This window comes from Lacihabitans sp. CCS-44 (genome assembly GCF_024343735.1).
Taxonomy (GTDB): domain Bacteria; phylum Bacteroidota; class Bacteroidia; order Cytophagales; family Spirosomataceae; genus Leadbetterella.
In genome coordinates this window covers 1-57,671 of sequence record NZ_RJUE01000054.1, presented here as the reverse complement: position 1 = coordinate 57,671, position 57,671 = coordinate 1, and the positions used below count along the sequence as shown (strand labels likewise).

The window sequence follows — 57,671 nt, the reverse complement described above, 5'->3', positions numbered from 1 at the left end:
GGTCCTTACAATAGGTTACTAAAGCATTTGCTGCCTCATTGAGTAAAATTGGAGCATTGGCTTGCCTACAATCTGTATTATTACTTAAAAATGGACATAGTAACCTTTTAATTTCCGCCCTTTTTAGCATATATGACTCGAAAGCAAGTGGCTGTGCTAAAGTTGGAACACCACTTACTGAATAATTACTGATTACAAATTCCCTTCTTAAATCAGCGTCTGACATACCAAAATGAGCCAGCATATCATACAAGGCTAAAGGAAAAATACTTGAAACCAAAGATCCTGCGGTTGCTTCTGCCCTTCCAGTTGTTGAGTTTGCATAATTTTCCATTTCTTTTGCAAGCCACATAGCGGCTCTAACTGTATATCTATGCCTTTGATGATCAGATGGGTATGCCAACAATCTTGAAACAGAAAGAATTTTATTATACGAGGTATCTTTTTTTTCAAAGGCCTTTTTATAATAAATATTTAAAAAACCTTGAATCATAAATTCATTTGAATACATAAACTTTCCAGGTACATCAAGCCATTTATAAGACCTCAATTGATAATTAGCACCTGTCTGTATATGACTGCTTACTAAATTGATTGGATTCCATGGTGGTACACTAATTATTCTATCTCCATTAGCATTTCTTTCAGGAACCGTTACGGTGAAAACTTCATTGTGAGGGGCATTCCACATTTCTGAAGTTCCAGTTAAAAAAGAATGACTACCTAATAAAAATCTATTTCCATTATTCACTAAAAATGCTTCAAGAGTTGCCGCTGTGTTTGGCGAATGTTCCAAACCCCAAAAGGTAGCCAAGCCTTCATCTAACGGCGATTGCTCATCACCTTGTAGTTCTTCACCCCAGTGACCACTATCTCCTCCATATGCAATCGAAACGCATCCCCCATTGCCCCAACCGCAATTTGCTGAGGTAGTATCTTCGTTTTTCAGCATTTGGGTATGTGAAAATTCATGCAAAAGTGTAGCCTCCCATTCCTTAAAATCACCATGACTACTAATTGCGACCTCTCCAAAGGAAACTTTACCATAATGTTTGCTATTTGGTGTATAATACCATGTATTTGCACATGGCCAAGCCATTAAATTTCCATTTCTTGGACTAGGACAAAAATACCTACCAGCATCATTCGGTAAACCTCCAACATCGTTAATCATGAAAACATTTATAGATTCCAATTTATTAGGCTGAGCCAGTGTAAGTACTTTTTGAAGTTTTCTGTGAACCATTGAAGTATTTTTACTCAATGAGTCATATGTCTTTTTTATACCTGTAGATGCATTTGCTCTAAAAATTGCTAGGTTGCTAGGTTGTACAATAATAAACCTATAACCATTTACAACAGGAACATCGTTATTATGGGCATCTTTTACAGTAAACCCAAAAGTATTTCCAGCCCCAAAAGCAGTATTTATATTTGCTGTCGGAGCAGCATATATAAAATTTACAGTTTGCCCATAGGTTGATTGGGCAATTATAAAAATAAGGAAAATCAATATATTTCTCATGTTAATAAATTATAAAGTGTCTGCATAAATTAATGTACTATTTGATGTTTTTCGTCCAGAAGTTTTTGTTTTTCCATCAGATAAATACCAAACTATTTCAAACTCAAAATCTTGATTGTCTTTAGATTGAATACTTTCAATTTGACCTGAAAATTGATTGTTTCTTGTATTTAATCTTAAATCTTTTTGCTGAACTGTTTCACCATTTTTTATAAAAACTTTGACTTCGATTGATCTTACGTTTTCGGCCTTAATTACATCTGGATCGGCTTCTATATTGATTAACCTTCGTACAAACGGAGCAGACAATGGAATGGTGGATGTAGAATTTTTTTGCCAATCAGAACTAGATTTAAAGCCGCCAAAAAAGAACCAATCTGCTTTGTATTCATAATCCAGCCATTTAGATCTATTTTCATCCCCTTTCCATCCATAAATGAGTTTAAAATTATTGCCTTCAGCATTTAAATTTTTCCTATCGATTCTAAGTTCATCAGTAGAAATCTCACCCGAAGCATGTTTTTTTCTAAGTGTAACATTTACAGAATTAATATACTTATCAAAATCCCCTGAATTGGCACCATCCAAAAATGCCAACAATTCTCTCTGTTGATAAAATGGATCATCAATATTAACTTGCCTAAAACACTCTTGGCAATTGATTTGCCCAAAGTTTTCATCAAATCTCATTACTAAATTATCTGAGTTAAATTTGTTTAGGTCTATTCTAAATATCCCTTGTTGATGAATTTTTTTTAGTTCATATGAAAATGCAACCGCCAATGAAGGTTGTGGAACTTGGCTCTGCTCTATCAGATTTCTTCTTCTATTATAAACATCTTCCAGTTGAGTCATTTGATCATTTGGCACTCTCCGCATACCACTAGGCAAACCCGGAGTCTCTGGTGTAGGTGGTGGTGCAGGTGTAGTACTCGGATTAGTGGCAGGATTAACTAATCTTTCAGAATTCCTTAGCTCTTCAGTAGCTTCGGTTCTTCTTCTTTCATTTTCTTGCCGAGTTTCTGTCCGAGCGGTATTTAACATTGTAGTTGCTCTATCCAATAGGCTTGGTTGTCCGCCTGTACCTGTCAATTGATTTAGACTAGGTGTACCAGACCCTCCAGCAGGATCAAACATCATATTTGTAAGTTTGGTATAGGCTGCTTCAACTGCTCTCTCAATATTGGCATCAGTTCCGACTTGAGTTACTTTTATTGCACCAGTTTTCACAAGATCATCAAAAGTTTGATTTATTTCTGCTGCCAAAACAGGACTTGCGACTGCAGCTTGGATGTTTTGATGTGAATAAATTTGATCAAAATTCGCCTCAATAGTTGCTCCAATTGGAGACCTAAATCCAGTAACTTCCATTTCAAACGAAATACTCATATCAGGTGTTGGGGTTCTAAAAGACTCCCATAGTATTTTTGCACCTTGCTTAGTTAACAACACAGAAATAGCAGCTTTCTCATTGTCTAATATTGGAGCTTTGCCTAACCCAATTACTTTTTTTGTAAACCCACTAGTTGGGTCAGTAAAAGAGGAAATTAAAGCAATTGTTCCGCCTTTATATACAATTGGTCCCTGAATAATAGCATTAGATTTTAAACGCCTCAACTCCTGCCTTGCTTTTGATAGCATTTCATCTGGAACTTTTAATTCGATGACAGCATGTACTATTCCTCCACCTTCACCTTCTCGAGACTCATTTTGGCTTCTGACATTTTCCACATATCTTAAAAAGGAAAATTGTGGTTTCCCATCTGCGTGTTTTCCAATTCTTACTTTATCAGGAAGATAATAATAAACAGTCTCATTATTTAATTCCGGAAATAAAGTTAAATCACCAGCTCTTAAGGGTTTATCAAGAAGAATCTGCTGCCCAAATCCAATTTTGACAGAAATCAGTATTCCTATCAACAAGAAGACTTTTACATTTTTTTTAGTTTTCATGTCTATTTTATTTAAAATTCAAATAATTATTGAGGCAACTCATCCACATAAAGCGTGGTGTCTGACGATTTTTTCCTGCCACTGGTCATGGCTCTATTGCCAGATAGTCGCCAATTTATTTCATAATCGTAAGTATAATTTCCGTTTTTGAGCATAAACTCAGCCTTTTGAGCGAGTACTTTGTCCGTACTTTTTATAGTAACTTGTTCCATTTTTTCGCCATCGCCGTAGTCATAATAAATCTTAATGTTTATTAAGCGAATTTGATTTTCTTTTACCAAATCAGGACTAGCTTCAAAATCGATTTTTACAGGATGAAAAGGCGGAGCAAGGTTTACACCAATCTGGTCAGAGGTTTTCCAGTCGGTTTCAATTTTATGATCACCAAAAAAACTCCAAGTCGTTTTATAATCATACTTTAGCCAATCGGCTCTGTTGTTATCTAGGGCGTCTTTCCACCCATAAAGCAGACGATAGACATTACCTGCATTGAATTCTTTTGGACCAACTCTTACCTCCTGAATGGTTGCATCACCATTAGATCCATGCATTTTTTTCATCGATATGGTGGCGAAATTTATGTATTTAGCAAACTGGTCAGAGTTTAAACCATCCACAGAAACCAACACTTCCCTCTGCTGAAAAAACGGATCATCGAGATTTACTTGGCGATAACAAGAGGTGCATTTTACTGCATCGCTACCCACATTCTCATCGAATCGGAAGGATACTTCTTCGCTCATACTTTTGTTGAGATCAATGACAAATTTTCCTCTTTTGCGTTCTTTTTTAAATTGGAAACCAACCACAAGTTTTGTAGATGCAGCTACGGTGGCGGCCGTTCCGACTCCCCCAGTGGCTGCCCCAGATGCCAAGCCGATGATTTGTGCCAAGCCACCCAAGGGATCTGCTTGTTGCTGAGGTGCTTGTTCATTGGTATTTACTGGCTCAAACATCATAGCAGAAAGCTTGTTGAAAGCTATTTCTAAAAGTTCTTCTTGAGATTTATCCGACCCAATGTTATTGACTTTTATAGCTCCGGATTGTACCAAATCACTGAAGGCGGCTTTTATACCAATGTCAACATTTCTACCTTCTAGACCAGCTTTGAACATAGAATGCTCGTATATCTGATCAAAATCTGCCACAATATTTGCTTTTATAGGTGAGCGATAACCGCTAACATCCATCACAAAAGAAAAACTCAAGTCAGGCGTAGCAGTTTTGAAGGATTCCCACAAAACCTTTGAGCCCAACTTGTTGAGGTGAATTGAAATAGCAGCTTTTGTACCTTCAATTACTGGAGCTTTGCCCACTCCAACTACTTTTTTGGTAAATTCGCCTTTTTCGTCAGCCGCCGAAGAAACTATAGCCAATGTGCCTCCTTTGTAAATCAGTGGCCCTCTAATAACAGCACTATCCATTCCGTTGCCTTTCCGTTTTATATCTCTCTGGGCAGCTTTTAACATGTCTTCGGTCACATCAAACTGCACCAAAGCATGAATTATACCACCGCCGTCTCCCTCACCTCGGGTTTCTTCTTCGGCACCAGTTTTTACATTCTGCACATATCGCATAAAAGAAAACTGAGGCTTCCCGTCAGCCTGTTTACCCAAACTTATCTTGTTGGGCAAATAATAATAAACTGTAGGCTCATAAACATCAGGAAATAATATCAAGCCGCCAGCCTCCACAGGTTTATCCAAAAGTATGTTTTGGGAAAACCCTAGGCAGGAAATAACCTGAAGTATTGAAATAAAAAATAGCTTTTTCATAAGTCTTATTTTTTAATAATTCCGAGTACATCCTTAAACTTATCGAGAATGGTTCCGCCGACACTGTCAGGCTTGAGTATGGTTTGTCCCGCCTCTATGGCTTTTGAGAATATCTCAGAAGTGACGTCTCTAAACTCTTCAGGAATAACCGCATACACATAATCTGAGGTCTCTGGTTTCCAATCAAGTGCCAGTTTGCCTTTATCTTTGTGATCAAAAACTAATCTGTAGGCGTATCCTTTGGTATCTCTGTCAAGGAAAATGATGTCCTTGGCCAATGGATTGCCAGTGGCTGTACTCAAGGGAATATTTGTTTCTGTCTCTTTGCCAAATTTCATGTATCGCAATTGCAGCGTAGCTCTTACTATTCCGTTTAATTTCAGCTCTTCAGGACTAGCTTCAAATTCCACAGTGCGAGGTTTTACAGGAGGAGCTAAGTTGACCCCGTCCCACTGGCCTTTTACCCAAGGAGCGTCAGCAGGGAAGTTATTTCCGCCTTTAAGACTCCACATTGCTTGATATTCGTAGCTATCTGGATTATTATCTTCTCCACGGGCGTAAGTCATTGTAGCTTTTACTCCTTTCTTTTTAAGGTATTCTCTATCAATCGTTACCCTGTCAGAGAAGGCATTTCCTGAATTTCGCTTTTTTCTAACATTTACTGTTACAAAATTCACTTCCTTTCCAAACATCTCTTCTGCTTCTAAATCAAGAATAAAGTTGATGTCGCGGTGCTGAAAAAAAGGATCGTTGAGATTTACAGAGGACACACATTTGGGATTGTCTTTTACACCATCGTACCAGGAGGCAAGGTTTTCGGTTATCGTAATATCCTCAGTCACTGGTATTCTGACTTTCAGGTTATAAGTCTCATTTTTGGTGGCTATACGTTTTTCATATTTTGTTTTTGTGATATGATACTCGTACAAATCGGAAGGTGGATTATACCTACCATCGGCAGGTGGAGCTGCGGCTGGTTGAGGAGCAGCCATTTGTTTTTCCGAAATAGAAGACATAAAATAATCCATAAAAGTGGCTGTAATTTTCTGCACATTCGGGTCATCGGGTTTTAGGTTATCAATCTCAATAGTAACAGCCTTGCTCTCTGTCATTTTGCTGAACAAACTATCCCTTTCTGTATCCGTTATGATGTCGTCCTGCAAACTATTTTTGTAAGGCATTGTGTCATCATCTTTGTCTTTATGTGTATAGTCTCTTTTATATTCTTGATACATTTCGTCTACTTTGCTCCAGTTTACTACTATTCGTCCGTTGACGGCAGGAGTTAGAATATCATATCGGAATCTCAAATCGAGCGAAACATCTGTAATGGAACGATTTTTTTCAAAAGTTGCCGCCAATAATTGTGCTCCGTTTTTCTCCAAACGTGAGGCCACAGCTATTTTAGAGCCTGGCAAAAGAGGTGCTCTACCAGATGTTACAATACTGGGTGTAAAGCCTTTATCTCCCAAAACAGCTGAAATAATCCTGAATGATTCTGGTGTATCTGACCTTAAAGATGCTGGCCCCATCAGCTTTGGATTGGTAACCATTTTGAAAGGTGTGCCTGGCGTTTTTGCTAAATCTTTGACCTTCGCTACTAGTTTCGTTTCGGCCTCTTTCATTTGTGTGTCTGATAAACCCCATTCCATAAGAAAGTGCATCAAGGCTCCTTGAACTCCGCCAGCATCGGCTCTTTGTTCAGTGGTATATTTCAAAAACAAAAATTCAGGGGTACCATCGTCACGTTTTGAAAGCCGTAGATTGGTTGGCAAATAATAGTATTCTCCTGTAAAGCCATTATCGAGTGATTTGGCTCGGCCGTACATGACCACTTGTGTTCCATCGTCCAAGGCCACGGCCACTTTATTTTGAGAGTCCAATACTTGGGCATTTACAAAAGAAATACTCATCAAAAGCATGAGAATTAATTTTAAAATTGAGTTTTTCATGGTCATATTTAATTAAAATTTAAAATTCGATTTATGTTCTTCTAAAAAATCCTTCGATTACACGTTCTCTCATAAAACTTCCCTTCACCAATCTCCCAGCGTCTTTTTCTATTTCTACTCCTGACTTTTTGACTAAAGTTCTGTACAATTTATTGGGAGTGTTGGAGCGTTTTGTGAGTATCAATTCCTTGGCCGTAATATCCCAATCCGTCAAATAGTTAATGCATTGGAGGCAAAAATCTGTACAATTGTGGGTTCGGGTGTTGAAAGGTATTCCTTCGTCTATCAGTTGTTTGATATACTCTTTCAAAAAAAAATCTTGCGTCGGAGATGTTTTTATTTTTAAAATACCGTCTGCCAAATATCCATTTCTATGAGGTAAGCCTTTGTTTATCAAAGACTCAACAGTAATTGTTGGCTCTGAGCTGCTACCTGGCAGTAGATTATATTCTGCCGGTAAGGTTTGTAAAAGCGTAGATTTACTATCACTCTTAGGCCAAAGATCAAAATAAGTAAGGGTAAACACTTTTGTAGTATCATACCTATTTACCACTTGATTATCCATTTCTTTTTCATAGTTCAATATTTGATAATTGTCTATGGCAATCCCTGCGTGACCTGTTTTGCCATTGTGTGTTGCAAAAATCACTACATACACATCTGCGTAAGTACTTGAACTCACCAACAAGCACATTATCAATATTTTAATATTTATTTTCATAAAACACATTGAGGAAATTTACCGACATAAGAAAACAAATCACTCAATTTCAATGAGATATCCCATGGTTTTTCACCAGCCATAGATTCGTAAGTGAAATGAAAAACCAGCGAAATATCACTGACTGTTTGTGGCGATTTTATGGCTTTTCTGACCATCTTGGCTTGTTCGCCGTTTAATCGAAAAGAAACGGCCATTTTACCACCAGCAAAACTTGGAACTTTAGGAATATTTGAAATTGTACCTTTTAAAATCTTGGCGATTGGCTTTTCTGTGGTAATCTCAAAATCTGTTGGCTTGACCATTAAGGACCCCATGAAAGTCGCTAAACTGTCAGATTGGGTTTTAAATAAAGAATCTAGCAAGGTTTCTTGCTCCGAATCCAACCCCCATGTCAACAGAAAATGCAATAGTCCTCCCTCAATTTCTGATAATGAGTCTTTTCTGTATGCTATAAAGGAAAACTCTGGAGCTGCGTTTTTTTCGGCAACTCTCATATTTACAGGCAAATAATAATATGGATGAAAATCGGAATTGTCAGAATAAGTGGGAAAAGCGTAAATTTTCAAGCCACCCATCTCTTCAATAATTGGACTGGTGCTTCGCACTACTTGGCTATTAGCCGAGGCAAAAGGCATAAAGACCAAGAAAAGGCTTAAAATTTTTATAGTTTTCATGATTTCGAGATACTTTCTCAATTTAATTTTCAATTGGGCATTTCGTCCAAAAATATCAATCCGTATTTGTCTTTGCCTTTCACATTCTTCTGGCTTCCGTCGTTTCCAAACCAGGTAATGCTATAGTCAACCTCCTCCACATTGTTTGGCAACGTGATTTCAAACTTCTTGTCAATCAATGATTCTGAGGTTTTTAGCGTAACTCTTTGCTGTTTTTTTTGTCCAAAAAATGGGTATTCTATTTGAACCGAAATGGCACGAATATTTTTGGCATTTATAGCCTTTGCATCGCCCTCCAACATGATGGTTTTTCGAATGAAAGGCGTATACAGATTTATCATCGCTGAAGACTCCGTTTTCCAGTCCATCTCAAGATTTCCACCACCTTGAAACTGCCAAATGGTTTTGTATTTATACTTCAGCCATTCCACTCTGTTGGTATCCTTTTGAAATCCGTACACCATCGCCAAAGGCTTCTTTGATACTTTCAGACTGTCTTGAGATTTCTTCGTAATTATCACACTATGAAGCGTTTCTCTACCATCTTGGTGTTTTTTATCTAAAATAACTGTTACAGAATTTACCATTTTTGTAAACTCCTTTTCCAAATCTCCATCAACGCCTACCAGCACTTCTCGTTGTTGAAACGTGGGGTCATACATCGGAATATCCTTAAAATACTTTTCGTCTTTACCGTATTCGTTGTATAGATTTCCAATATTAAAAGTCACAAAATGTGTGCGATTCACTGTACTTCTGCCTTTGAAATACAGATTGGTTTTGCCTTCACTTTGTAAGTCCTTCATCTGAAAGCCCACATTTAGCCCAAAACCAAGGGTATTTTTACTTCCAAGAATTCCATTTGGACCCAACAAAGCATCCATCAATCCACCTTGCTGGTCAGGTGGAACTGTTTCTGGCTTCACGGGCTTAAACATCAGCGTAAGTAACTTATCATAAACCGTTTGTACCAAAGCCTCCATTTGTTGATCGCTTCCATTTGATTTGAGTTTTATAGCTCCGTCTCTTTTCAACTTATCAAATCCCAACTCCACATCGGCACTTACAATGTAAACCGAACCACTCGCTTTAAACGCCTCACTTTTCTTCACCTCCGACCAATCAACGGTCATTTCAGCATCGTAGGAATCTGTCAAACCTGAAAATCCCAGCTCAAAAACCAAGGAAACGTCAGGTGTTGCCATTTTAAAACTCTCGAGCAGCAATTTTGAAGCCTCAGGCTTTAGGTCAAAAGTGAGAGCAATTCTACTTCCTTCTAATACGGGAGCTTCGCCAGTTGTTAAAACCTTTCTTGTAGGTTTGGAGGTATCCGATTTTATGATTGATGATATCAAAGTATACCTGCCTTTATCAAAAACCAAAGGTCCTTTTATGGTAATATCTTCACTTTTCAGTCGCTCTCTGAGAATTCCTTGAGCAGTTTTTACCAAGTTTTCTGGTGTGTCATATTGTACCAAAAAATTCAATATTCCACCTCCGTCAGCATCTGAAACAGCATTGTTGCCACTTTTGGGCTTGTTTATTACATATCTTAAAAACGAAAATTGAGGATTTTTGCTTTCATCTAAAGAGAGGTGAGCGTTGGTAGGCAAATACAAATAAGAAAGTGAATCGCTTATTAAAGGAAAACACCATAATCCGCCGACCCGAACGCCCCTATCCACCAATATTTGTTGGGCAAAATTGGCCATAGGAATAAATAAGAATAGCAAAACAACTTTGATTCTCATGTGTTTTAAATAATTGAAATACAGAATTTTAAACTATTGTGCAGGAGGCACTAGTAGCAAATAATTGTCGGTCAGTTCATGTACATCGCCTCTTAATTCCTTTCCTTTTTTGTCGTACCAAGTTATTTGGTAGCCCACCGTTTGATTTGGATCATGATATAGCGTGACTTTTTGAGTACTTTGGGCATCGTTGCCTCTGAGAATTACATTTTTTTGGTTTTGAGGTTTGCCAGCCAAAAGGACCACGAATCTTACAGTAGCCGAGCTAATGTTTCCATCTTTAAAAAGAGCTCTATCTGCATCAATTTCTATTTGTCTTTTCGAAAACGGCGGAATTAATGAAATGGCAGAGGCTTTGCTTTTGTTCCAGTCATTATCACTTTTGGGCTCTTTTATATTGAGGTTACTGCCTTTTAAGCTCCAACTCACACGGTACTCATAATTAAGCCAATCGGAACTTACTGACCCAGCTCTTGCATACAATACAGACTGCATATCAGTACCTTTCTCTATATCACCCCTTTTAAAAACCAAGTCTTTGGTGGCATCGGGCAGCCCTTCGCCATATAACTTCCTAAAACTCACGGTAACAAAATTAAAGATGTCTTTAAAAGACTCCACAAACTCACCATCTACTTGAAAATGAACATCTCTTTTTTGAAAATCAGGATCATCCAAGTTTACTGTTCTAAAATACTTTTCTTCGTTAACTTGGAGAGAATCATAAACGGCACTTAAATTTCCTGAAGTAAAAAACGGAACTTTTATGGCTGTAGATTGACTAAGATTCAAATAAAACTTATTGGTTCTTATGTCTTCTCTTTTCTTCAAAACATACTGATGATCAGTATAGTAGGGTGTATCTTGAGCTCCACCGAAAGTTTGGCTAAACCATCCTCTTTCCTGACGACCCAATAACTGGCCTTGCTCAACTCCGCTCTCCCTATTGGGTTCTTTAGACCAGCCATTTTGAGAATCAAACATGAGTTCAATTAACTTGTCTGTAATCATTTCCAAAATACCTGCCATAGCCTTAGAATCAACTCCCAAGGCTGAGGATCTGTCAAAAACATCGATTTTCAACACTTGGTCACGCAGCATATTGTCAGATATTTTTCTCATTTGATCTCTCGTAAATCCTTCTTGCTCGTTTTGAATACGACTGTAATGATTGTAAATTATAGACGTTTCGGCGGTAATTGTGGCATTGTAGGCTTGTGCCGCAGCCTCATAGTAACCACTCAATGTAACAGAAACGTCTGAAGTGTTTCCTCTAAGAGATTCAAATAGTAAAGTTGCTCCCTCTTGTGAGAGTTTGGCGGAAATCGCCGCTTTAGAACCCGGGAGAACCGGTGCATGACCCGAAGTGATAACATTTTTTGTAAAAGCGTCTTTTCCAGTGGTATTTGTCAAAATGGATGAAACTATTTTGAAAGCTCCCGGAGCAGCTTCGCCGTCTTTCATGGTTTGTTGTAGTGGAACTGGACCAGCAATTCTTGCTTTTGGGTTACCAGTTTTTTCTTTGAGGTCTTTTTCGAGCGATTCTATCAAAGAGCCAGGGAGCGTAAACTCCACCAAAGCATGAAATATTCCCCCATTGGTTTCTGTTCCGCCTTGTCCGATGTACTTCATACATAAAAACTCAAAACTTCCGTCTTCTTTCCTAGACAATCTTGGATATTGGGGTAGGTAGAAATAATTATTGGGATCTTCCCTTTCTTGCAGAAACTGTACTCCTTTTACCATTACCATCCCTTCGTTGTATTTTGGTATGGCTGAGGCATTTCTTGCAAAACAAAAAATGTAGAATACTCCAAGGTAAATCGCTAGTTTTTTAAATGAATTCATGGCTTTATCGAAATAATTTTCGATTCAAAAGTGACCAATGATTTGAACTTAAACAATTTTATCAAAGACTAATTTGGGTGTTTTTTATTTTGCGGTAAGGCATTAGGTATTAATACTTTATCAAATAAGTAATAACCCTCTAAATTAAAAAGCATCTCAAAAAAATCAAACTTTTAGAGTAATCAAACGGTGCTATTTTGTTAAAATTCAAACATATATTTGACTTTTGTAACCGTTAAATTAGGTATTATGGAAGTAAGGATTTTCAAGACTTATTTTACTTCTTTGAATTGTGTAAATTCTCAAACTATTAGGACTAATTTTGTGCGGTAGAATTCCATCAATCCATTTCAAAAAACTTTATGTTTCAACCCGACAAACAAATTTTATTAGAAATTGTAAAAAACCAGATGCCATTTGGAAAATACAAAGGCACGCTTTTGTGTGATTTGCCCGTGAGTTATTTGGAATGGTTTTTAAGAAAAGGCGGCTTTCCCGAAGGAAAGCTAGGTATGCAACTTTCTACCGTTTACGAGATCAAATCGAATGGACTAGACGAAATTCTGTGGACGTTAAAGAAAATGAAATGATTACTTAGCAAAATTATCTTCAAGCACCTTTTCAGCCATTTTGCCTTGGGGTGAAAACGTTTCTCTTTCATGAAATCGGTCTAATTCTGTCGGAAACCACTTCCATATAAATGCACCAGCACACCAAGGTTGTTTCCATGCAGTTTCAAAAAACGATTGATAGGCCTTGGCTTGAATAGATTCATTCTTTGGCTTGGAGTATTCAGTTTCCCAAGGTTTTTCTGCACTAAAATCATTGCTTCGATAACCAATTTCTGTAAACAAAATAGATTTTTGGTGTTTGACAGCATATTTTTCTAGCTTTTTTAAGTGCGTTTTCCAGCCCTTGTTTAGCTCATCGATGCTCGGATCTCGCTCATCAGATAGTGGAAAATAACCATCCACTCCAATAAAATCCAACTCATGCCAAAACGGCACTTTGTCAAAGCAATCCCAGTTTTCAGCGTAAGTGAGCTTCCCTTTATATACTTTCTTGATTTCCGAAATCAACCCAAACCAATACGCCTCTCTGCCTTGTACGTGACTGCCCATTTCGGTAGCTATGCAAAAAACTTCCACTTTTTCTGATTCCGCCAAACGAGCAAAAGTGAGGATATACTCCTTAAAACTATCCTCAAATATCTTCCAATCAGACTCTTTCTCGAAATCCATTTCGCCAGTAAACTGCCCCCAACCCAGCCATAAATGCGGTTTTAGCATCACTTTTATACCTTTTGAATGAGCCAACGCAATACATTTCTTCACCCCGACAGGTGTCTCGCCCCACCATTGGTGCTTTTTTGTGGTGTCTATCTGAAACCGAACTTTGGCACTTTCTTTTGGCACAAAAGCATAAGGCATCAATGAAACCCAATTTGCGTTCACTTTTTGAATAGAATGAAAACAAGTGGTGTCCACCTCCTTTGGCGGTGCCACCAGAGATAGACCTTTCATCTTCAATCCTTTGTAATGATACGCTTTATCGCTTGAACCAAAGAAATAAAAACCACCAAAAAGGAGAAGAATAAAAGCGGGAGTAAGTAGTTTTGTTTTCAATTTATAAATTTCAATAATGAAAGAGTCGCTCGAAAATGCTCATAAATTTAAAATCTGGAAAGCCAACTTACAAACTAATGGACTAAAAATAAATAATATAGACGAAATTTATACAAGACACAGATACAATGGCGAGGCCTTATTTTCTCTCGTGATGCTTGACGCCGTCACTCCTGAAGGCGACAAAATACCGCCAATATGTTTCATAAAAGGCGAAGTAGTCTGTGTTTGCATTGTTTTAATAGATAAAGCAACAAATGAGAAATATTTACTGTTGGTAAAACAAAGAAGAATAGCAGAAGGCGGTTATACTTATGAACATCCAGCCGGAATGGTTGATGGCACCAAAACTCCACTTGAAATAGCCGTAATGGAGGTCAAAGAAGAAACAGGAATTACAGTGTCTGAAGAGGACCTCATCAATCTTTCGCCGAACAAAAGGCTTTTTCCAAGTACTGGAACCTCGGACGAGGCCATGTATTTTTACTTTTGTGAAATAGAATTAGACAAAAAAGACATTGAATCTTTCGAAAATAAAGAAATGGGTACTGCCTATGAATTTGAAAGAATAACAACGCATGTTTATCCTTTTATAGATGGACACCATAAAATAAACAACAGCAACGGGCTGTTGCTCAATTACTTGTATTTATCGTCTGTGAAAGATTTTGAAACACTAAAAAGAATTTAATTTTAAAAAAAATGAAAACTAAAATCAAAACTATTTTTTCTCTTATCCTTTTACTTGGACTGAATGCTTGTCAGCAAAGTGGCTCAAATGAATCGGATTCAACATTAGACTCTTTAGCTGTAACTGATACCACGCTGTATCCTGAAAACCTCGAAGCGTCTTCGTTTCCAAATGGAGAACTCGTTCATGAAACAGGCATCTTGAAGAAATTTGAAGATGGCGGTTATCCTTTCGCAACTTTAACTATTGAATTTCCAGAAAGAAAAATGGAAGAGACTTTTAGTCTAAATCTGGAAGAAGTAAAAAACATTGACCAAGAAGTGCTTTCACAATCCACAGGTAAATACTTGGATTTTTCTTATGCTAGCAATTTTGAAAATGCATTGATGGATATTCAGAACAATGGAAAATCTATTTTCAAAACTGACATAATACCCGTAACAAAAGAAATGAAAAATATCTCTGGCGTTTTAAGTGGTGCTAAAGAAGTCACTGGAGGTGACTTGCCAAACAAAGTCTCGGTTAGCAATGCCAACCAAACACTTGACTTTGAATATTACGTAACCGATGAAATGGTAAAATATAATGGAAAAACGATTACGGTTTTCTATGAAGAAAGAAGCACGAACAACTTGGTAGAAGTAAAAATATTGAAATAAAAAAAATGAGGTCATAGCAAGTTTAAACTATGACCTCATTCATTTACATAAAAACTATTTTACCTCTTCAACAGGCTCGACAGTTTCTTTGATTTTCTTCTTCAATTTATGATCAAAAACTCCAAATTTCAAGCCCAAAGAGCTTGAAAATCCGCTTAAGTCAGCATTATAACCACTTTTGTTTGCTGCTAGGCGATAGTTAGCCCCCAAGAAAACTTTGGCATATTTAAACAAGTTCGCTTCTACATTAACACCTGGCTGAAGCACGAAGCTTCCATTTCTGTCGAGATCAAACCTGTCGTCATATCGCCCACGTCGGTCAAAACCTTCAAAACTATTTCTAGTTGCTGTACTCCCCGCACCAATAATTAATGGAAACGAAACATGAACCAAAGCGGCTGGTTTTGGTGTGTATTCCATCTTTAAACCTCCAAAATGCCCTCTGGTAGTTGTAGCACTGTTATCTCCAATTGTTCCAGAAGCAGTTACACCAATGGCAAATTTCTTGTTTACAGTTAGCATCACGCTATTGCCAGCAATAGGCGAAAATGAGCTATTAAGCTGACCAAAGGATAGCTCTGGAGCAATGTAAAAGCCAAGCGACTGAATTTTGTTTTTAGACTTGCCGAACAAGGTTTGCATTTCAGTTTGTGCCATTGTATTGATAGAAATCAAACCCAGCAAACAGACCAAACCACTTTTTAAATAATTCATAAGTTTCAAATTTTCGTTTTGTTTATAATCATTACGAGTCTCAACATTCCGATGCTGCTTTGTGAACGTACTTTTTTTACGCTAGAAAATCTTTCACAGCGTAAGAGGAAATCAATATTTCAAAAAGAATAATAAAATCTGTAAATTTGGTTTACTTTTTTCAACCAAAAAAATTGTTCAATGGAACTTCAAAATTTAAGAATCTGCTTCCTTATTATAATTTCGTTTCAGATTTTTGCCCAAAAGTCTCCAATCATTCATAGTTCTTTAGTTTTCCCATTACAAGAAAAACACGTTCATGCCAGTAGTTTGGTAGTTTTGCCCAACGATGACAAGCTCATTGTTTGGTTTGAGGGAAGTGGAGAAAGAACCTCAGACGACGTAAAAATAATGGGTTCCAGATTAGAGAAAAGCAAAAATAAATGGAGCGAGCCTTTTTTGATGGCAGATACGCCGAATATCCCAGATTGTAACCCTGTGCTATTCTTAAATGCCAAAAATCAGTTATTCTTGGTGTGGATAGCAGTACAAGCCAATAAATGGGAACAATCAATTTTGAGATATAAAATCTCATCAAACTACCAAAATTCTGGTCCACCAGTTTGGGATTGGCAAGACAACATACTTTTAAAACCAAACGATTCTTTTGCGGTAGAGGTTGAGAAAAAGCTCAAAGAGTTACCAGAATTAACCGCTGGTTGGGCTGGATATGCTGCTAAATACGATGATATGATTATGGAAGCAAGCAAAGACCCTGTAAAACGAAGTTTTGGGTGGATGACAAGAATAAAACCTCTGATTTTAGCAGACGGAAAAATAGTATTGCCACTCTACTCTGACGGCTTCAACATGTCGTTGATGGCTATTTCAGAAGACCATGGTCAAAGCTGGAGGCCTAGCTCGCCCTTGGTTGGCCGAGGGCCGATTCAACCGGCAATCATAAAGAAAAAAAACGGCCATTTATTTGCTCTCTTGAGAGATAGTGGCGATGAGCCTTCACGGGTTCAAAAAAGTGAATCTTATGACGAAGGTGAAACTTGGACAGCAGCCACCAAAACAGATATCCCAAATACCGCAAGCGTAGAATTATTGGTATTAAAAGACGGTCGATGGGCTTTTGTGGGCAATGACCAAACGGATGGAAGGTATCGACTAAGTCTCTACTTATCTGATAATGAAGGCCAAACGTGGGAAAGGAAATACGATATTGAAAATGACAGTACTAAAAAAAAGAGCTATTCCTACCCCAGTTTAATACAATCATCGGATGGGAATTTACATATTTCGTACTCCTTTCATGAAGAAAAAATGATAAAATCAATCAAATATATAATCTTGAATCTCGATAAAATTTAAAAAGAAAAATCCCGAAAAAATAATGAACGGCGTTTAAATTAAAGTAAGACTGAAAATCAAAATTTATCCATTCAAAGAATTTGGATTTTAAAATCCTTCCCACTATTTTAGAGAAATTATAGTCATATAAACCATAAACAAAATGAAAACTAAATTATTAATTCTCCTTTTTGCCTTTGCATTTTCTTCATTTACAGTTGATAATATTTATGTTTGGGACAAATACAAACTTCAAATAACCGTTCCTGACGACTTTGAGGTTGTAAAAAACACGGATGAAGAATTTGAAATGTCAGGTGATGGAATGGAATTGGCCATCAGTATTTTTGCAGAAAAAATCACTTTAGCAGACTTAGAGGAAGCAACTGTCGCTGGGGCCGAGGCCATGAAACTCACAGAAATAGACCAAGCTCATGCTACAAAAATCAATCAACTCGAAGGATTTTATGTAGAGGGCTTCTTAGACGGTCACCGAGTAATGTTTGCTGGCCTGATGGATCCTAGAACCAAGACCACTCTTTTTGTAGCCATCACTTTTGCCGATGATGATGAAAATGCGGAAACCGAAGCTTTCAAAATAATAAATTCATTGAAAAGACTTAAATAGTTTACGAGAGTTTAACCTTTCTTGAAAGATTAATAGAATTAATTTCGCTTTGAAACCAAATGGCCTGAAGCGAATATAATTCTATTTTTTTATGGCTTTTATAAAGTCAAGCTATGCTCATTCTTAAAATGGCTTCTGTAGCCTTGGCATCAATATCAGAATTTTCACCATATTTTACTTTTCTTTCTGTAAAACGCTTCGTAATTTCTAAAACTGTCTCCTCTCCTATTCCATAAGCCGATGCTTTTGTGGGTATGCCTAAAGATTCATAAAATTCAATAGTTTTCTGAATAGCAGCCCCCGCCAATTCGTCATCTGTCCCTGTTAGACTCCAAACCTCCTTGGCATATTGAATCATTTTGGCCTTTTTCGACTCCATTTTGTATCGCATCAAATGTGGCAAAACAACAGCCAAAGTCCGAGCATGGTCAATTCCGTGCAATGCCGTAAGTTCATGGCCAATCTGATGCGTAGCCCAATCGCTCGGTACGCCAAGAGAAATCCAGCCGTTCAAAGCCACAGTTGCTGCCCACATAAAGTTTGACATATCCTCGTAGTTTGTCTGGTCATGCATTACTTTCGGTGCTACTTCAATCAATGTTTTGAGTACACCCTCGGCAAATTTGTCCTGGATGAGAGCATTTACTGGATAGGTCAAATACTGCTCCATCACATGCGTAAACGCATCTGCTAAACCATTGGCTATTTGAACATTAGGCAGCGAATACGTAGTCGTGGGGTCTAATATTGAAAATTGTGGATACAATAACGGACTTCCCATGCCGTATTTCTCATGTGTTTCTTTTCTTGAAATAACGCCTCCTGAATTCATTTCTGAACCTGTGGCTGGCAAAGTTAAAATAGCACCAAAAGGTGTGGCAGTTTTATATCTCGTTTTGCCCAAAACAATGTTTTCCCATTCGTTTCCACCCACAAAAGGTATGGCGGCCGAAATAAACTTTGTGCCGTCCAAAACCGAACCTCCACCGACAGACAATATAAAATCTATCTTTTCAGCTCTACCCAATTCAACAGCTTTCATCAAGGTCTCGAAAGTGGGATTGGGCTCAATTCCTCCAAATTCTATGACTTCAAAACCTGCAAGTGCCGCCTTGACTTGATCATAAACACCGTTTTTGAAAATACTTCCCCCACCATAAGTCATCAAAACTTTGGCTTGAACTGGGATATTTTTGGGCAATTGCGAGATGGTATCTTTTCCAAATATAATTTTGACAGGATTCCTGAATATGAAGTTTGCGATCATTTTGCTTAATTTTTTATCATTTAAAATACTAACACGCTTTTTGTTGAATTAATTTTTAATTTTGAGAAAAAACCACTTGAAATGAGCTATTGCACTTACTGTAAAACCCTTCCAGAAGACAACCACCACAGAATTTACCACGACAATCATTATGGATTTCCGATTGATAGAGACAACGAGCTTTTCGAAAGATTTGTTTTTGAAATCAACCAAGCGGGCCTTTCGTGGGATTTGATACTAAAAAAACAAGAAACTTTTCGCCAAGCCTATCACCAATTTGACATAGAAACCGTGGCAAATTATGACAAAAATGAGGTGGAGAGATTGTTAAATGACGCTGGTGTGATTCGTAATAAACTAAAAATCAATGCCGCCATACACAATGCCAAAGAGATTCAGAAACTGCAAAAAGAGCATGGTTCGTTTAAAAACTGGATAGACCACCATCACCCAAAAACCAAAGAAGAATGGGTAAAAATATTCAAAAAAACTTTTAAATTTACTGGTGGAGAGATAGTTAACGAATTCTTGATGAGCACAGGTTATCTTTCTGGAGCTCATGATGCAGATTGTCACATTCTAAAAAAGATACGAAATGGCAAAAGTTGAAATGAAGACAACAGAAAATGAGGTTTCGGCTACGGAATTCATAAACACTGTTGAAGACGAATCCAAGAGAAACGACAGCCTTGAATTGGTAAAAATAATGGAAGAAATTACCAAATCACCTGCCAAAATGTGGGGACCAGCGATTATAGGTTTCGGAAAATACCATTACAAATACGACAGCGGCCGAGAAGCTGATATGTTACGAGTAGGTTTTTCACCAAGAAAGGATGCCTTGGCTCTGTATATTGGAGCCAATTCTGAGGAAAACTTGGATATTATTTCCAATCTCGGAAAATACAAAACAGGAAAATCTTGCCTTTACGTCAAAAAACTCAGTGACATCAACCTTGATGTCTTAAAAGAAATCACCAAAAGAGGTTTTGAAAGAAAACAATTCGGAGAAGTATAAAAAAAGGAAGCATTTCTGCTTCCCATTTTTATATTTTAATACGAATGACACTTCGAGACCTATCAGTCGCAATTTCATTCAGATTATCATCTGAATTTCATTGTGCTCAGTGTCCAGTAAACCAGTAACCAATCCACCAGCAAACCAATCCACCAAAATCAAATCGTTTTCCAACCTTCACGGTAGTTACGAGCCACAAACTGGTTGGCCTCGTCGTAGTTGGTGATTTTCATGTTGTTACCATCCCAAAGCAATTTCTTGCGACCGTCAAAATCCATACCTGCGGCCCCACCTGTTTTCTTTTTGCCTAATTGATAGCTTCTTATGGCCAAGTTACCCATCAAAACGGTTTCAGTCAAAGGTCCAGAATAATCAAAAGACGAAGTCAAAGCTTGGTGTTTTTTACCACCAAAACCTTCTTTAATGGCGTCGCACCATGAAACCTGATGGCCATATTCTGGCAATTTCTCGTTAGGATTGGAGGTTTTAAAATCCTTAGGCATTTCCAAAACATCTCCGTTGTTTTTGTACACTTTTGGTACAAGTCCATAGGTTCCACAAGTCATAATACCCTTAGAACCTATTATCATCACGCCATTTGCACTACCGTTCTCACCAATAGAATCATTCGCCGGAATCAAATCTGGATGGAATGGTCTTACGCCACCATCTGTCCAAATCATTTTGATATCCTTCTTGTTTTTCTTCGATGCAGGAAACTTCAACTGCACATGAGACGACGGCGGACATCCTTCAGGAATATATTCTGCTTGCCAATCTTTCAAGAAAACTTGACCAACGCTACATTCAACTTCGGTTGGGTAACCCAATTCCAAAACTCTGAATGGAGGGTCAATTAGGTGACATCCCATGTCGCCTAAAGCACCAGTACCAAAATTCCACCAACCTCTCCATTTGAATGGATGATAAAGCGGGTGATAGTCCACATAATCAGCCGGTCCTATAAACAAATCCCAATTGGCTTTGCTCATTGTATCTGGCAACTCGGGCTTAGTACTCGGTACCGGAATTCCTTGTGGCCAAACAGGTCTGTTGGTCCATACATATACAGTATCTACCGTACCAATTAGTCCCTTTTTATGCCATTCTATCATTTGTTGTTGACCAGGATTTGAAGCTCCCTGATTACCCATTTGCGTTACGATTTTGTATTTCCTCGCTGCTTCTGTCAGCATTCGAGTTTCGTAAATGTTATGAGTAAGCGGTTTTTGCACATAAACATGCTTGCCCATTTGCATGGCTGCCATAGCCGCCACACCGTGAATATGATCAGGTGCCGAAATCGTCACGCCATCAATATCTCCTTTCATTTGCTCCAACATCACCCTGAAATCAGAATAGAGCTTGGCTTTCGGGAATTTATCGATAGCCGCTTTACATTGACCCGGATCTACATCGCAAAGAGCAACTACGTTTTCTGCACCATTATTATAGGCGTTAAAAATATCCGAGCGACCTTTACCACCAGCACCAATTGCTGCTAGATTAAGTTTATCACTTGGGGCTTTGAAGCCTTTGCCCAACACATGGCGAGGCACAATGAAGAACGAACTCGCAGCCACAAGGCCAGTTTTCAAAAAGTCCCTCCGTCCTTTTTCTAGAATCTTTTTTTCCATATTTGTTTGATTGAATAGTATTTTGTTAAAGAATTTCTGAAACAATGAATCTCGATGTTATCCAAAATATTGCCCCAGCATTTCAAACTATAATATTAAGCACAAAAGTTTATTTATGAATTATATTTTTAAAAAAATTTAATAAACTTAACGAATATTTAATGGAAAAGAAAAAATAGCATTCCAAGCTCTAAATAAAGAAATCTTGTATTTTTGTTTCAAATTAGAAAAGCTAAAATGGCAAAAAAAGTAAAAGAAAAAGTAGAGCTACCGAAAGTACACAAAGACCTCGAAGGTTTTGACGTTACCATCAACTCATTTGGAGAAATCCAGATGTCGTATAATATTGAGAAAATCAACGATTTTTTGAACAATAAAGTAGAAGATAAAAAACTAAAACATTTGAAAGAAGATGAGAAGTCATGAAATAGATTATAAAATCTTAGGAGAAGATATACAAGTAGTCGAAATAGAGCTTGACCCCAACGAAACCGTAATAGCCGAGGCAGGATCGATGCTTTTTATGGAAGACGGCATAAGTTTCGAAACCAAAATGGGCGACGGTTCACAGGCCAATCAAAGTATTTTGGGCAAAATGTTTCAAGCCGGTTCAAGACTTTTGATGGGCGAGTCTTTGTTTATGACCCACTTCACCAACCGCGGCGTGGGCAAAAGAAAAGTAGCCTTTGCAGCACCTTATCCCGGCACTATAAAGGCTGTTGACTTAGCTACCATCAACCAAAACACACTCATTGTACAAAAAGATGCATTTCTTTGTGCGGCCATGGGTACGAGTATCTCCATTCATTTCAACAAAAGATTTGGAGCGGGTTTATTCGGCGGTGAAGGGTTTATCCTAGAAAGAATTCAAGGCGATGGCCTCGCTTTCATTCATTCGGGCGGTGTGGTTATTGAAAAAACGCTCAACAACGAAGTGCTAAGACTAGATACAGGATGTTTGGTAGCCTATGAACCGCAGCTCAACTTCGATATTCAGAGTGCTGGAGGCCTTCGGTCAATGATTTTCGGTGGCGAAGGCATGTTTTTGGCTACTTTGAGCGGAACTGGCAAAGTCTGGATACAATCGCTTCCAATATCTAAACTTATACAAAGACTGTCGCCTTATGGCGGAAACGCAAGCAAAGAAAGCGGCTCTGTTTTAGGTGGTCTTGGTAATCTATTTGAACACTGAGATTAATATTAACCCTTAAATTTCGACCTTACAAGATGAATAGAAGAGATTTTTTACAAAAAACAATCGCTTTAAGTGCGGCCACCATGGTTGGCACAGACATTTTCGCTGCCAAAAAACTCAAGACCTTTGGCTGCCAACTCTACAGTGTCAGAGACTTGATGCCAAAAAACGCCAAAGGTACCATGGAGGCCCTGGCCAAAATGGGATATGAATTATTTGAATCTTACTCAAAAGACCCATTCTGGGGAATGTCGGCCGATGAGGCGGTGCGTTTTCTGAAAGACATAGATGTTAGAATGATAAGTACACATCTTGGCTTGGCCGATATCAACGAAGCCTTGGTCGAAAAAGCCGCCAAGGTTGGTTTAGAATACATAATTTGTCCAGCAATTGGCCCGCAAAAAGACCTTGACGCTTGGAAACAAAAGGCCTCTGAGTTTAATATGAGAGGCGAATTGTGCAAAAAATACGGCTTGAAATTTGGTTATCACAACCACTCCTACTCTTTTGCTTTTGTAAATGGCCTTAAGGGTCAAAAAGTGCTATTGGACAACACAGACCCTAGTCTTGTTTGTTACGAATTGGATATGTGTTGGAGCGAGGCTGCTGGCGAAAACACCATAGACCACCTCAAACAATACGGCAACAGATACGAACTTTGTCACGTAAAACAATTGGTAGAAAAAGACCCAAAACCTAAGCAAACCGATCTTGCGGATGGTATTATAGACTACGCCAAGCTTTTAAGAGCCGCCAAAGACAACGGAATGAAGTATTATCTAGTTGAACAAGAACAATATCCGGTAGATTCTATCACATCTATGAAAAACGATGCGGTCTTTATGAAAGGTTTGAAAATCTAGAAAAATTATATTTTTCTGTCTCTAAAAAACTCTGGTAAAATTTTTGCTAGAGTTTTTTTGCGTTTTTACAAATCCCAAATAAAATTTAAGTATTCCATGCTCAATTATCCCAAAGCCCTTATCGTCATTCTTTTGACTTTATCCTCCTTGACAACCAAAGCTCAAAAACCCAATGTAAAATTCGGTAGCGTGAGCCTAGACGACCTAAAAAAATCAAAATACGAGATAGACTCCACTGCAGATGCGGTCATTTTGTATGAAAAATGCGACGTAGATTTTCGTTATGACGAAACACACGGATTTTATATAGAATCGACGGTTCACGTTAGAAAAAAAATACTAAAAGCCTCTGCACTTTCGGCCGGTACCATTGCCATACAAACTTACCGCAACAACCACGAGTCTAGTCAAATCATTGTACGTATTAAAGGTGCCACTTATTGGTTAGAAAATGGTTCAGTCAATAAGCTCGAACTCACTAAAAAAGACTATTTCGAGGAAAAAATGAAAGATAAATACTTTCAGACCAAAATCTCGTTTCCGAAAATAAAAGAAGGATCAATCATAGAGTACAGCTATACCATGACCTCGCCGCTTGTAGTAAGCAACAAACCCGATACATGGAATTTCCAAGGTTCTACACCAGCACTGTGGAGCGAATACGTCATTACTATTCCTTCTCACTTTTACTATCAAGTAAACTTGGGTGGTTACCTCCAACTGGCCATAACCGAGCAGGAAAAAGTCTCAGTAGACTTTGGACATACTAAATTAAACACCAATGGAATAAAGTACACATTCGCAGTCAAAGATGCTCCGGCATTCAAAGAAGAGGCATTTGTTAGCAGCAAGAAAAATTACATTTCTAAGGTTGACTTCGAACTTTCGAGTGTTTCATTGCCTGACCAAATGACCGTAAAAAAATCAATGACATGGCCAGATATCAACAAATATTTGATGGACAGTGATTATTTTGGTGTTAGACTCCGCAAAAGCAATTATTTAAAAGACTTAAAAGAGAAATTCTCAGTTTTTTCTGACAAAAAAGAAAGGTTAGAAAAAGTGTACTATTATCTGAACAGACAGTTTACCAATAGCGACGAATACAACAGCATCTACTGTGAAGACTTAAAAAAAGTTTGGGAAAATAAAAAAGGCAGTTCGAGCGAACAAAACCTTCTATTTACAGCCTTGCTACAAGAGCTTGACTTCAAGGCCAATCCAGTGATATTAAGTACAAGAGACCATGGCAAAATCAATGAATTATTTCCATTGCTTGATAGGTTCAACTATTTGATCTGCCGTGTTGAACTCGACGGTAAATTCATTCACCTAGACATTAGCGACAAAAGCCTAAAACTGGGTATGCTTCCTTTCAACTGTTTAAACGGGCAAGGATTTGAGATAAATTCGTCTAGCGGACAATTCGTAGACCTTAATCCCACCGAAAAACAAAGAATCAACGAAACTGTGGAAGCCAAAATCGATTTTACCAAGAATAAAATCACAGGTAAAATAGTACAGAACCACTTCGGATATGCCGGATATAGCAATCGTAGCGATTTTGTAGAAAAAGGTTTAGAAAAAATGAAAGAAGATTTCAGAAAGGAATATACCGATATTGCCCTGAACAACCTAAGTTTGACTAACCTAGAGGAGCAAGAAAAAACAAACCTAATCACTTTTAATTTTGAGTCAAATGAAGAAGTTACAGCTGAAGATATGCTTTATATCAATCCGATATTCAGTAACAAAGTAAAAGAGAACCCATTTAAACAACCCGAAAGGTTGTATCCAGTGGACTTTGGTTATAGTACAGAAAACGTATATATCCTTAACTTCGAAGTACCTAAAGACTATATTATAGAATCACTTCCTAAAAGTACAAATACCGTTTTGGCTGACAAAAGTGCACAGTTTATTTACAGCTGTACGTATGATTCTATCAATAACAAAATCAACTTGGTGAGTAGAATGGTCATAAAAAATCCAATGTACTTTGCCGAACAATATCACGAGCTCAAAGAACTTTTTAACAGAATCGTCCAAAAACATGATGAACAGATTGTATTGAAGAAGAAATAAAAAAAATCCAAACATGAAAATTTATAACTCATAAAAAATCAGAGCATTCCCGCTTTTAAAAAACATAGATATGAATAAATACATCCAAACAGCCTTTCTCTTTTTGACATGCTTTGGCGGATTTTGTCAAAACGACTTTTCAATTTCGCAAATCCCTCAAAAAATAAAAGAAAATGCAGATGCAGTAGTGCGATTTGATGAAACAGACTTCATTATCGAAAGCTACTCCAAAATAATCACCAAACGACATTGGGCGGTTACTGTTTTTACGGAAACGGGCGAAGATGACCATGCTACTTTTGATGCCTATTACAATAATTTCGAAAAAATAAAGAAAATAGAGGGCAGTATTTATGACCAATCTGGCAAACTTCTAAAAAAACTAAAACCATCTGATATTGAAGACATTGGGCTTTCAAGTTTTTCAGAATACATTACTGATAGTAAAAAGAAAACAGCAAAATTTGATAAAAAATATTATCCTCTTCCCTACACTGTAGAATTTAGTTTTGAGGAAGAATCGACCAATACCTTCTTTTTCCCTTCATGGCATTTACAGAGCTATGAAAAAGTAGGTGTACAATATGCGAGATTTACGGTGAAGACATTTGATGCAAACGGCTACAGAAAAAAGGAAGTCAATCTACCCAAAGCTTCAAAAAAACATTTTGACGGAAAATACCATGAGGAAACTTGGGAAGCAAAAGATTTAGAACCTGTAAAATACGAGGAGTTTTCTGTCCATGAAAACACACCAATACTTTACTTGGCTTCTGTTCAGTACACCATGGGAGACTATTCTGGTCCTTCGAAAAACTGGAATGATATCGCAAATTTTTACACCACACTAAACAAAGGCAGAGATATTCTTCCAAAAGCAACCGTAGAAAAACTCAAGACTGAAATAGGAAACGAAAAAGATCCAAAAAAAATCATAGATAAGGTGTATAAATTTATGCAGTCGAGTACCCGATATTTTCTTATTTCTTTGGGTGTTGGAGGCTGGCAAAGTATGACAGCAGAGCAAGTAGCCACAAAAGGCTATGGAGATTGTAAAGCACTGACTAACTACACTTTGGCCTTACTCAAACAAGTTGGAATAAAGGGTTACCCAGCACTAATATATGGTGGTAGAGATGGCAACAATAACGAAAGATTTGAGGACTTCCCAATGTCGAGGTTCAACCACGTTATAGCTTGTGTGCCACTTCAAAAAGATACCGTTTGGCTCGAATGCACCAGCCAAACCAATCCTAGCGGTTATATGGGTTCATTCACTGGCAACAGAAAGGCACTTTTGGTCAAAGAAAATGAAGGTAAGCTGGTAAATACTGTAAATTATCAGCCGGAGAGAAATATCCAAAAGAGAGAAATAAGTGCTAAAATAATCGAAAATGGAGATGCCCAAATAAGTGTAAAATCAAACTACACTGGTGTGCAGCAAGAAACCAGAAACTCAGTAATGGAAAATTTAAGCCAAACAGAGCAAAAACAATGGCTTCATAAAGCTTTAAACCTTCCTAATTTTGAAATTTCAAATTTTAGCCTTTCAGGACAAAAAACAGCTCTGCCAAAACTCAACGAAGAAATCGAACTCTTGGCCAGTAGGTACGCTACTACAAGTGGCAAAAGACTATTTGTAAAGCCTAACATTATGACACGCTATCAAGTAGTTATGACAGAGTCAGAAGAAAGAAAAACAAACCTTTTCCTGAATCCGAATTCTGAGAGTTTTTTTGATGAAGACAATATTGAAATTGAAATCCCGGTTGGTTACAATGTAGAATTTTTACCTAAAGAAATCAGCTTAAAAGAAGTTTTTGGTGAGTACAAATCAACTACAACGGTAGTTGATGGTAAAATCCAACATAAAAGATTGCTCAAAATATGTGGTGGGAATTATTCTAAGGCCGATTACGCCAAATGGATTGAGTTTTTAAAAACAATCAACAAAACCGACAATCAAAAGGCCGTTTTTGTGAAAGCAACATGAATCAATAATTGAATACTTTTTAAAGAAATAGTCTTATTTTAAAATCGCTTGTCGATACAATACTCTCAATCATCTTTCAAAACAAGTTTTTAATAGAATAGCTCGACCGCAATAATTTGGTACACATACATTTGTATATCATTTATTCAACCATGAAATATATCTTCAGATTTTGAAGAGAAAAATGCCAACCACGTCGGTTGGTATTTTTTTTAGTAATATTCCCTCCAGTCAAAAAGTTTTTATTCAAATCCAATTTCTTTTATATCTTTGCCACATGGAAAATTTCGTAGTATCTGCTCGTAAATATCGCCCAGTCACGTTCGACTCGGTTGTTGGGCAGTCGCACATTACCACCACGCTACGAAACGCCATAAAATCCAATCAGTTAGCTCAAGCATTTCTATTTACTGGTCCACGAGGTGTTGGAAAGACTACTTGTGCAAGGATTTTAGCAAAAACCATCAACTGCCTGGATGTAAACGAACACACCGAACCTTGCAATAAATGTTCGTCGTGTAGAAATTTCGACCAAAACGCATCATTTAATATTCATGAATTAGATGCTGCATCAAACAACTCGGTAGAAGATATACGAAACTTGATAGACCAAGTGCGTTTCCCTCCACAAGATGGAAAATATAAGGTTTATATAATAGATGAGGTGCACATGTTGTCTCAGGCGGCATTCAATGCCTTCCTTAAAACCCTTGAAGAACCGCCTTCTTATGCCATTTTTATATTGGCTACCACAGAAAAACACAAAATACTGCCTACGATTTTGAGTAGATGTCAAATCTTTGATTTCAATAGAATTCAAATCAAAGATATGGCAGATCATCTGGCCAAAATTGCAGACAAAGAAGATATTGGTTTTGAAGTTGAAGCTCTTGAACTCATCGCCCAAAAAGCAGATGGTGGACTTCGAGACGCACTATCCATGTTTGATCTCAATGTCACATTCTCATCAGACCGAAAATTATCATACAAAGACGTTTTAGAAAACCTACACGTTCTTGACTATGATTATTACCTAAGAATGTTGGATGTTCTGCATGAAGGAAATATCACCCAAGTGCTTCTGATCTTACATGAAATCATATCCAAAGGTTTTGATGTTCACCAATTTGTGGTAGGTCTGAATGAACACTTTAGAAATATTCTGGTTAGCAAAGAACCTTCAACCCTCGAAATCCTAGAACTATCTGACTCCATCAAACAAAAATATATTGAGCAAGGCAAAAGGATCTCTACAGGATTCTTGATGTCGGCTTTGAGTGTGGGTTCCAACATAGACATCAACTTTAAATCAGCCAAAAATCAGCGATTACACGTTGAAATTGGTTTATTGAAACTCTCACAAATCAATGCAGTATTAAACTTGGCAGACCTTCCAGATGGTGATGGTCAAAAAAAAAAGTTGATGGGGGTGTAAAAAACACCACAACTTCGATTGAAGAAGCCACCAAACAAACGTTTGAAACTAAAACAAAGTATCCTTCTGAGACCCAAACAAATGTTTCAAATTCTGTAAATCCAATAAAGAAAACTGGGCTGAAGTCTTTTAAATCCGTTTTGGCAATGGAAGAAGAAGTGGCTCAAGATACTTTAACTGAAATCTCCACAGGACACAGTTCGTCAGTTCATCAAGCCAAAGAATTCACCAAAGCGATGGCAATCGGAGTTTTAGCGGATTTTGCGGACGGTAGAAATACCCAAACGGAGAAGATGGTGGTTACCAGAGATTTTGATCTAATTAAAAATAATTTAAGCTTTAAACTGCCCAATAAAATCTTGTTCGACATTTTCTTCGAAATCAGGCAAGACTTAACTGACTTTCTTAGGAAAAAACTTCACAACTCTGATATTCAAATAGACGCCACAATAACAGCCGAAGAGACCAAAGCGAAACCTCGAACAGAGCAAGAAAAATTCGAATCTATGGCTGAAAAAAATCCTAGTATTTGGAAACTAAAAGAAGCGTTAGGGCTTGATTTGCTTTTCTAAGTTTCAGTTATCAATTTGAGATTCTAGAATTTTAAGTTCTAAAAGAACAAATAAGTTTAGTTTTAAACAGACCCAACTCTCCTAAATATTATATTTGCATAAAAAAAACGCTTACAAAATGTCATTACGAATTGCTATTGGTGGAGATCACGCAGGATTTGAATATAAACAACTGATTTTAAAATGGTTACAAACAGAAAACTTTGAGACTGCAGATTTTGGGCCATATACCACAGCTTCAATAGACTATCCTGAAACAGCACATCCATTGGCACAAGCCATAGAAGATGGAAAATATGATTTGGGAATTTTGATCTGTGGAAGCGGAAATGGCGTATGTATGACAGCCAACAAACATCAAGGTATTAGAGCTGGTTTGGCTTGGAATAAAGAAGTAGTGAAACTCATTAGAATGCACAATGATGCCAATGTAATGTGTTTGCCAGCTAGATTTATTTCTCCCGAGGAAGCTTTAGAATTTGCCAAAACGTTTATAAATACTGAGTTTGAGGGAGGAAGGCATGCAACAAGAGTTGGAAAAATTTCTTGTTGATAAGCCGCTCATATTAAACATTTTGGAATAATTTTTGTTAAATTTTTAGAGATTTAGACAATATTTTAGTTTTTTTTATGTCGAGGGGCAACCTTTTAACAAAAAATAACGTCTAATACATAAAACAATAGGTTTTTTTATTATACTTTTGTAAAAAATAATTTTTTATAGATTAAACTTTACTTCGTTGAATATACTTTCTAAAATATCAACTGCTTTGCTTATGACCATATTGGTCACCGGCTTCGCTTTTGGTCAGAAAGACGAATCGAGGCTAAATATTGGTCAATCTCCTAAAAAGACGATAATCTCCAATTCCTTGCTAGCAAAAAACAGCACATTGTCAAAGGGTATATCGTTCAATTCCAAAAACAATTACACGCAGTTTTATAGAGATTTGCTCATAAGCAATAATTCCAAAAATATTGACAGTAAATCAGTTGCCAGTCCAATTCAAGAAAGTGCTGCGGATAAGATTAAAGTTTCCAACATTTATCCAAATCCTGCCAACGACTATGCCTATTTGGACTATTCAGTAAATGGAAATTTCAATTCGGCAAACGTTTCCTTCTTTAATTTATTAGGAAAACAAGTTGCAGAGTATCCACTAGGCAAATATTCGGAGAAACTCAAAATCAATACTTCCAACTGGGAATCTGGTATTTACATGTATCAACTCATAATTGATGGTAAAAAAATCTCCACCAAAAAGCTTTTGGTGAGACACAATTAATTTAATTTTCTGCTTTAGTCCAATTTTTCTATTTCTAAAACGTTTTATTGCTGATAGAATTCGTAGTTTTGTAAAATGAAATTATTACACGTGAGATTTTTAGTTATCGTTCTAGCCTTTAGCCTTTTCCAACTTTCTTGTTCAAAAAAATTCAATCAACTACAGAAAAAAGGCACTGTTGACGAAAAATATAAAGCTGCTATAGATTATTACCAAAAAGCTGATTATTATAAAGCTGGTGTTTTGTTAGAAGAGATAACGCCCTTACTGAAAGGAGATAGCACCTCTGAAAGAGCCCAATTTTACAATGCTTATTGCAACTACTACCAGAGCAATTATCAAATGAGTAGCTATTTGTTTAAGACATTTTATGCTACTTACAACAATAGTGAGTTTGCTGAAGAAGCCTATTATATGTATGCTTTCTCGATGTTCAAAGATGCACCGCCTCATAACCTTGACCAAACCAACACACTAACTGCGATAGATGCTTTGCAAACTTTCATAAATACCTATCCAGATAGCAAATATGCCAAGAAATGCTCGCAAGACTTAAATGACCTAAGGTTTAGGCTCGAACTTAAAGCTTACGAAAAAGCAAAGCTTTATTTCAAAACCAGAGAGCCATCTTTCTTGGGAAGAAGTAATTATAAAGCTACAGTTGTAAGTGTTGAAAATTTCAGAAAAGACTTTCCTGATTCAAAATTCAACGAAGAGTTGAGTTATTTACAGATTTTGGCTCAGCAAGAATTGTCAGACGTAAGTTATTTTATAAAGCAGAGAGAACGCTACAATGAAGCCATAAATCTTCACGAAAAATTCATAGACAAATATCCAAATAGTAAATATTTGAAAGAATTAGATAAAATCTATGAGAAGTCTTTGAAAGGGCTGGAAAAAGTAGCTAAAACAGAAAAAGAAATAGAAGAAGCAAAAAAACTAATAGAAAAAGAGAAATCTTAAGCATTTATGCTTATTGTTCAATAATTTAAGTTAATTTTGCACCTCGAAAAATAAATTTTAAAAATATATACCATGGCAATAAACGCATCAATAGTAACTCGTGACACTGACGTATTAGCAGCTAAAACGGGTAACGTTTATGAATCAGTATTTGTGGTTTCGAAAAGAGCTCAGCAAATTGCTATAAAAACAAAAGAAGAACTAACTCAGAAATTGAGCGAGTTTGCTTCAAGTGTTGACAACTTAGAAGAAATATTTGAAAACAGAGAGCAAATAGAAATTTCAAAATTCTATGAAAGACAACCTAAGCCAACTAGTGTGGCCTTGGAAGAATTCCTTAACGACCAGTTGGTAGTTAAATACAGAGACATCGAAGAATCTATTTGATTTAAAAAAAAGAAATTTAAAAACCACTGAGCTACCTCAGTGGTTTTTTTTATGAAAATCCCTTTAGTTTCTTTCGTTTGTAAATATATTTGTCATAAAATCAATTACTAAACATGTCTAAAAAATTCAACCTTTTTCTATTAACCGCATTTACTAGCATTCAACTTTTTGCTCAACAAAATTCAATTTTAGTATTTTCAAAAACGGCAGGATTCAGACATGCTTCAATAAAAGAAGGCAAAGAGTTTTTTGAAAATCTAGGAAAAACCAACGGAATCAAAGTTGTATTATCAGAAAATGCGGATGACTTTAAAGAGGAGAATTTAAAAAAATTCAATGCTGTGGTATTTCTTAACACTACAGGGGATGTTCTAAATCCGGCTCAACAAGCTGATTTTGAAAGATATATACAGTCAGGTGGCGGATATATGGGCATACATGCTGCTTCAGATACAGAATATAACTGGCCTTGGTACAATGACTTAATGGGTGGGTACTTTGCTAGCCATCCTGGAAGAAACGTATCCAATGTACAAAATGGCAAAATGATGGTTATCGACAAAAATCACCCATCTACCGCACATTTGCCCGAAACATTTGAACGTGAAGACGAATTTTACGACTTTAAGTCTCTTAAGACTGATAAACTCAAGTTTTTAATAAAAGTGGATGAAAAATCCTACAAAGAGGGAAAAATGGGAGATTTCCATCCAATGTCTTGGTATCATGAATTTGACGGTGGAAAGTCTTTCTACAGCAATTTTGGACATACTCCAGCCACTTTTAGCGAACCCTTGATGACCAAACACATTAGCGAAGGGCTGAAATGGGCTTGGGCCAGCAAACTTGATTATACTAAAGCGAAAACCCAAAGAGCTCCGGAAGAAAACAGATTCATAAAAACAACATTGGTTAAAAATCTGGATGAACCAACAGAATTGGCCGTAATGCCAAATGGCAAAGTAATTTTTGTGGAAAGAAAGGGAGCTATAAAACTTTGGAATCCAAAAACCAAAGAAACAAAGCTCGTAGGGCAACTTAATGTATATAAAAAGTTTGAATATGGATTAATGGGGGTTAGTCTAGATCCAAATTTTGAGAATAATAACTGGTTATACTTTTATTATTCACCAGAAACTGATCAACACAAAGATAATTTCTTGTCGAGATTTACCTATGATCAAAATGCGGATACGGTGTTGATTAGTACTGAAAAAATAGTTTTGCGAGTACACGCCAAAAGAGATGAATGCTGCCATACAGGAGGATCAATAGATTGGGATGCAAAGGGAAATCTTTTCCTATCTACTGGTGACGACACCAACCCATTTGCTTCAGATGGTTACGCACCGATTGATTTCAGAGAAGGTCGCCAAGGATGGGACGCCTTGAGTACTTCGGGAAATACAAACGACTTGAGAGGAAAAATTTTAAGGATTCATCCAGAAAATGATGGAACATATACCATACCTGAAGGAAATTTATTCCCCAACGGAATGGAAAAAACAAGGCCTGAGATTTATGTAATGGGAAACAGAAACCCTTATCGAATTTCAGTTGATAAAAAAACTGGGTTTTTATATTGGGGAGAGATTGGTCCGGATGCCGGTAAAAGCAATCCAGAAAGAGGACCAGAGGGATATGTGGAATTTAATCAAGCTCGTAAACCAGGTTTTTTTGGATGGCCGATTTTTGCAGGAAATAATACGCCTTACAGAGCTTACGATTTTGAAACAAAAAAACCTGGCGAACTTTTTGACCCACTAAAACCTCTAAATCTTTCTCCACACAATACGGGTCTAAAAAACCTACCTCCTACCCAAAAACCAATGATATGGTATGGTTATGGAGATTCTAAAGAATTCCCGTTAATGGAAAAAGGTGGTGCAAATCCAATGGGTGGTCCTGTTTATCACTCCGAAGAATACAAAAATTCTGATGGAAAGTTTCCAAACTATTTCGATAACAAATTCTTCGCCTATGAATGGATGAGAGATTGGATAATAGCAGTGACGCTAGACAAAGATGGAAACTACGCTGGTATGGAGAGATTTATGCCAAATACAAAATTCTATCATCCCATGGATATGGCATTTGGTCAAAATGGAGTTCTGTACACCTTGGAATATGGCATGAATTGGTTTGCTCAAAATGAAGAAGCTCAACTTTCGATGATTGAGTACAACGCTGGAAACAGAAAGCCAGTGGTAAAAGTTGAAGCAAATGTTACAGAAGGTGCCGCTCCATTAACCGTAAAGTTTAGTTCCGAAGGTACCTTAGATTATGACAACGACAGGATTTCTTATGACTGGACTTTTGGCAAATCAATTCCAAACTCAAAACTGGCCAATCCTTCTGTTGTATTCACTAAACCAGGTGTTTATGATGTAAATCTTACTGTGAAGGATTCGGAAGGAAACGAAAACAATGAAATAGTTAGAATAAAAGTCGGCAATGCAGTGCCTGTTGTGGATATCAAAATTAAGTCTAACAAATCTTTCGTTCTTGACGAAACCATTGATTACGAAGTTACAGTATTTGACAAAGAAGATGGCAGTCTTATCAGAGGAATAAATCCTGAAGATGTAATGGTAAGCATAAATTACCTAGAGGGTTATGACAAAACCGTGCTTGAGCAAGGACATAAATCAAACGAATCTTTCATGACTGGCAAAAGACACATCGAAAAAAGCGATTGTGCTGCCTGCCATTCTAAGGATAAAAAATCTATCGGACCTTCTTATTATGACATTGCAGATAAATATCCAAAAAATGCTACCAACATAACAATTTTGGCCAACAAAATCATCTCAGGTGGTGGAGGTGTTTGGGGCGAGCAAGCTATGGCTGCTCACCCACAATTGGGTCAAACAGAGGCCAAAGAGATTGTTGACTATATCCTATCTATAAAAGACCCAAAGGTAACTTCAAAGCCAATTTCTGGAAGTTTTAAGGCCAGTGACCATAAAGCAAAGAAAGAGGGTGCCTACATCATTCAGGCTTCGTATACAGATAAAGGCGGAAAGGTTATTGGTTCTATCACCAGTTCAAAATCTGTGGCCGTTAAAACACCTATTATGAATGCTCAAGCTTACGACAAAACTGAAAATACACAGAAATTCACATTAGCTCCAGTGGGCGATTTGCTCATAGCCAATCACAATTCTTATGCATTGTATGAAAAAATAGACCTCACAGGAATTAGCAAAATTTCTATCTCGGCATTTTCTCAAGCTGGTCAAACAGTTGGGGGCAGCATTGAAATTAGATTGGGTAGTTCCAATGGTCTTTTGATAGGTAGCACCTCCATAAATGCAGGTAGTATGGAGCCTAAAGAAGTCACATTACCCAGAGGGTTCCCAAAAACAGAAGATATATTCTTTATTTTCAAAAATGAAAATGCTGAAGGCAAACCTTTATTCGGAATATCAAAAATAGAATTCAAAAAATAAAACTTGCTTTGAATTATTAAAAACCTTTACTAATTTAGTGAAGGTTTTTTTAATAAATTCACATGAAGCGACTTATAAACTCATTAAGGGAGCATTTCGAACTCACTCACAACGAAGCCAAAAGTGCTTTGATTTTCTTTACGATTATTCTAATCAATATCTTACTTTATTATTCTTATTCTGCCTCCACTGTAAACAAACAGAGTAAAATCCTTATTGAAGATTATGGCGAAACAGAAATTCCTATAACTGAAGAGAGAAAAAGTAATTGGGTAGATTATAATACCAATAAAAAATATGCAAAGAAGTTTGAAAAATTTAAATTTGATCCAAATATTGCTTCCGAAGATCAACTAACAAGACTGGGTTTTCCAAAATACCTATCCAAAACGATTATAAAATATCGAAGTAAAGGTGGGAAATTTAAGTATAAAGAAGATTTGTTGAAAATCTATTCTATGAAACCAGATTTATATGGTGAAATAGAAAATCTAGTTTTGCTTCCCTCAAAAATGGATAAAAAAGTTGTAGATTTTGATGAGCAACGAGTTTTTACAGAACCTAAGACGCCAGTTTATACAAAGCCAGTTTATACAAAGAAGGAATTTAGTATCAGTAAATTTGATATTAATACCGCTGACACCTCTCAACTGATGCAAATAAGAGGAATTGGAAAAGTGTATGCGAACAGAATCATTAAATATCGCGATATATTAGGTGGTTTTCATTCGATAGACCAAGTTGGAGAAACTTACGGAATTGACCCTTCCATTTTGCCCGAATTGAAGAAAGTTGCTATAATGGGTTCACAAATAAAAAAGATTAGGATAAATGAATTGGATAATTTCAGACACCCTTACCTTAAGTTCAACCAAGTGAAAGTAATTGTTGCCTATAGAAAACAACACGGCAACTTTAAAAATGCAGAGGATTTGAAAGAAATCAAGATTCTCGACGATGCAACTATTTTAAAAATTGAGCCTTACTTAGAATTTTAGATGAGCTAATTAACAATTAAATTTTATAACTTTAAAATATCAGCAACCGCTTCAGATTATTCATTTATTAATTTTTACTAAGATTTTAGTTTTTGGTTAAAAAAAATATATTTTTGTAAAAATTAGTACCAATCATGAAAAGAGTGAATTTATCTTCTGGCTCAAAATGGGAAGACATTGTGGGATATAGCCGTGCAGTTAAAATTGGTGATACAATCGAAGTTAGCGGAACTGTTTCTACAGATCACAGCGGTGAAATTGTTGGAGAAGGTGATGAGTATCTGCAAACTAAATTCATCCTCATGAAATTAGAAAACACCCTTGGGCAGTTAGGTGCAAAATTAGAAAATGTAGTCAGAACCAGAATATTTTGTACTAACATAAGCAATTGGGAGAAGATCGGAAAGGCTCATGGAGAAATGTTTGCCAATATAAAGCCAGTCACAAGCATGATAGAAGTATCAAAGCTTATTGATGACAAGTATTTAGTAGAAATAGAAGCTACAGCAATGCTTTAATCAACCAAATCATTTTTTATGGCAAATGCAACCAGTTTTGCAGTGTTATTTACACCCAGTTTTTCCATAATTCTTAATCGGTGCCCTTCAACTGTTCTTGGACTGATACACATTTTGTCGCCAATTTCGGTAGTAGTAAGGCCTTCGCAGATGTGTTTTAAAACCTCTAACTCCCTTGTGGAAAGGTCGGTTTTATAATTAAAAATCCTATTAGGAGTCTGTGTGCTTTTATTCATTTTACGGAGCATCACTCGGCTCACAAAATCCGAAAAATACACCCCAGAATCTTGTACTTTTCTAATGGCCAAAACTACTTCATCTGTATCGGTATCTTTAAGGAGGTAGCCATTTGCTCCGATTTCCATCAAATGAAGTATAAACTGGTCTTCATCGTGCATGGAAAGTATGATAATTTTAATATCTTGGTTGTAATCACGTAATAGTTTGGTAGTGGCTATGCCGTCAAGCTCAGGCATTTGAATATCCAAAAGAACCACCTCTACTTCATTGAGCAGTGGGTGATCTAAAAACTCCCGGCCATTGACAGCATCAAAAAGGACCTCAAAGTCCTCATTTTGTTGGAGTATAGACATCAAACCTTTTCTAAAGAGCTTATGGTCATCTACCAAGGCTATTTTAATTTTTTTCATGACAGTCGCTTATTTCTATTTCAAATCTCGTTCCTTTTTCGGGATTTAGAATTTTTATGACCCCATTAATGATGGACAATCTACTTTCAATATTTCTGATTCCTAGGCCGCCGTTTGGATTTCTGAGAACGTTTTCTATTGAAAACCCAACTCCATTATCAGCAAATATCAAGAACAAAGTGTTGTTTTCAAAATTAAGAATCAAATCTATCTTCGAAGCTTCAGAATGCTTAAGGGCATTGTTTGAAAGTTCTTGAATTATTCTAAAAACAGATAGTTCGACCTTCGGAGCGAATCTACTTTTTTCTGAGATGTTTTTATATAAAAATTTAAATTCAATACTAGAGTTTTTCTCGATTTTGTGAAAAAACTCTTCAATGGCATGAATCAGTCCGAAGTTTTCGAGCGTTTGCGGCACCAAATCTTTAGAAATGCTCCTGACCAAACCAATTGATTCGTCAATGAGTTCTTTGTTATTGTTAACCAACTTTTTGATAGATTCGTCTTCAACTTCTTTTTTCACCAGTTGATTGTTGCCCATTTTAAGTACCGAAAGCAAGGCACCCACCTCGTCGTGCAAATCTTTGGCCAATCGTCTGCGTTCAATTTCTTGTACTTCCATAGAGTTTTCAAGCAATTTCCTCTGAAACTCCAATTCAATTACTTGTTTTTCCTCATTTTGTTTTATTTCCAGTCTGAATTGTTTTCTCTGATAATAAACCACAAAAACTATAAAAGAGAGTATAAAAAAAACGAGCATTGAAGTACCTAAAATCAAATATGTTTCTACAGAGAACTTCATTTATTTTTAATTTGGGCGTTCTTTTTCAAATTCCAGAAACCAATAGCGAAAAGCACAAACATTACCGAAGTTAAGTATTCCAAAAACTTATGAAACAAAAAGTGAGTTGGTTTATAAACATCTACTTTTATTGTGAATTTAAAAAAAAAGAAAATTAAAATTGTACTAAAACAATAAAAAAGAATGCCCGAGTTGAACCAAAAAAAAGGGTAGCTAAGTATGTCTTTTATTTTAGGATAATCCAACAATCTAACAAAATACCAAACAGAAACACTTCCTAACAATAAGCCAATTAGCCATTTATGTTGGCCATTTTCAATTATTCCAAAAAACTCTAAAAACATAACAATTATCATAATTGACAGGAAACTCAAAAGTATCTTTTTATCATTTTTTTTCTTTCGCCCAATAAAGTAGGTTAAGAGAAGAAATATGCAAATCAAAAAATGTCTGGTATGCCCATATAATAAATTATTAATTTTCAATGCAGCCGTTATCCACATGGGAACGTCACTCAGAATAAAAAAAATAATAAAAAATAATAAAAATTTGGATGATTTACTTGTGTATTTTAACCTGTAAATTCCAACAGCTAAGGGCAATAAAGGCATTAAGCTCCCCACCACATACTCTGGATATGTAGTACCAATTCTTATGGTTTCATTTATAATTTGAGTCAATTGCATGTATTGGGGCATCCTGGCCCATTTGATAAATAAGGTCTATTAGGATCTTTCAATCCCGTTGAATCTTTTGCTAGGTTTTTGAGGTTTTCATCCGCTCCAATTAATACCAAATTGGGAGTTTTCTCATCCTCCAAACCAAATATAATTTTTATGCCTACACAATCTTCATTTTTTAATATTTCCATAAGGTGCTCTTTCCCAAAAAATTGTGATCGCACTGGATCATCTTCTTTAAAGGCTCTTTTCCTAAGCTCCAAGTGTTTTTTTTGCTTAGCTACAGCTTCTTCGAGGGTTATGAATTCACCCGAGGTCGAACTTACTTTTGCTTTGTTATCTTTTGTTTCCATGTTGAAAAATTTTGTTTTGTTATTAGTAAATCTAACCCTAAAAAAACAGTTCTCCAAACAGTCAAAACGAATACCTATTTTTAATTACCTGAAAATCAATTTTTTACGTGATTACTAAAACATAAAACGCGTAAAAACCCCTGATAAAAAAAGTAAATATACTTAATGTAAAAGTTTCTTTCTGACTAAAATTGATGTTAAATTTTGAGCCTGAAAGACTATTTCTGTTATTTGCATATAATTCGAATGAAACTAAAAAGTACAGGAGCTTTAGAAAGAATGATAATTTCTTCGCTTCATGCACCTTTTAGAAAAAAATAATCAGATGAAAAAATACGAAGGTAATATTGTTAACATTTTTGACAATTCTATATTTTTTGGAGAAATATCCGTTTTTGAAGGCCGTATTTTTAATATCATAAAAACCAAGGATGAAATGCCAGATGCACCGTATTTCCTTCCGGGTTTTGTGGATGCTCATGTACATATTGAAAGTTCGATGCTCGCTCCAAGTCAATTTGGTAAAATTGCCGTGGTCCACGGCACAGTAGGTACAGTCTCCGACCCACACGAAATCGCCAATGTATTAGGAACCAAAGGCGTGGAATTTATGATTGAAAATGGCGAAAAAATCCCTTTTAAGTTTTGTTTTGGGGCTCCTTCATGTGTACCTGCTACAGAATTTGAAACCGCAGGAGCCTTAGTTTCTGAAAAAGATATTGAATATTTAATGGCTCATCCAAAAATTGGATACTTGGCAGAAATGATGAATTTTCCTGGAGTAATTTATGAAAACGAGCAAGTTTTGGCAAAGTTAGCGATAGCTAAAAAATACCAAAAACCAATAGATGGACACGCTCCTGGGCTAAGAGGAGAACAAGCTCAGCAGTATTTTTTGCATGGAATCACTACTGACCATGAGTGTTTTAGCTATGATGAGGCTAAAGAGAAACTTGATTTGGGCGTTAAGGTTTTGATTCGAGAAGGAAGTGCCGCGAAGAATTTCAATGATTTGATTCCGCTCGCCAATGAATACTCGGCCCAAATGATGTTTTGCTCTGACGACAAACACCCCGATGACCTCGCCGAAGGTCATATCAATCTTTTAGTAAAAAGGGCCATAGAAAGTGGAGTAGATGTATTTAAAGTTCTTCGGATGGCATCACTCAATCCAGTTAGGCATTACGACCTAAACGTTGGTTTGTTACGTGAAGGAGAAACGGCAGATTTCATTGAAGTAAATAATCTACAAGAATTCAAAGTGATTTCTACCTACATCAACGGTGAATTGGTGGCCAGTAAAGGTAAAACTTTGATACCCGATGTTAAGGCAGAAAAAATTAATAATTTTAGTGCAAAACCTATCAAAGCTGAGGACTTAAATCTTGAAATTCCGAAGGAATCGAAGTGCATTAAAACTATCAAAGTAAATGATGGCCAGTTAATTACCGACTCTTTTTTGTTTGAATTAACCCAACAGGGTTCTCAATACTTAGTTCAAAATGACATCCTGAAGTTGGTGGTTTATAATCGATACAGAGATTCGAAGCCGACTGTAGCTTTTATAAATGGTTTTGGGATAAAAAACGGAGCCATAGCATCGTCTGTTGCTCACGATTCTCATAACATAATAGCGGTAGGCTCCAGTGATGTGGACATAGCAGAAGCCATAAATCTAATTGTCAGAGAAAAAGGTGGAATATCGGTGGTTGCGGATAAAAAAATGGGCGTTTTGCCTTTACCGATTGCGGGACTAATGAGCGACAAAGATGGTTATGAAGTGGCCAGTGACTATACGCAGATAGATGAATTTACCAAAACCCAACTAAATTGTCCGCTCAGATCTCCATTTATGAGCCTTTCCTTTATGGCTTTGTTGGTTATTCCATCATTAAAGTTATCAGATAAAGGGCTTTTTGATGGTACTACATTTCAGTTTACCGAGATTTTTGAATAAAAAAAATAGACTCAGTTTTGGCTGAGTCTATTCTGTATTTCTTCAAAATTTAATTCTTTCCACTTCCTCCTATTGCTCCAGCTTCATTTTGGCGAGCCTCTTGCATTGGGTTCGTGGTTGGCCTTTGGCTTTGTTGTTTCATGAGTTGAAACTTAGTCGGCTTTTCTGGCTCTTTTGGATAAACATTGTCAGAATCATCAATATCAGGCAACTCAAAATATGGATCAAGCTTAAACTTCGCCACTTTTTTGTTCGTGGTTATGGTCTTCTTAATTTCTTTGTTGTTTAATCTCCATATTTCGGCAGGAAATCTGAAATCTTCGGTGGTACCATCTTCGTACTGAGCCTGAACTATCAATGGCATCACTAAGCCACCTTTGTTCTTGATTTTCAAAACATAAAATTGCTTTTTGTCCTCTATCCACTTTCTTTCTTCTGGGCTCAAAGACTCCAAATATTTCTGGTATTTGGCCTTATCGCTTTCGGTCACTTTAAGAGGATCATAATTGTTGTAGAAATCCTTCATGCTCGGGTCAGCTTCCACAACAGACTGTTGAATATCCTTCTCGTTTCTCATAGTACTTAAAGTCTTTTTCTTAGCTTCGGCTGTTTGCTTAGCCAATGGCTTGGTTTCTTCGGGATTTTGGGTATCCACTTGCATCCATTCAACCTCTGCAATTCCTTGATCCAGAGCGTCTACACTATAAAACCAGCCTTTCCAAAACCAATCCAAATCCACAGCGGAGGCGTCTTCCATGGTTCTGAAAAAATCAGCTGGCGTAGGATGTTTAAATGCCCATCTGCGTGCATATTCTTTGAAAGCGTAGTCGAAAAGCTCTCTTCCCATCACAGTTTCACGCAAAATATTCAGACCAGTGGCTGGCTTAGAATAGGCATTCGGGCCAAAAGTACCTGGAAGAATATTGTCACTACTCGACATGATAGAATTTTGCTTACTGCCGTCAAGTTTCATGTAAGGTACTATGTGCTGTGGTTCAATACCATCCGCTGGAAAATCTCTGTCCCATTCTCTACAAACAATTCCTTCCAAGAAACTATTTAGTCCTTCGTCCATCCACGACCACTGTCTTTCGTCAGAGTTTACTATCATCGGGAAGAAATTATGTCCCACTTCATGAATAATTACCAAGATCAAAAAATTCTTTGTGTCCTCTGAGTAGGTTCCATCTGCTTGCGGACGTGCTCCGTTGAAGCTCATCATGGGATATTCCATACCACCCACTGGTCCATGAACCGAATAGGCTACTGGGTATGGATAGGCTACGGTTCTCTTCGAATATTGGGTCAATGTATGTGCCACTAGTCTGGTAGAATATTGGCCCCAAAGTGGATTTCCTTCTTTTGGATACAAAGACATTGCCCACACTTTTTTGCCTTCAACATCTACTTTCATAGCATCCCAAATAAACTTGCGAGAAGCAGCAAAAGCAAAATCTCTTACATTTTTGGCTGCATAAACCCAAGTTTTTTTGCCACTTGGTTTGCTTTTTTCGGCAGCCTCAGCTTCGCTCTGATTTACAATTAAAACCGGTGCCGTTGTATTTTCAGCCTGTGTCAATCTTGAAATCTGAGTCGCCGAAAGCACCTCTTTCTGATTTTGCAATTCGCCTGTTGCACCTACAACCATGTCGTTTGGCACTGTAATGGCCACTTTATAATCGCCAAAAGCCAATGCAAACTCACCTTGACCTAGGAATTGTTTGTTTTGCCAGCCTGTTACATCGTCGTAAACACACATACGTGGAAACCACTGAGCCATTTCATAGAGATAATTACCATCTTTTTCGAAATATTCATATCCACTTCTCGCTCTCTGAGCGTTGGCATCAACAATATTAAAACTCCAATCTACATTAAATATGAAATTTTGACCTTTGAGCAAAGGAGCGGGCAAATCCACACGCATCATTGTTCCGTTTATGGTGTATTTGAGTTTGTTACCAAGTTTATCGATCACCTTTTGAATCAAATAGCCGTATTCTTTATCTGTTTTGTCTGACAGATTTCTCAATGCAGCTCCGCTTGAGCCTCTTTCGTGGCTTATAGAAGTTTGACGGGTGGTACGGGCATCAGACTTTTCATTGAAATTGTTTTGATCAAGCTGTAGCCATAAATATGTCAAGGCATCTGGTGAGGCATTGTAGTAGGTGATTTTCTCAGAAGCTGTAATTTTCTGATTGTCATCGTCGAGCTCTACTTTAATGTCATAGTCTGCCTTTTGTTGCCAATACTCTTTGCCAGGTGCTCCACTAGCTGTTCTGTAGGTGTTTGGCGTGGGCAAACTCGTTCCCATTTGTTCAAAAACCGTGTTGGCGTTGTAGTTTGTTGTTTGTTGAGCATGAGCCCAAATTCCTATCATTAGGAACAGAAGCGTTTTTTTCATATTTGAAGGTTTAAAAATTAAAATATCCATTTGTCGATAATCAGATGCGTGGTGATGCCTGCTACAAAAGCCGAAATAATTAAATTCAGTTCTCTTTTTTTGATGTTTAAAATATTGGTTAAAATGTAAGTAATAAGCATAAAGAAGACCACGATGATCAGCTGCCCGATTTCAAGTCCAATATTAAAGGCAAATAATTCATTCACGATGTTGGAGGATTGTCCCAAAAGGCTTTTCAGGTAATTTGAAAAACCTAAACCGTGTATCAAACCGAAAAATACTGTGAAAAAATATCTCAAATATTGATGTTGATTTCTTTGTGAACTGGTTTTGTCAGATTTGTTGAAAAAGTTATTAAAACTAGTAAAAAATATAGTGCAAGGTATTAAAAACTCAATTAATGCAGAATCTACATTCACTATTTTCATAACTGACAAGGCCAAAGTAATCGAATGTCCGATAGTGAAAAAAGTAATTACCCATAGAATATTTCGCCATTGATTGAAATTATACACAGCACAGAGTGCCACTATAAAAAGCATATGATCATAGCCAGCTAGGTCAGTAATGTGTTCATATCCAAGCTTAAAATAAGTAAAAAAAACATTCATGAATTTTAATTTGTTGAAAATCAAACAACGGCACCGAGACAAATACCTCCTATGATAATTAGATAGCTAGGGATTTTCTCAGAATATAATAAAGCCAAAGTTATCAGAATAGTAATAATATTTACTGAACTCCCCACCATAGGTTGAAACAAAGAGATGGCCGCCGCTAAAGTCAAACCCGTAGAAGTGGCATTAATTCCTTCCAAAGACGCCCTTATTCCCCTGAATTGCTTAAGTTGCTCCCAGAAACGAATCACGAAGAATATCATAAAAATACCTGGCAGAAAAATACCTATAGATGCCACCAAAGAACCCAATATCTGGCCACTCATGCCCCAGCTTCGCATAGAAAGTGACCCCACATATGAAGCAATGGAAAAAGTAGGCCCTGGTACCATCTCGGCTAAAGCAATACCTGATAAAAATTCATCGGCACTCAAATAATTTTTAAACTCTACGAACTCATTGAATAACAATGGCTTAAGAATATGCCCTCCACCAAAAGCAAAACTACCATTCCTGTAAAAATTTTCAAATAATCTAACAGGAAGTGATTTTGTAAATGAACCAACAAATATTACCAAAGCAAAAACTCCAGCCCAAAGCAGAAAGTTGGACCATTGAATTCTAATGGGCCGCTTTTCCATTTTCACTTGTTTACTATACTTAAATGATGCTACTAAGCCACCAAAAAGTATCAGAAATGGCGTCAAATACGGTGAGGGATATATAAAACCAAGAATGGCTGCAAGTAACATAAGCAAAACAGAAGTCTTGGAATTAATAACCTTTCTACCAATTATAAATGCAGCAAAAAATATAAAAGCCACACCCATTGGCTTTATAAATTGTGTAAGTCTGACAAGGGTGCCTTTCTCAAAAAATGAAATACCCAGGGCTGTTATACCCATAAAAATTGTGGCTGGTAGAATCCAAATCAACAAAGTAAGATAAGAAAGTCTAGCTCCACCCAATTTAAATCCAATGGCAGTAATGGTTTGAGTAGAGGTAGGGCCTGGCAATAATTGGCACAAGGCCTGCATTTCCATAAGTTCTTCCTCGGTGACATAGCGGTGCTGCAAAACCAAACGCTTGATAAACATAGCCAAATGTGCCTGTGGCCCACCAAAGCAGGTCAAAGAAAGAATTAGAACATCCTTTAAAAATATAATATATCTAATTTTTTTTGTCTCCAAAATAAAATATGCGACGGCGTAAAAACCAAAAATAATGATTTAAAGAGGGACTTGGTACCAAAAAAACACCAACGGGTGCTTAAAATCCTACTGTAAGACTTACTAGACAGTTTTGAGATTTTTCTCCACTTTGTCCCAATTCACTATGCTCCAAAATGCCTTTATATAATCCGCTCTTTTGTTTTGGTATTTAAGATAATAAGCATGTTCCCAAACGTCCAATCCTAAAATTGGTGTTCCTTTCACCTCGGCAACATCCATGAGTGGATTATCTTGGTTGGGAGTTGAACAAATCTTCAATTTATTGTCTTGAACAATCAGCCAAGCCCAGCCTGATCCAAACCTGCTTGTAGCTGCGGCATTAAAATCGGATTGCATTTTTTCTAAACTACCAAAATCTCTATTTATCATAGCCATCAAAGCATCTGACGGAGTGGAAGCTTTGGGTGACAAAATCTCCCAAAAAAATGAGTGATTCCAGTGACCACCGCCATTGTTTCTTACTGCAATGGATGATTTACTGATATTTTTCACAATATCCACCAAAGGAGTAAACTCATTGGGAGTTCCGGCCACTGCTTTGTTTAGGTTTGTTACGTATGCTTGGTGATGCTTGCTGTGGTGAATTTCCATAGTTTGAGCATCAATGAAAGGTTCAAGTGCATTGTAAGTGTAAGGCAAACTAGGCAAACTAAACGCATCTGCTGAATTAAAGAGGTTTGAAGTGCCGTTCGCTATAGCTTTAGTGCCTACTAAACCGAGAAACAATGAAGAAACAAAATCTTTCCTTGTCATGATTGTTGAATTAAAGTAAATGAGACCTCAATTTAAATAAAATTTGGAAACGATGAGAAAATAGGCCTTGAAAGTTTTTCAATGCATACTTGCGAATTAGTTTGATACGAAATTTAAGGAGTCAAAATCAAAAAAAACTACAGGATTTGCACTTAAAACTCCACTCTACTCAAAATACTTCTTCCGAGCGTGATTTCGTCAGTGTATTCTAAATCTCCCCCGATTGGGATTCCTCTAGCTATGGTACTGACTTTTACAGAAAGGTCTCGGAGTTTTTTGCGGATATAAAAAGCGGTGGTGTCACCTTCCATAGTTGGGCTTAATGCTAAAATAATTTCTTTAATTTCTGGGTTATTTTGGATCCGAAGTAACAAGGTTTCTATATTCAAATCTTGTGGCCCAATTCCTTGAATAGGTGATATGATACCACCCAACACATGGTATTTTCCTACAAACTGACTGGTGTTTTCAATCGCCAGCACGTCTTTGGAATCTTGTACAACGGCTAAAATTGAAGAATCTCTTCTATGCGAACCACAAATCTGGCAAATTTCAGCATCAGAAATATTATGACAGTCAACGCAGTAAGTAGTTTTTTCTATCAAATTTATTAATGAATTACTAAGATTATGTGTTTGATTTTTTTCGGATTTCAACAAATGAAGAGCCAACCTCAAAGCAGACTTCTTCCCTATTCCGGGCAATTTTGATATCTCGTTTACAGCGTCTTCTATTAGTTTGGAGGGGTAATTCAATCTTTTCTGTATTTAGCGAAGTAAAATTTCTGCTGATATTCCTCTTTGACAAATGGCATTTCGAATGGGTGCAAGTTCGTCAAAGTCACCATTTTTAACTGAACATTTTCCTTTGAAATGAATGATGAGTGTACACTGTTCTGCCTGCTCTTGAGAGTGTTCGCAGACATCTATGAGTGTATCTATAACGTGATCAAAGGTATTGGTTTCGTCATTAAAAACTACTACTGAGTATAGTTTTACTTCGTCAACCACTATCTCTTCTTCAATCAATACCTCAACGTCTGTTTGGGGAGCGAACTTCATATTTAGTACCTGATGATTTTTTTTACAAATTTACCAAATTTTAAAAAACTTGAAGACCTTTATTCATAAATTATTAAACACTTTTAAAAAGTTTTGGTTTAACTTAAATCTTCAATTTGTCACAAATATTTTATTTCAGCCAAAACTTTCCATTTTTTACCACATATTTGTCCTCATATTTCTAAAAACCCTTTTCTATGACGCCCTATTTAGCACTTGGAATCTTGTTCGTTTACTTTTTTATTCTCATCCTTATTTCCATAAAAACCTCAAAAGGAGCCGATTCTAACTCATTTTTTACTGCAAATAAATCGGTGCCTTGGTGGTTGGTGGCTTTTGGTATGATTGGCACCAGTATTTCTGGGGTTACGTTTGTTTCAGTACCAGGAGCCGTGGGAACAAAGTTCTTTTCCTATTTCCAAATGGTGTTGGGTTTTACGGCCGGCTATGTTTTCATCGGAACAGTTTTAATGCCTTTGTATTACAGACTCAACCTCATTTCTATATATGGTTACCTCAAAACTCGTTTTGGATTTTGGTCTTACAAAACAGGTTCCGCTTTCTTTTTACTTTCACGAACATTGGGTTCTGCTGTAAGACTTTTTATCGCTGCCAAAGTTCTACAAATAGCTATATATGACCCACTTGGAGTGCCCTTTGAGCTTTCAGTTATTTTCACGATAGCACTAATTTGGGTTTACACTTTTAAAGGAGGAATAAAAACCATCGTCATCACCGACACGCTACAGACATTCTTCCTTATCACAGCAGTAGCCATGACCATTTACCTGATTACCAAACAACTAAATCTTGGTTTTGGAGAAATGTTAGGTCAGGTTTATTCGAGCCCATTGTCAGAAACTTTCTTTTTTGATGGAGGTTGGGGCGACGCCAAGAACTTCTTCAAACTATTCATAAGTGGGGCATTTATCGCCATCGTAATGACGGGCTTGGACCAAGATTTGATGCAAAAAAACCTGACTTGTAAAAACATAAAAGAGGCTCAGAAAAACATGTTTTGGTTTACTGTAACCTTGGTTATCGTAAATTTAATGTTCTTGAGTTTAGGTGCATTATTGTACATGTACGCCAACCAAAAAGGTATCACCACCCCGACCAACACAGACGATTTATACCCAATGATGGCCTTAAAAATATTCAGTGATCCAAGTTTTGGTTTCGCTGGCATATTGGTTGGAGTAACTTTTTTGATTGGAATTACCGCAGCTACTTACGCCAGTTCTGATTCTGCTTTAACAGCTTTGACAACTGCCTTTTCGATAGATTTTATGGATGTTGAAAACAAGCCAGAAGCCGAAAGAATTAAAATCAAAAACAGAGTGCATATTATGTTTTCGGTGATCTTCGTCATCGTTATTCTGATTTTTAATCTTCTGAACAATTCGGATGTTATTTCGGCAGTCTATAAAATTGCGAGCTATACTTATGGACCTCTTTTAGGGCTTTTTGCTTACGGAATTTATACCAAAAGAAATGTAATCGATAAATATGTCCCATTCATTTGTATCGCATCGCCTATTCTTACTTACTATTCAGTGATACTTATTGAGAAATATACAGGCTATATATTCGGATTTGAAAACTTACTTTTGAATGGATTAATTACTATAATTGGTTTGATGATTTTCAGGAAAAAGTAGATTATGGAACGCGGATTTTATGGATTAGACACGGATTTTTAATTCTCTTGATGGATTAATTTTATCTCCACGGTAAAGCTTTTTTTAAATTAAAAATCCGTTTAATCCGTGGTGCTTGCATGGCAGCGGCCAACCGTCAGCGTCATCTGTGTGCTATTATTACACATCTTTACTTATTACGATTTGTTAAACTTTTGTCGCTTAAAAACCAAAAAAAGTGGACCATTGCTGATCCACTTTCATCTATAAAAATTTATCCTAATTCTTATTTCGCAACTTCAATATTCGCTTCGCGAGCATTGATGGTTTTCCCTTTCATACCGTCTATCACGCGACTTACGTCTTTGTGAGCCACTTCAACAAAGCTAAATTTGTCATACATATCTATCTGACCAATAGCCTTTCCAGGTATTTTAGCTTCAGAAGCTATAGCACCTACAATATGATTTGGAGATACGTTATCTTTTCTTCCAAGGTTAAGGAATAAACGTGTCATTCCAGCTTCTGCTACGCCAGTTGGAGCTCCAGCACCAAACTCACGTCTTGGTCTTGGGCTTTCTGAACCACCTTCAAATCTGCCACGACTTCTGGTGGCATCTCCTCTACGCTCAAAACTTCCGTTTCTTTGTGAGTCTCCACCTCTTTCATAACCTCTGCCACCTGTTGGTCTTTCATTTCTACCACCAAATCTGCTTTCAGTTCTTCTTTCAGTACCTCTACCGCCGTCGTCAGAAAGTTCGTGATCTTTGAAGCTTGACTTTCTTACTGTTCCAGATTGCATACGCATCAAAGCTGATACAATCTGGTGCGTCAAGAAACCTTCTTCTTTCAATTGATCCACTATTCCTTCGAAAGCTTCATTGCCTTCTTCTTGAATGTTGGCCTTAATCTTTTCTACAAACTTGTTTTGACGAGCTTTCGTCATGTCAGCTTGTGTTGGTATTTGTCCTTGAGGAATGGCCGACTTGGTGTAGTTTTCCAAATCTCTCATTCTGTTACGATCTCTTTTGCTGATAAATAAGAACGCTCTGCCCAATTTACCCGCTCTACCTGTACGACCGATACGGTGTACATAATATTCAAGATCCATTGGAAGGTCGAAGTTGAAAACAGCGTCAACGCCGCTTACATCGATACCTCTAGCGGCTACGTCTGTAGCTACCAATATTTTAGTGTTTCCGTTACGGAACTTGTTCATTACCTGATTTCTAGCCGCTTGGCGTAAGTCTCCGTGCAAACCTTCAGCTGCATAGCCTTGTGCTTGTAGGTCTTCTACCAATTCATCCACTTTCGATTTGGTATTACAGAACACCAACATCAACTGCAAATCGTGAACGTCAATCAAACGTACCATCAATTCAAACTTGGCTTCTCTTTTTACTAAGTAGTAAGCTTGGTCGATATTTACGTTAGTGATTTCGTTTTTAGTCACTTTGATAATCTCAGGATTTTTCTGAAATTTCTTAGTGATATTCAATATGTCTTTTGACATTGTAGCCGAGAAAAGAACGGTTTGTCTTTCTTCAGGAGCGTGAGACAATATCTGCTCGATATCTTCTCTGAAGCCCATGTTCAACATTTCGTCTGCCTCATCCAAAATCACCATTGAAATATTGTCCAATTTCAAAGTTTTCTTTTCGATGTGGTCCATGATTCTACCTGGAGTACCTACTACTATCTGCGTACCTCTTTTAAGGTTAGCAAATTGTCTTTCGTAAGACTCACCACCGTATATGGCAGTTACCAATAATCCTTTTTTAAATTTCGCTAGAGCAGTGATTTGCTCTTTTACTTGAAGGGCCAACTCTCTGGTTGGACACATAATCAATACTTGTGTAGCACGATTCTCCACATCTACATGCTCGATGGCTGGAATACCGAACGCTGCGGTTTTACCTGTACCTGTTTGAGCTTGCCCAATAACGTCTCTACCCGATAAAACCACTGGAATAGCGGCAGCTTGAATAGGTGTAGTGTTCTCGAATCCCATTGCTTCCACTGCTTGGAGTATATACTCAGACACAGGGAAATCTGTAAACTTAACTGTTTGCATAAAATCTGTTTGTCGGGCGTTTCGCTAACGACCGAATTTTTGAAAATAATAAAATAAAATGAGGCGATTGCGATACGCCCTTACGTGAACATCACGGATTGTATCCGTTGCCTGCTCTGAAGGGAAAAATAAAAGGAGTCGATAATCCTTTTGCCATTTGCAGAGTCTCGAACGGATAGTTCGATTAAAAACGATGCAAAGGTAATGAGAATAATTTTCAGAACAATGCCAATTCTGCATTATTCTTGAAATAAGACAATTCTACGATGGGATTATGATGTTTTAGAACATAAACCATTAAAAGTCATTATAATATCTCCTTCGGCACTACTCTCCTACTCATTACTTTTAAGCGTTTGGAGAGGTTTACTTCTTTGTCTGGGTTGAATTTTTCGGTGGTTCGCCACGAGTTTTCGGGGAGGAAGTCGGTTTCCATGTTTTCTAAAACTCCTGAAGAAAGTATTTTGGAATTTACAACAACAAAGCATTCTGTGTTGAGATTGGCACTTCTTGGATCTAAATTAAACGTACCAACAACTGCTAGCTGCCCATCTACTACCATAGATTTGGCATGAAGACCAAAAATCGGTGTAAAATTCATTTTCTTTTGCAAAGCCCCTGTCATCATCTTGAAACGTTCTTTCGCGTCAGGCTTAAATTCATAGATTTCAACGCCCGTTTTCAATAGTTTTGCTCTGTCCCTTTGATATCCACTAAAAGCTTCGGCATTGTCTGTTGAAGCCATACTATTGGTCAATATCCTCACTTTAACACCTCTTTTTACAGCATCTGCAAAAACTATTTTACCTACTTCAGTTGTGATTAAATAAGGTGTTTGAATATCTACTGACTTTTTTGCATTATTGATAAGTTTTATCAATTCTCTTGTGGTTTCGCCACCACCCAACAATCCTTTATGGTTTTTATTTTTTCCAGGCAAATCAGAAATAAATTTTACGTCAGAAGTCCAAACGAAGTTTTTGGAACTGAGTAACTTATTAAATGTTTCAGAAAAGCTATCTAGTTCTGCACGTACTTGCGGCCAAAAATTCTCAGGATTACAAGCGTATTGGTGAAGTTTCTCATAAGCCTTGTTATTATTGACTACCTTTTTCTCACTGATTTTAGAAACAGAAACGCTTAAATTGCTTTCCCAAAATAATAAAAATGACTGTTGCATGGCATTTACATCTTTTCCCATCAGCAGAATATCTCTATCTCTAAAATTGTATTCGTGGTCGTAATCAAAATACTCGTCGGCTATATTTCTACCACCAGTGATGGCTACTTTTTCATCCACAATAAAGGTTTTATTGTGCATTCTAAGATTACCAGACCTAAAATCCGTAGCGAACTTACTTAGTTTGTTGATTATGTTCTTACCCAAATTCACACCAGGATTATAGACTTTTATTTCAATGTTTGGATGAGCATCTAGTGTCAAAATATCCTCCAAATCAGCATCCACCATCATGTCATCTACCAAAAGCCTAACTTTTACTCCTCTATCAGCGGCTCTGACCAAATAATCGCAAGCTATAAGACCTACATTATCTGTAGAAAATATAAAATACTGAATATCAATACTCTTTTCGGCTTTTTCAGTAAACCATGCTCTTGTAATTAATGAACCTCCACCGTCTTCCAGCACATAGGATGCCGTTTTAGTGCTTAGGCTATCTTTGAATGGACTTAAAATCTGAGTAAGACCACCAGCTTCTTTCAGTTTTACTTTCGAACAAAAATCAGTTTCTTGCTCCTTTTTTTTGGAGGAACAAGAAAGGAGGATTACTGATATCAGAATAATGAATTTATACATTCTGTTGATATTAAGATACGTGGTAATGGCACACAGATGACGGCAACGGCTGCCGCACTGATATTTGAAATAACACTGATTTTCACAGATTTTTATAAGTCATAAATCCGTGTCAATCCGTGTTGAAATCAGTGTCATCCGTGTTCCAATTATACTTGAACAAACCTACCTCACCAAAAAAGCTGCATTGGCCATTAGGAGTTTTCCTCCGTACCAAAAGCCTCTAAAGATTGGACTTTCTAAAAGGTGAATTATTTTACCTTTTCCGTGGTCTTGAACAGCGAATACAGGTGCATCTTTCATTGTCTTTTTGACGTTTTGCCCCACAAAACCACTTACATGTTCTCCCAATTTACCTACATTCCAGCCGTTTTTGAGGTATTCGTTATCCAAAGTATTTTTTATCATCACATTAGAAGTTTTATCATATCCATAAGCCAAAGGATGCGTATTATCAAGATTCACTTTGAAAATTGCTCCAGGGATTTGGTCTGAAATAGCATCTCTATCTCTTGAGCCATAGCTTTTGTTTATGTCATTTTTAGCATCGGGTTTGCTTTTTGCCTTCAATTCTATCCCATCCTTTCCTGCCAGAAAATCATTTGCACTTTCCAACAATATCACCCTGCCACCATCGCTCACCCAACGCGTCAATTCCTTGTGGTCTTTTATGATATTTCCGTACTGACCATTGGGCAGAATCAAAACATCCAGTGTCCAAAGGTCAACTCTGCCAAAATATGAACCATCGATAAGCGTGATAGGGTAATCCAGCTGCTGATCGAAGAAATGCCAAACATCTCCCGCTGCAGTGGGTGTTATGCCCGCCCCTACCATCAAACCTATTTTCGGAGGATTCAACACATCTACCGAACTTGCTCCCATGTCTGGGCCACTTTCTACCAATCCCGAATAAAGCGATAATAAATTGATATCAAACGCTTTGGCGATGGAAGTTACTTTGGCTTCGAAGTTCTCACCCAAATTCTCATTGCCTTTGCGGGTTACCAACAAAGTCCCGGCACCAAAATCTTTTCCACCAGCTTTAAACGATGACTCTTGTAATCTTACTTTGATGTTTTCTTTGAAAAGTTGGGCCAAAAACTTCGATTCCTCGAAAGAATTGACCTCTGATGCAAACGCAAAAACTCTTTTGCCTTTGGTGACTTCCACTTTCGTATCAAACTTTGGTTTGGTTGTACTTCCGCTGAGTTTTTGGCTAGAAGCAAATGCTGGTAAATCATACGCATAAGGCAATGCCCAAGCCGTAATGTCGTAAGTATTAGAGTCTTCCAAATAAGATTTCGGCTCGAAAAGTATTTTGGCCAAAACGCCCTTGGGCTGGTAAGAATTGACTATCATGTCATTATCCTCAATGTTAAAAGTTTCCTCTTTTTGGTTTTGATAGTTAAAACCCGTTCCCGAAGATTTTTTGTTGGCAAAAGAATATTCAATTTGCATTTTGTCTAATTGCTCTGCCAAGGCCTTTACTTTGGCTTCATTGCCTTTAAACTTCATCACATAAGATTTGTATTTGCCGAAACCTTTACTTTGAGCCTCTGTAAAAAACTTATTGAACTCCTCAATCGTCTTTTCTGATTTGTCAGAAAGTGCCTCCAAAGTACCTAAACTTGTAGAAAACGAATGCATAATCCTGTCTTTCAACGTCAAGGTATCCCCATCATTTCTTTTGTAAGCCAATCCCGCAGCTCCTCCTCCACCTTGCTCAAAAGTCATACCGATGGCTCCGTTGTAAGACGGATACGTGTCGCCATAGCTTGGGTAAAACAAGTCATAGTTTTCTTTGGTGAAATATAACCAGCCTTTTTCGTCGAATGCTTTTTTGTTGTACTGGCCCAAAAGTTCTTGAAATTCTCTTTGAAAACCCGTCAAATCTTCATGGAAAGGTTTGGCAGAAGGCGGAAAATAGTACGTGGAGTTGGGTCCCATTTCGTGAAAATCGGCGTGCAGATGCGGCATCCACGAATTGTAGAACTTGATACGTTGCTGCGTTTCTTTTTGTGTTTGCCAAGCAATGTCTCTGTTCAAATCAAACAAATAGTGGTTAAACCTACCACCCGGCCAAGGCTCGTGGTGTTCCACAGAAGCAGCATGCAAATCAGGTTTTTTGCCCAAATAACGGTTGTACCACTGGCTGTAACGGTCAAATCCGTCGGGATTTACACAAGGATCTATCAAAATCAAGGTGTTTTTCAAGACTTTTTTGGCCAAATCAGAGGTTCCGTTGGCCATTTCGTAAATCACCTTTACCGAGGTTTCGGCATTTACGGATTCGTTGCCGTGTACGTTGTACGACAAATAGGCAATCGTCGGGATATTTTTATTGCCAGCTCCAGCCATGAGACCGATGTTTTGGAGGTTGGACTTACGAATCTGCTCGATGTTTTGGATATTTTCCTTGGATCCGATGGCCACAATTATCTGCGGACGGCCTTCGGTGGTGAAACCGAGCGGAAAAATCTTCACATTTTCGGGTTTGTTTGCCGCCACGTATTCGGCATAGCCTATCAATTGGTGGTGGAAATGAAATTTAGAGCCGGTGGCGTTTCCAAAGAATTCTTCAGGCGATTTTAGGGTTTGGGCTAATATAGCATGCGAAACAAAAAACAGGAAAAGTGCTAGTTTGTTGATATTGAGCATTCGAGATAAATGGTTAGGCCTCAAAAATAATCATAAAGGCTTGTTAAGCAAAAAAAAGCCACTCAAATAGTCAAATTGGGGCGATTTGGGCAAGGAATCGCAAAAAGCCGTTTTTTATTTACCTTTTCTGATAATTCATTGAATTTTTAAAAGAATTTTAAGGAAATCAAAAATATTTAAAATCAGGACTTGTGTAATTAAAATAAAGCTTATACTTTTGCACCACGATAACGGAAACGGTATCGGTCATTTAGAAAAAATGATGTTTTTTAAACGCCAATTTCGATAAATGGGACCAGTCGGCCCTATCGTCTAGCGGTTAGGACACGTCCCTTTCACGGATGAAACCGGGGTTCGATTCCCCGTAGGGTCACAAAAATGTGAAGTGAAAAAGGGGAAGCCTTGGTAGAAATACCGAGGCTTTTTCTTTTGTGTAAAATCTAAAAATGGATATGTCCTTTTCATGGATGAAACCGTTGGTGAGATTGGATCAATCCAAAAAGTTGGGGGGAATGAAAAAAGTTATTTATTTTGGGATCAAAATGATATATATTGAACCAAGACCTTATCCGATTACTTCTACCAGAAGGCTTATTTGAATATTTTGAAGTAGTTAAAGTAGAAAAAGTAGAAAATTCTTACAATATCCATATTACCGAACTCAACCTTATTCCCAAAGAGTTCGATGGTCAAAAGGGATCAATCCAAAAAGTTGGGGGGAATGAAAAAAGTTATTTATTTTGGGATCAAAATGATATATATTGAACCAAGACCTTATCCGATTACTTCTACCAGAAGGCTTATTTGAATATTTTGAAGTAGTTAAAGTAGAAAAAGTAGAAAATTCTTACAATATCCATATTACCGAACTCAACCTTATTCCCAAAGAGTTCGATGGTCAAAAGGGATCAATCCAAAAAGTTGGGGGGAATGAAAAAAGTTATTTATTTTGGGATCAAAATGATATATATTGAACCAAGACCTTATCCGATTACTTCTACCAGAAGGCTTATTTGAATATTTTGAAGTAGTTAAAGTAGAAAAAGTAGAAAATTCTTACAATATCCATATTACCGAACTCAACCTTATTCCCAAAGAGTTCGATGGTCAAAAGGGATCAATCCAAAAAGTTGGGGGGAATGAAAAAAGTTATTTATTTTGGGATCAAAATGATATATATTGAACCAAGACCTTATCCGATTACTTCTACCAGAAGGCTTATTTGAATATTTTGAAGTAGTTAAAGTAGAAAAAGTAGAAAATTCTTACAATATCCATATTACCGAACTCAACCTTATTCCCAAAGAGTTCGATGGTCAAAAGCTTGAATCCAAAGGTTACTTTGAGGAAGAAACAGTTAGGGATTTCCCACTTCGTGGCAAGGCTTGTTTTCTAAAAATCAAGCGACGTAAATGGCTCAATCATGATAGTGGAAAAATAGTCTA

General features: G+C 37.1%; 50 protein-coding genes, 1 tRNA gene and 1 pseudogene (1 of these 52 running past the window's edge). 28 read left to right on the top strand and 24 right to left on the bottom strand.

The genetic code is table 11. The annotated features are described in order from the left end of the window. The 8 genes in view from EGI26_RS09660 to EGI26_RS09625 are tightly spaced (at most 33 nt apart) and all read right to left on the bottom strand, a layout consistent with a single transcriptional unit that may run on beyond the window. On the bottom strand, positions 1–1,525 hold the 5' portion of the coding sequence (locus tag EGI26_RS09660) for a hypothetical protein (RefSeq protein ID WP_255077927.1). The gene continues 20 nt to the left of window position 1, outside the view; only the first 1,525 of its 1,545 coding nucleotides appear in the window; the start codon lies at positions 1,523–1,525; its stop codon lies off the left edge, out of view. A 9-nt stretch (positions 1,526–1,534) separates the two neighbouring features. Continuing rightward, positions 1,535–3,478, bottom strand: a complete 1,944-nt coding sequence (locus tag EGI26_RS09655) for a hypothetical protein (protein ID WP_255077926.1) — start codon at positions 3,476–3,478, stop codon at positions 1,535–1,537. Between the two features lie 26 nt (positions 3,479–3,504). Beyond that, on the bottom strand, positions 3,505–5,253 hold the full coding sequence (locus tag EGI26_RS09650) for a hypothetical protein (protein ID WP_255077925.1): 1,749 nt from the start codon (positions 5,251–5,253) through the stop codon (positions 3,505–3,507). A 5-nt stretch (positions 5,254–5,258) separates the two neighbouring features. Continuing rightward, the gene (locus EGI26_RS09645) at positions 5,259–7,205 is read right to left on the bottom strand and encodes a hypothetical protein (protein WP_255077924.1); all 1,947 of its coding nucleotides are present in this window, start codon (positions 7,203–7,205) and stop codon (positions 5,259–5,261) included. 31 nt (positions 7,206–7,236) lie between these two features. Then, complete coding sequence (locus EGI26_RS09640; protein ID WP_255077922.1) at positions 7,237–7,926, bottom strand: hypothetical protein; 690 nt, start codon at positions 7,924–7,926, stop codon at positions 7,237–7,239. Continuing rightward, positions 7,923–8,603 (bottom strand): hypothetical protein, encoded by a 681-nt coding sequence (locus EGI26_RS09635; protein ID WP_255077921.1) that lies wholly within the window; start codon positions 8,601–8,603, stop codon positions 7,923–7,925. Before EGI26_RS09635 ends, EGI26_RS09640 begins: the two co-directional genes overlap by 4 nt. A 29-nt stretch (positions 8,604–8,632) precedes the next feature. After that, on the bottom strand, positions 8,633–10,354 hold the full coding sequence (locus EGI26_RS09630; RefSeq protein WP_255077920.1) for a hypothetical protein: 1,722 nt from the start codon (positions 10,352–10,354) through the stop codon (positions 8,633–8,635). Between the two features lie 33 nt (positions 10,355–10,387). Further along, positions 10,388–12,202: a hypothetical protein gene (locus EGI26_RS09625; RefSeq protein WP_255077918.1), complete on the bottom strand. Its 1,815-nt coding sequence runs from the start codon at positions 12,200–12,202 to the stop codon at positions 10,388–10,390. Between the two features lie 362 nt (positions 12,203–12,564). On the opposite strand from EGI26_RS09625, the gene EGI26_RS09620 reads away from it, so the two are divergent. Next, entirely contained in the window at positions 12,565–12,792 is a 228-nt protein-coding gene (locus EGI26_RS09620; RefSeq protein WP_255035317.1) for a DUF3820 family protein, read from the top strand. Here the strand turns inward: EGI26_RS09620 and EGI26_RS09615 are convergent, their stop codons facing one another. Further along, on the bottom strand, positions 12,793–13,827 hold the full coding sequence (locus EGI26_RS09615; RefSeq protein WP_255077917.1) for a glycoside hydrolase family 113: 1,035 nt from the start codon (positions 13,825–13,827) through the stop codon (positions 12,793–12,795). 16 nt (positions 13,828–13,843) lie between these two features. Here EGI26_RS09615 and EGI26_RS09610 point away from each other — a divergent pair, with 16 nt between their 5' ends. Together EGI26_RS09610 and EGI26_RS09605 are read left to right on the top strand one after the other, a co-directional pair. Beyond that, positions 13,844–14,518 carry an NUDIX domain-containing protein gene (locus tag EGI26_RS09610; protein WP_255077916.1) on the top strand — a complete coding sequence of 225 codons (675 nt, stop codon included), beginning with the start codon at positions 13,844–13,846 and terminating at the stop codon, positions 14,516–14,518. 11 nt (positions 14,519–14,529) lie between these two features. Beyond that, the gene (locus EGI26_RS09605; protein WP_255077915.1) at positions 14,530–15,177 is read left to right on the top strand and encodes a hypothetical protein; all 648 of its coding nucleotides are present in this window, start codon (positions 14,530–14,532) and stop codon (positions 15,175–15,177) included. A gap of 54 nt (positions 15,178–15,231) precedes the next feature. On the opposite strand, the gene EGI26_RS09600 is transcribed toward EGI26_RS09605, so the two are convergent. Beyond that, complete coding sequence (locus EGI26_RS09600) at positions 15,232–15,891, bottom strand: hypothetical protein (RefSeq protein ID WP_255077914.1); 660 nt, start codon at positions 15,889–15,891, stop codon at positions 15,232–15,234. A gap of 180 nt (positions 15,892–16,071) precedes the next feature. Here EGI26_RS09600 and EGI26_RS09595 point away from each other — a divergent pair, with 180 nt between their 5' ends. Both EGI26_RS09595 and EGI26_RS09590 read left to right on the top strand, forming a co-directional pair. Next, positions 16,072–17,247 (top strand): exo-alpha-sialidase, encoded by a 1,176-nt coding sequence (locus EGI26_RS09595; protein ID WP_255077912.1) that lies wholly within the window; start codon positions 16,072–16,074, stop codon positions 17,245–17,247. Positions 17,248–17,389: 142 nt separating this feature from the next. Beyond that, the gene (locus tag EGI26_RS09590; RefSeq protein ID WP_255077911.1) at positions 17,390–17,854 is read left to right on the top strand and encodes a hypothetical protein; all 465 of its coding nucleotides are present in this window, start codon (positions 17,390–17,392) and stop codon (positions 17,852–17,854) included. A gap of 106 nt (positions 17,855–17,960) precedes the next feature. Here EGI26_RS09590 and EGI26_RS09585 read toward each other — a convergent pair whose 3' ends face one another. Next, on the bottom strand, positions 17,961–19,121 hold the full coding sequence (locus EGI26_RS09585) for an iron-containing alcohol dehydrogenase (RefSeq protein ID WP_255077910.1): 1,161 nt from the start codon (positions 19,119–19,121) through the stop codon (positions 17,961–17,963). 81 nt (positions 19,122–19,202) lie between these two features. Here EGI26_RS09585 and EGI26_RS09580 point away from each other — a divergent pair, with 81 nt between their 5' ends. Beyond that, positions 19,203–19,730, top strand: coding sequence for a DNA-3-methyladenine glycosylase I (locus tag EGI26_RS09580; protein ID WP_255077909.1), 528 nt, complete (start codon positions 19,203–19,205; stop codon positions 19,728–19,730). Further along, complete coding sequence (locus tag EGI26_RS09575; protein ID WP_255077908.1) at positions 19,717–20,139, top strand: DUF1801 domain-containing protein; 423 nt, start codon at positions 19,717–19,719, stop codon at positions 20,137–20,139. The genes EGI26_RS09580 and EGI26_RS09575 overlap by 14 nt, the downstream gene beginning before the upstream one ends. A gap of 158 nt (positions 20,140–20,297) precedes the next feature. On the opposite strand, the gene EGI26_RS09570 is transcribed toward EGI26_RS09575, so the two are convergent. Further along, complete coding sequence (locus EGI26_RS09570) at positions 20,298–21,776, bottom strand: Gfo/Idh/MocA family protein (protein ID WP_255077907.1); 1,479 nt, start codon at positions 21,774–21,776, stop codon at positions 20,298–20,300. A 237-nt stretch (positions 21,777–22,013) separates the two neighbouring features. On the opposite strand from EGI26_RS09570, the gene EGI26_RS09565 reads away from it, so the two are divergent. From EGI26_RS09565 to EGI26_RS09500, 14 genes and pseudogenes are all read left to right on the top strand, one after another. Further along, positions 22,014–22,202, top strand: a complete 189-nt coding sequence (locus tag EGI26_RS09565) for a hypothetical protein (protein WP_255077906.1) — start codon at positions 22,014–22,016, stop codon at positions 22,200–22,202. Continuing rightward, a complete protein-coding gene (locus tag EGI26_RS09560; RefSeq protein WP_255077905.1) occupies positions 22,189–22,968 on the top strand; it encodes a TIGR00266 family protein in 780 nt (259 codons plus the stop codon). Before EGI26_RS09565 ends, EGI26_RS09560 begins: the two co-directional genes overlap by 14 nt. Before the next feature lie 35 nt (positions 22,969–23,003). Beyond that, positions 23,004–23,834 carry a sugar phosphate isomerase/epimerase gene (locus tag EGI26_RS09555; RefSeq protein WP_255077904.1) on the top strand — a complete coding sequence of 277 codons (831 nt, stop codon included), beginning with the start codon at positions 23,004–23,006 and terminating at the stop codon, positions 23,832–23,834. Positions 23,835–23,930: 96 nt separating this feature from the next. Next, complete coding sequence (locus EGI26_RS09550) at positions 23,931–25,919, top strand: DUF3857 domain-containing protein (protein WP_255077903.1); 1,989 nt, start codon at positions 23,931–23,933, stop codon at positions 25,917–25,919. Between the two features lie 70 nt (positions 25,920–25,989). Further along, positions 25,990–27,912: a DUF3857 domain-containing protein gene (locus tag EGI26_RS09545; protein WP_255077902.1), complete on the top strand. Its 1,923-nt coding sequence runs from the start codon at positions 25,990–25,992 to the stop codon at positions 27,910–27,912. 277 nt (positions 27,913–28,189) lie between these two features. Next, a pseudogene (locus EGI26_RS09540) lies at positions 28,190–29,311 on the top strand (DNA polymerase III subunit gamma/tau); the annotation flags it as partial. A gap of 182 nt (positions 29,312–29,493) precedes the next feature. Continuing rightward, positions 29,494–29,919, top strand: coding sequence for a hypothetical protein (locus EGI26_RS09535; RefSeq protein ID WP_255077901.1), 426 nt, complete (start codon positions 29,494–29,496; stop codon positions 29,917–29,919). Between the two features lie 118 nt (positions 29,920–30,037). Beyond that, positions 30,038–30,472, top strand: a complete 435-nt coding sequence (gene rpiB, locus EGI26_RS09530; protein WP_255077900.1) for a ribose 5-phosphate isomerase B — start codon at positions 30,038–30,040, stop codon at positions 30,470–30,472. 223 nt (positions 30,473–30,695) lie between these two features. After that, on the top strand, positions 30,696–31,205 hold the full coding sequence (locus EGI26_RS09525; RefSeq protein WP_255077899.1) for a T9SS type A sorting domain-containing protein: 510 nt from the start codon (positions 30,696–30,698) through the stop codon (positions 31,203–31,205). A 75-nt stretch (positions 31,206–31,280) separates the two neighbouring features. Then, positions 31,281–32,168, top strand: a complete 888-nt coding sequence (locus tag EGI26_RS09520) for an outer membrane protein assembly factor BamD (RefSeq protein ID WP_255077898.1) — start codon at positions 31,281–31,283, stop codon at positions 32,166–32,168. A 72-nt stretch (positions 32,169–32,240) separates the two neighbouring features. Further along, entirely contained in the window at positions 32,241–32,555 is a 315-nt protein-coding gene (locus EGI26_RS09515; RefSeq protein ID WP_255077897.1) for a DNA-directed RNA polymerase subunit omega, read from the top strand. A 113-nt stretch (positions 32,556–32,668) separates the two neighbouring features. Continuing rightward, positions 32,669–36,007 (top strand): ThuA domain-containing protein, encoded by a 3,339-nt coding sequence (locus tag EGI26_RS09510; protein WP_255077896.1) that lies wholly within the window; start codon positions 32,669–32,671, stop codon positions 36,005–36,007. A gap of 62 nt (positions 36,008–36,069) precedes the next feature. After that, positions 36,070–37,005 carry a helix-hairpin-helix domain-containing protein gene (locus tag EGI26_RS09505; protein WP_255077895.1) on the top strand — a complete coding sequence of 312 codons (936 nt, stop codon included), beginning with the start codon at positions 36,070–36,072 and terminating at the stop codon, positions 37,003–37,005. A 134-nt stretch (positions 37,006–37,139) separates the two neighbouring features. Continuing rightward, positions 37,140–37,523 (top strand): RidA family protein, encoded by a 384-nt coding sequence (locus EGI26_RS09500; RefSeq protein WP_255077894.1) that lies wholly within the window; start codon positions 37,140–37,142, stop codon positions 37,521–37,523. On the opposite strand, the gene EGI26_RS09495 is transcribed toward EGI26_RS09500, so the two are convergent. The 3 genes from EGI26_RS09495 to EGI26_RS09485 form a co-directional block, all read right to left on the bottom strand. After that, positions 37,520–38,173 (bottom strand): response regulator transcription factor, encoded by a 654-nt coding sequence (locus tag EGI26_RS09495; RefSeq protein WP_255077893.1) that lies wholly within the window; start codon positions 38,171–38,173, stop codon positions 37,520–37,522. The genes EGI26_RS09500 and EGI26_RS09495 overlap by 4 nt on opposite strands. Then, positions 38,160–38,975: a sensor histidine kinase gene (locus EGI26_RS09490; protein ID WP_255077892.1), complete on the bottom strand. Its 816-nt coding sequence runs from the start codon at positions 38,973–38,975 to the stop codon at positions 38,160–38,162. Before EGI26_RS09490 ends, EGI26_RS09495 begins: the two co-directional genes overlap by 14 nt. Positions 38,976–39,651: 676 nt before the next feature. After that, positions 39,652–40,008: a hypothetical protein gene (locus EGI26_RS09485; RefSeq protein ID WP_255077891.1), complete on the bottom strand. Its 357-nt coding sequence runs from the start codon at positions 40,006–40,008 to the stop codon at positions 39,652–39,654. Positions 40,009–40,333: 325 nt separating this feature from the next. Between EGI26_RS09485 and ade the strand changes: the two genes are divergently transcribed. Beyond that, positions 40,334–41,965, top strand: a complete 1,632-nt coding sequence (gene ade, locus EGI26_RS09480; protein ID WP_255077890.1) for an adenine deaminase — start codon at positions 40,334–40,336, stop codon at positions 41,963–41,965. A 49-nt stretch (positions 41,966–42,014) separates the two neighbouring features. Here the strand turns inward: ade and EGI26_RS09475 are convergent, their stop codons facing one another. The 6 genes from EGI26_RS09475 to EGI26_RS09450 form a co-directional block, all read right to left on the bottom strand. After that, the gene (locus tag EGI26_RS09475) at positions 42,015–44,369 is read right to left on the bottom strand and encodes a M1 family metallopeptidase (protein ID WP_255077889.1); all 2,355 of its coding nucleotides are present in this window, start codon (positions 44,367–44,369) and stop codon (positions 42,015–42,017) included. A 17-nt stretch (positions 44,370–44,386) separates the two neighbouring features. Further along, positions 44,387–44,980 (bottom strand): HupE/UreJ family protein, encoded by a 594-nt coding sequence (locus EGI26_RS09470; RefSeq protein WP_255077888.1) that lies wholly within the window; start codon positions 44,978–44,980, stop codon positions 44,387–44,389. A gap of 20 nt (positions 44,981–45,000) precedes the next feature. Beyond that, positions 45,001–46,176, bottom strand: a complete 1,176-nt coding sequence (gene chrA / locus EGI26_RS09465; protein ID WP_303626734.1) for a chromate efflux transporter — start codon at positions 46,174–46,176, stop codon at positions 45,001–45,003. 102 nt (positions 46,177–46,278) lie between these two features. Then, positions 46,279–46,971, bottom strand: coding sequence for a superoxide dismutase (locus tag EGI26_RS09460; protein WP_255077887.1), 693 nt, complete (start codon positions 46,969–46,971; stop codon positions 46,279–46,281). A gap of 152 nt (positions 46,972–47,123) precedes the next feature. Next, positions 47,124–47,726, bottom strand: coding sequence for a recombination mediator RecR (gene recR, locus EGI26_RS09455; RefSeq protein ID WP_255077886.1), 603 nt, complete (start codon positions 47,724–47,726; stop codon positions 47,124–47,126). A gap of 12 nt (positions 47,727–47,738) precedes the next feature. Beyond that, positions 47,739–48,032 carry an ATP-dependent Clp protease adaptor ClpS gene (locus EGI26_RS09450; protein WP_255077885.1) on the bottom strand — a complete coding sequence of 98 codons (294 nt, stop codon included), beginning with the start codon at positions 48,030–48,032 and terminating at the stop codon, positions 47,739–47,741. A gap of 197 nt (positions 48,033–48,229) precedes the next feature. Here EGI26_RS09450 and EGI26_RS09445 point away from each other — a divergent pair, with 197 nt between their 5' ends. Then, positions 48,230–49,693 (top strand): sodium:solute symporter, encoded by a 1,464-nt coding sequence (locus tag EGI26_RS09445; protein ID WP_255077884.1) that lies wholly within the window; start codon positions 48,230–48,232, stop codon positions 49,691–49,693. Between the two features lie 265 nt (positions 49,694–49,958). Here the strand turns inward: EGI26_RS09445 and EGI26_RS09440 are convergent, their stop codons facing one another. The 3 genes from EGI26_RS09440 to EGI26_RS09430 form a co-directional block, all read right to left on the bottom strand. After that, positions 49,959–51,746: a DEAD/DEAH box helicase gene (locus EGI26_RS09440; RefSeq protein WP_255077883.1), complete on the bottom strand. Its 1,788-nt coding sequence runs from the start codon at positions 51,744–51,746 to the stop codon at positions 49,959–49,961. A gap of 307 nt (positions 51,747–52,053) precedes the next feature. Next, on the bottom strand, positions 52,054–53,565 hold the full coding sequence (locus EGI26_RS09435; RefSeq protein ID WP_255077882.1) for a phosphatidylserine/phosphatidylglycerophosphate/cardiolipin synthase family protein: 1,512 nt from the start codon (positions 53,563–53,565) through the stop codon (positions 52,054–52,056). 165 nt (positions 53,566–53,730) lie between these two features. Beyond that, on the bottom strand, positions 53,731–56,226 hold the full coding sequence (locus tag EGI26_RS09430; RefSeq protein WP_255077881.1) for a M14 family zinc carboxypeptidase: 2,496 nt from the start codon (positions 56,224–56,226) through the stop codon (positions 53,731–53,733). Between the two features lie 301 nt (positions 56,227–56,527). On the opposite strand from EGI26_RS09430, the gene EGI26_RS09425 reads away from it, so the two are divergent. The 5 genes from EGI26_RS09425 to EGI26_RS09405 all read left to right on the top strand — a co-directional run. Continuing rightward, positions 56,528–56,599 (top strand) — tRNA-Glu (locus tag EGI26_RS09425). Positions 56,600–56,778: 179 nt separating this feature from the next. Beyond that, complete coding sequence (locus tag EGI26_RS09420) at positions 56,779–56,991, top strand: hypothetical protein (RefSeq protein WP_255077287.1); 213 nt, start codon at positions 56,779–56,781, stop codon at positions 56,989–56,991. Beyond that, positions 56,988–57,200, top strand: a complete 213-nt coding sequence (locus tag EGI26_RS09415; protein WP_255077287.1) for a hypothetical protein — start codon at positions 56,988–56,990, stop codon at positions 57,198–57,200. Before EGI26_RS09420 ends, EGI26_RS09415 begins: the two co-directional genes overlap by 4 nt. Then, positions 57,197–57,409, top strand: a complete 213-nt coding sequence (locus tag EGI26_RS09410) for a hypothetical protein (protein ID WP_255077287.1) — start codon at positions 57,197–57,199, stop codon at positions 57,407–57,409. Before EGI26_RS09415 ends, EGI26_RS09410 begins: the two co-directional genes overlap by 4 nt. After that, positions 57,406–57,671 (top strand): transposase (locus EGI26_RS09405; RefSeq protein ID WP_255077880.1); only part of this gene is annotated, 266 nt, incomplete at its 3' end. The genes EGI26_RS09410 and EGI26_RS09405, both read left to right, overlap by 4 nt.

Bases quoted from the DNA above. Each gene is read 5' to 3' on its own strand.
- EGI26_RS09655 (WP_255077926.1), bottom strand. From the start codon at position 3,478: ATGAAAACTAAAAAAAATGTAAAAGTCTTCTTGTTGATAGGAATACTG.
- EGI26_RS09445 (WP_255077884.1), top strand. From the start codon at position 48,230: ATGACGCCCTATTTAGCACTTGGAATCTTGTTCGTTTACTTTTTTATT.
- EGI26_RS09510 (WP_255077896.1), top strand. From the start codon at position 32,669: ATGTCTAAAAAATTCAACCTTTTTCTATTAACCGCATTTACTAGCATT.
- EGI26_RS09610 (WP_255077916.1), top strand. From the start codon at position 13,844: ATGAAAGAGTCGCTCGAAAATGCTCATAAATTTAAAATCTGGAAAGCC.
- EGI26_RS09600 (WP_255077914.1), bottom strand. From the start codon at position 15,891: ATGAATTATTTAAAAAGTGGTTTGGTCTGTTTGCTGGGTTTGATTTCT.
- EGI26_RS09640 (WP_255077922.1), bottom strand. From the start codon at position 7,926: ATGAAAATAAATATTAAAATATTGATAATGTGCTTGTTGGTGAGTTCA.
- EGI26_RS09650 (WP_255077925.1), bottom strand. From the start codon at position 5,253: ATGAAAAAGCTATTTTTTATTTCAATACTTCAGGTTATTTCCTGCCTA.
- EGI26_RS09590 (WP_255077911.1), top strand. From the start codon at position 17,390: ATGAAAACTAAATTATTAATTCTCCTTTTTGCCTTTGCATTTTCTTCA.
- EGI26_RS09475 (WP_255077889.1), bottom strand. From the start codon at position 44,369: ATGAAAAAAACGCTTCTGTTCCTAATGATAGGAATTTGGGCTCATGCT.
- EGI26_RS09550 (WP_255077903.1), top strand. From the start codon at position 23,931: ATGCTCAATTATCCCAAAGCCCTTATCGTCATTCTTTTGACTTTATCC.
- EGI26_RS09450 (WP_255077885.1), bottom strand. From the start codon at position 48,032: ATGAAGTTCGCTCCCCAAACAGACGTTGAGGTATTGATTGAAGAAGAG.
- EGI26_RS09555 (WP_255077904.1), top strand. From the start codon at position 23,004: ATGAATAGAAGAGATTTTTTACAAAAAACAATCGCTTTAAGTGCGGCC.
- ade (WP_255077890.1), top strand. From the start codon at position 40,334: ATGAAAAAATACGAAGGTAATATTGTTAACATTTTTGACAATTCTATA.
- rpiB (WP_255077900.1), top strand. From the start codon at position 30,038: ATGTCATTACGAATTGCTATTGGTGGAGATCACGCAGGATTTGAATAT.
- EGI26_RS09630 (WP_255077920.1), bottom strand. From the start codon at position 10,354: ATGAGAATCAAAGTTGTTTTGCTATTCTTATTTATTCCTATGGCCAAT.
- EGI26_RS09625 (WP_255077918.1), bottom strand. From the start codon at position 12,202: ATGAATTCATTTAAAAAACTAGCGATTTACCTTGGAGTATTCTACATT.
- EGI26_RS09535 (WP_255077901.1), top strand. From the start codon at position 29,494: ATGGAAGAAGAAGTGGCTCAAGATACTTTAACTGAAATCTCCACAGGA.
- EGI26_RS09635 (WP_255077921.1), bottom strand. From the start codon at position 8,603: ATGAAAACTATAAAAATTTTAAGCCTTTTCTTGGTCTTTATGCCTTTT.
- EGI26_RS09570 (WP_255077907.1), bottom strand. From the start codon at position 21,776: ATGGAAAAAAAGATTCTAGAAAAAGGACGGAGGGACTTTTTGAAAACT.
- EGI26_RS09500 (WP_255077894.1), top strand. From the start codon at position 37,140: ATGAAAAGAGTGAATTTATCTTCTGGCTCAAAATGGGAAGACATTGTG.
- EGI26_RS09435 (WP_255077882.1), bottom strand. From the start codon at position 53,565: ATGTATAAATTCATTATTCTGATATCAGTAATCCTCCTTTCTTGTTCC.
- EGI26_RS09515 (WP_255077897.1), top strand. From the start codon at position 32,241: ATGGCAATAAACGCATCAATAGTAACTCGTGACACTGACGTATTAGCA.
- EGI26_RS09565 (WP_255077906.1), top strand. From the start codon at position 22,014: ATGGCAAAAAAAGTAAAAGAAAAAGTAGAGCTACCGAAAGTACACAAA.
- EGI26_RS09525 (WP_255077899.1), top strand. From the start codon at position 30,696: ATGACCATATTGGTCACCGGCTTCGCTTTTGGTCAGAAAGACGAATCG.
- EGI26_RS09430 (WP_255077881.1), bottom strand. From the start codon at position 56,226: ATGCTCAATATCAACAAACTAGCACTTTTCCTGTTTTTTGTTTCGCAT.
- EGI26_RS09490 (WP_255077892.1), bottom strand. From the start codon at position 38,975: ATGAAGTTCTCTGTAGAAACATATTTGATTTTAGGTACTTCAATGCTC.
- EGI26_RS09585 (WP_255077910.1), bottom strand. From the start codon at position 19,121: ATGATCGCAAACTTCATATTCAGGAATCCTGTCAAAATTATATTTGGA.
- EGI26_RS09495 (WP_255077893.1), bottom strand. From the start codon at position 38,173: ATGAAAAAAATTAAAATAGCCTTGGTAGATGACCATAAGCTCTTTAGA.
- EGI26_RS09505 (WP_255077895.1), top strand. From the start codon at position 36,070: ATGAAGCGACTTATAAACTCATTAAGGGAGCATTTCGAACTCACTCAC.
- EGI26_RS09460 (WP_255077887.1), bottom strand. From the start codon at position 46,971: ATGACAAGGAAAGATTTTGTTTCTTCATTGTTTCTCGGTTTAGTAGGC.
- EGI26_RS09440 (WP_255077883.1), bottom strand. From the start codon at position 51,746: ATGCAAACAGTTAAGTTTACAGATTTCCCTGTGTCTGAGTATATACTC.
- EGI26_RS09520 (WP_255077898.1), top strand. From the start codon at position 31,281: ATGAAATTATTACACGTGAGATTTTTAGTTATCGTTCTAGCCTTTAGC.
- EGI26_RS09595 (WP_255077912.1), top strand. From the start codon at position 16,072: ATGGAACTTCAAAATTTAAGAATCTGCTTCCTTATTATAATTTCGTTT.
- EGI26_RS09545 (WP_255077902.1), top strand. From the start codon at position 25,990: ATGAATAAATACATCCAAACAGCCTTTCTCTTTTTGACATGCTTTGGC.
- EGI26_RS09645 (WP_255077924.1), bottom strand. From the start codon at position 7,205: ATGAAAAACTCAATTTTAAAATTAATTCTCATGCTTTTGATGAGTATT.
- EGI26_RS09560 (WP_255077905.1), top strand. From the start codon at position 22,189: ATGAGAAGTCATGAAATAGATTATAAAATCTTAGGAGAAGATATACAA.
- EGI26_RS09575 (WP_255077908.1), top strand. From the start codon at position 19,717: ATGGCAAAAGTTGAAATGAAGACAACAGAAAATGAGGTTTCGGCTACG.
- EGI26_RS09485 (WP_255077891.1), bottom strand. From the start codon at position 40,008: ATGGAAACAAAAGATAACAAAGCAAAAGTAAGTTCGACCTCGGGTGAA.
- EGI26_RS09620 (WP_255035317.1), top strand. From the start codon at position 12,565: ATGTTTCAACCCGACAAACAAATTTTATTAGAAATTGTAAAAAACCAG.
- EGI26_RS09605 (WP_255077915.1), top strand. From the start codon at position 14,530: ATGAAAACTAAAATCAAAACTATTTTTTCTCTTATCCTTTTACTTGGA.
- EGI26_RS09580 (WP_255077909.1), top strand. From the start codon at position 19,203: ATGAGCTATTGCACTTACTGTAAAACCCTTCCAGAAGACAACCACCAC.
- EGI26_RS09470 (WP_255077888.1), bottom strand. From the start codon at position 44,980: ATGAATGTTTTTTTTACTTATTTTAAGCTTGGATATGAACACATTACT.